Source organism: Streptomyces sp. NPDC001204, assembly GCF_053598035.1.
On sequence record NZ_JBSFJL010000016.1, the window covers coordinates 1 to 56,954 of the forward strand.

At 68.9% G+C, this 56,954-nt stretch carries 48 protein-coding genes and 8 pseudogenes (1 of these 56 running past the window's edge); 27 read left to right on the plus strand and 29 right to left on the minus strand.

Going from position 1 to position 56,954, the window contains the following annotated elements:
- Positions 1–702 precede the first annotated feature (702 nt).
- Positions 703–1,287, minus strand: coding sequence for a DinB family protein (locus ACWC91_RS21925; protein ID WP_281157256.1), 585 nt, complete (start codon positions 1,285–1,287; stop codon positions 703–705).
- A 5-nt stretch (positions 1,288–1,292) separates the two neighbouring features.
- On the opposite strand from ACWC91_RS21925, the gene ACWC91_RS21930 reads away from it, so the two are divergent.
- Positions 1,293–1,421 carry a hypothetical protein gene (locus ACWC91_RS21930; protein WP_257548903.1) on the plus strand — a complete coding sequence of 43 codons (129 nt, stop codon included), beginning with the start codon at positions 1,293–1,295 and terminating at the stop codon, positions 1,419–1,421.
- A gap of 805 nt (positions 1,422–2,226) precedes the next feature.
- Here ACWC91_RS21930 and ACWC91_RS21935 read toward each other — a convergent pair.
- From ACWC91_RS21935 to ACWC91_RS21960, 6 genes are all read right to left on the minus strand, one after another.
- Positions 2,227–2,640 (minus strand): (R)-mandelonitrile lyase, encoded by a 414-nt coding sequence (locus tag ACWC91_RS21935; protein ID WP_450643421.1) that lies wholly within the window; start codon positions 2,638–2,640, stop codon positions 2,227–2,229.
- Positions 2,641–2,688: 48 nt separating this feature from the next.
- Positions 2,689–3,009 (minus strand): carboxymuconolactone decarboxylase family protein, encoded by a 321-nt coding sequence (locus ACWC91_RS21940; protein WP_281157254.1) that lies wholly within the window; start codon positions 3,007–3,009, stop codon positions 2,689–2,691.
- A 63-nt stretch (positions 3,010–3,072) separates the two neighbouring features.
- The gene (locus tag ACWC91_RS21945) at positions 3,073–3,840 is read right to left on the minus strand and encodes a glucose 1-dehydrogenase (protein WP_281157253.1); all 768 of its coding nucleotides are present in this window, start codon (positions 3,838–3,840) and stop codon (positions 3,073–3,075) included.
- A 74-nt stretch (positions 3,841–3,914) separates the two neighbouring features.
- Positions 3,915–4,388, minus strand: a complete 474-nt coding sequence (locus tag ACWC91_RS21950) for a cyclophilin-like fold protein (RefSeq protein WP_450643422.1) — start codon at positions 4,386–4,388, stop codon at positions 3,915–3,917.
- Positions 4,389–4,486: 98 nt separating this feature from the next.
- On the minus strand, positions 4,487–5,152 hold the full coding sequence (locus ACWC91_RS21955) for an SDR family NAD(P)-dependent oxidoreductase (protein ID WP_225077317.1): 666 nt from the start codon (positions 5,150–5,152) through the stop codon (positions 4,487–4,489).
- A gap of 63 nt (positions 5,153–5,215) precedes the next feature.
- Positions 5,216–6,232 (minus strand): zinc-dependent alcohol dehydrogenase family protein, encoded by a 1,017-nt coding sequence (locus ACWC91_RS21960; protein WP_225077318.1) that lies wholly within the window; start codon positions 6,230–6,232, stop codon positions 5,216–5,218.
- Positions 6,233–6,467: 235 nt separating this feature from the next.
- On the opposite strand from ACWC91_RS21960, the gene ACWC91_RS21965 reads away from it, so the two are divergent.
- Positions 6,468–7,355: a helix-turn-helix transcriptional regulator gene (locus ACWC91_RS21965; protein WP_225077319.1), complete on the plus strand. Its 888-nt coding sequence runs from the start codon at positions 6,468–6,470 to the stop codon at positions 7,353–7,355.
- A gap of 123 nt (positions 7,356–7,478) precedes the next feature.
- Here ACWC91_RS21965 and ACWC91_RS21970 read toward each other — a convergent pair.
- Positions 7,479–8,078, minus strand: a pseudogene (locus tag ACWC91_RS21970) (aldo/keto reductase).
- Positions 8,079–8,093: 15 nt separating this feature from the next.
- Here ACWC91_RS21970 and ACWC91_RS21975 point away from each other — a divergent pair.
- Positions 8,094–8,245: pseudogene (locus ACWC91_RS21975) on the plus strand (alcohol dehydrogenase); the annotation flags it as partial.
- A gap of 393 nt (positions 8,246–8,638) precedes the next feature.
- Here the strand turns inward: ACWC91_RS21975 and ACWC91_RS21980 are convergent.
- Entirely contained in the window at positions 8,639–8,764 is a 126-nt protein-coding gene (locus ACWC91_RS21980; protein WP_263638114.1) for a response regulator, read from the minus strand.
- A 296-nt stretch (positions 8,765–9,060) separates the two neighbouring features.
- Here ACWC91_RS21980 and ACWC91_RS21985 point away from each other — a divergent pair, with 296 nt between their 5' ends.
- Together ACWC91_RS21985 and ACWC91_RS21990 are read left to right on the plus strand one after the other, a co-directional pair.
- A complete protein-coding gene (locus ACWC91_RS21985; RefSeq protein ID WP_225077322.1) occupies positions 9,061–10,254 on the plus strand; it encodes a DUF418 domain-containing protein in 1,194 nt (397 codons plus the stop codon).
- The gene (locus ACWC91_RS21990; protein ID WP_450643423.1) at positions 10,209–10,751 is read left to right on the plus strand and encodes a hypothetical protein; all 543 of its coding nucleotides are present in this window, start codon (positions 10,209–10,211) and stop codon (positions 10,749–10,751) included. The genes ACWC91_RS21985 and ACWC91_RS21990 overlap by 46 nt, the downstream gene beginning before the upstream one ends.
- Before the next feature lie 429 nt (positions 10,752–11,180).
- Here ACWC91_RS21990 and ACWC91_RS21995 read toward each other — a convergent pair whose 3' ends face one another.
- From ACWC91_RS21995 to ACWC91_RS22015, 5 genes are all read right to left on the minus strand, one after another.
- On the minus strand, positions 11,181–11,531 hold the full coding sequence (locus ACWC91_RS21995) for a hypothetical protein (protein ID WP_450643424.1): 351 nt from the start codon (positions 11,529–11,531) through the stop codon (positions 11,181–11,183).
- Positions 11,528–12,061 carry a hypothetical protein gene (locus ACWC91_RS22000; RefSeq protein ID WP_450643425.1) on the minus strand — a complete coding sequence of 178 codons (534 nt, stop codon included), beginning with the start codon at positions 12,059–12,061 and terminating at the stop codon, positions 11,528–11,530. Before ACWC91_RS22000 ends, ACWC91_RS21995 begins: the two co-directional genes overlap by 4 nt.
- Positions 12,062–12,113: 52 nt before the next feature.
- Positions 12,114–13,448, minus strand: a complete 1,335-nt coding sequence (locus tag ACWC91_RS22005; RefSeq protein WP_225077324.1) for a Dyp-type peroxidase — start codon at positions 13,446–13,448, stop codon at positions 12,114–12,116.
- A 20-nt stretch (positions 13,449–13,468) separates the two neighbouring features.
- Positions 13,469–14,407, minus strand: coding sequence for a hypothetical protein (locus tag ACWC91_RS22010; RefSeq protein ID WP_450643426.1), 939 nt, complete (start codon positions 14,405–14,407; stop codon positions 13,469–13,471).
- Between the two features lie 116 nt (positions 14,408–14,523).
- Positions 14,524–15,057, minus strand: a complete 534-nt coding sequence (locus tag ACWC91_RS22015) for a hypothetical protein (protein WP_141365505.1) — start codon at positions 15,055–15,057, stop codon at positions 14,524–14,526.
- 211 nt (positions 15,058–15,268) lie between these two features.
- Here ACWC91_RS22015 and ACWC91_RS22020 point away from each other — a divergent pair.
- The 3 genes and pseudogenes from ACWC91_RS22020 to ACWC91_RS22030 all read left to right on the plus strand — a co-directional run.
- Positions 15,269–15,489, plus strand: a pseudogene (locus ACWC91_RS22020) (IS110 family transposase); the annotation flags it as partial.
- Between the two features lie 644 nt (positions 15,490–16,133).
- Entirely contained in the window at positions 16,134–17,198 is a 1,065-nt protein-coding gene (locus tag ACWC91_RS22025; protein WP_450643427.1) for a PP2C family protein-serine/threonine phosphatase, read from the plus strand.
- A 399-nt stretch (positions 17,199–17,597) separates the two neighbouring features.
- Positions 17,598–18,137: pseudogene (locus tag ACWC91_RS22030) on the plus strand (transposase); the annotation flags it as partial.
- Between the two features lie 465 nt (positions 18,138–18,602).
- Here the strand turns inward: ACWC91_RS22030 and ACWC91_RS22035 are convergent.
- Positions 18,603–18,980 (minus strand): annotated as a pseudogene (locus ACWC91_RS22035) (transposase); the annotation flags it as partial.
- A gap of 318 nt (positions 18,981–19,298) precedes the next feature.
- On the opposite strand from ACWC91_RS22035, the gene ACWC91_RS22040 reads away from it, so the two are divergent.
- Entirely contained in the window at positions 19,299–19,787 is a 489-nt protein-coding gene (locus ACWC91_RS22040) for a DUF6882 domain-containing protein (protein ID WP_225077327.1), read from the plus strand.
- A gap of 43 nt (positions 19,788–19,830) precedes the next feature.
- Here ACWC91_RS22040 and ACWC91_RS22045 read toward each other — a convergent pair whose 3' ends face one another.
- Entirely contained in the window at positions 19,831–20,109 is a 279-nt protein-coding gene (locus ACWC91_RS22045) for a hypothetical protein (RefSeq protein ID WP_450643428.1), read from the minus strand.
- A 900-nt stretch (positions 20,110–21,009) separates the two neighbouring features.
- Here ACWC91_RS22045 and ACWC91_RS22050 point away from each other — a divergent pair.
- Entirely contained in the window at positions 21,010–21,927 is a 918-nt protein-coding gene (locus ACWC91_RS22050; RefSeq protein ID WP_225077329.1) for a hypothetical protein, read from the plus strand.
- Between the two features lie 200 nt (positions 21,928–22,127).
- Here ACWC91_RS22050 and ACWC91_RS22055 read toward each other — a convergent pair whose 3' ends face one another.
- From ACWC91_RS22055 to ACWC91_RS22065, 3 genes and pseudogenes are all read right to left on the minus strand, one after another.
- The gene (locus ACWC91_RS22055; protein WP_225077330.1) at positions 22,128–22,643 is read right to left on the minus strand and encodes a cupin domain-containing protein; all 516 of its coding nucleotides are present in this window, start codon (positions 22,641–22,643) and stop codon (positions 22,128–22,130) included.
- Positions 22,644–23,592: 949 nt separating this feature from the next.
- A complete protein-coding gene (locus ACWC91_RS22060; protein ID WP_141365497.1) occupies positions 23,593–23,889 on the minus strand; it encodes a GYD domain-containing protein in 297 nt (98 codons plus the stop codon).
- A gap of 213 nt (positions 23,890–24,102) precedes the next feature.
- Positions 24,103–24,441, minus strand: a pseudogene (locus ACWC91_RS22065) (GNAT family N-acetyltransferase); the annotation flags it as partial.
- A gap of 493 nt (positions 24,442–24,934) precedes the next feature.
- Between ACWC91_RS22065 and ACWC91_RS22070 the strand changes: the two are divergent.
- Both ACWC91_RS22070 and ACWC91_RS22075 read left to right on the plus strand, forming a co-directional pair.
- Positions 24,935–26,293, plus strand: a complete 1,359-nt coding sequence (locus ACWC91_RS22070; protein ID WP_450643429.1) for a lectin — start codon at positions 24,935–24,937, stop codon at positions 26,291–26,293.
- A gap of 101 nt (positions 26,294–26,394) precedes the next feature.
- The gene (locus ACWC91_RS22075; RefSeq protein WP_450726014.1) at positions 26,395–28,566 is read left to right on the plus strand and encodes an RICIN domain-containing protein; all 2,172 of its coding nucleotides are present in this window, start codon (positions 26,395–26,397) and stop codon (positions 28,564–28,566) included.
- Positions 28,567–28,896: 330 nt separating this feature from the next.
- Here ACWC91_RS22075 and ACWC91_RS22080 read toward each other — a convergent pair whose 3' ends face one another.
- The 5 genes and pseudogenes from ACWC91_RS22080 to ACWC91_RS22100 form a co-directional block, all read right to left on the minus strand.
- A complete protein-coding gene (locus ACWC91_RS22080; RefSeq protein ID WP_450644806.1) occupies positions 28,897–29,565 on the minus strand; it encodes an IPT/TIG domain-containing protein in 669 nt (222 codons plus the stop codon).
- Entirely contained in the window at positions 29,553–29,732 is a 180-nt protein-coding gene (locus ACWC91_RS22085) for a hypothetical protein (protein ID WP_450644807.1), read from the minus strand. Before ACWC91_RS22085 ends, ACWC91_RS22080 begins: the two co-directional genes overlap by 13 nt.
- 215 nt (positions 29,733–29,947) lie before the next feature.
- Positions 29,948–31,150: a S8 family peptidase gene (locus ACWC91_RS22090; RefSeq protein WP_281153964.1), complete on the minus strand. Its 1,203-nt coding sequence runs from the start codon at positions 31,148–31,150 to the stop codon at positions 29,948–29,950.
- 198 nt (positions 31,151–31,348) lie between these two features.
- A pseudogene (locus ACWC91_RS22095) lies at positions 31,349–31,633 on the minus strand (hypothetical protein); the annotation flags it as partial.
- Positions 31,634–32,175: 542 nt separating this feature from the next.
- Positions 32,176–33,831, minus strand: coding sequence for an amidohydrolase (locus ACWC91_RS22100; protein WP_281153962.1), 1,656 nt, complete (start codon positions 33,829–33,831; stop codon positions 32,176–32,178).
- Positions 33,832–34,113: 282 nt separating this feature from the next.
- Between ACWC91_RS22100 and ACWC91_RS22105 the strand changes: the two genes are divergently transcribed.
- The 7 genes from ACWC91_RS22105 (at position 34,114) to betT (ending at position 41,814) form a co-directional block, all read left to right on the plus strand.
- Complete coding sequence (locus tag ACWC91_RS22105) at positions 34,114–34,410, plus strand: DUF6223 family protein (RefSeq protein WP_281153961.1); 297 nt, start codon at positions 34,114–34,116, stop codon at positions 34,408–34,410.
- Between the two features lie 115 nt (positions 34,411–34,525).
- Complete coding sequence (locus tag ACWC91_RS22110) at positions 34,526–34,936, plus strand: hypothetical protein (RefSeq protein ID WP_281153960.1); 411 nt, start codon at positions 34,526–34,528, stop codon at positions 34,934–34,936.
- Between the two features lie 624 nt (positions 34,937–35,560).
- A complete protein-coding gene (locus ACWC91_RS22115) occupies positions 35,561–36,733 on the plus strand; it encodes an ABC transporter ATP-binding protein (RefSeq protein ID WP_450726008.1) in 1,173 nt (390 codons plus the stop codon).
- Positions 36,730–37,575: a serine/threonine-protein kinase gene (locus tag ACWC91_RS22120; RefSeq protein WP_281153958.1), complete on the plus strand. Its 846-nt coding sequence runs from the start codon at positions 36,730–36,732 to the stop codon at positions 37,573–37,575. The genes ACWC91_RS22115 and ACWC91_RS22120 overlap by 4 nt, the downstream gene beginning before the upstream one ends.
- A gap of 413 nt (positions 37,576–37,988) precedes the next feature.
- The gene (locus ACWC91_RS22125; RefSeq protein WP_450642218.1) at positions 37,989–39,005 is read left to right on the plus strand and encodes an MASE1 domain-containing protein; all 1,017 of its coding nucleotides are present in this window, start codon (positions 37,989–37,991) and stop codon (positions 39,003–39,005) included.
- Complete coding sequence (locus ACWC91_RS22130) at positions 39,002–39,355, plus strand: hypothetical protein (RefSeq protein WP_450642217.1); 354 nt, start codon at positions 39,002–39,004, stop codon at positions 39,353–39,355. The genes ACWC91_RS22125 and ACWC91_RS22130 overlap by 4 nt, the downstream gene beginning before the upstream one ends.
- Positions 39,356–39,537: 182 nt before the next feature.
- Positions 39,538–41,814, plus strand: a complete 2,277-nt coding sequence (gene betT, locus ACWC91_RS22135; protein ID WP_281153956.1) for a choline BCCT transporter BetT — start codon at positions 39,538–39,540, stop codon at positions 41,812–41,814.
- A gap of 165 nt (positions 41,815–41,979) precedes the next feature.
- On the opposite strand, the gene ACWC91_RS22140 is transcribed toward betT, so the two are convergent.
- Positions 41,980–42,519: a hypothetical protein gene (locus ACWC91_RS22140; RefSeq protein ID WP_281153955.1), complete on the minus strand. Its 540-nt coding sequence runs from the start codon at positions 42,517–42,519 to the stop codon at positions 41,980–41,982.
- Between the two features lie 287 nt (positions 42,520–42,806).
- Between ACWC91_RS22140 and ACWC91_RS22145 the strand changes: the two are divergent.
- Positions 42,807–43,124: pseudogene (locus tag ACWC91_RS22145) on the plus strand (amidohydrolase family protein); the annotation flags it as partial.
- On the opposite strand, the gene ACWC91_RS22150 reads toward ACWC91_RS22145, so the two are convergent.
- The 3 genes from ACWC91_RS22150 to ACWC91_RS22160 form a co-directional block, all read right to left on the minus strand.
- Complete coding sequence (locus ACWC91_RS22150; protein WP_450642223.1) at positions 43,121–43,978, minus strand: S1 family peptidase; 858 nt, start codon at positions 43,976–43,978, stop codon at positions 43,121–43,123. The pseudogene ACWC91_RS22145 and the gene ACWC91_RS22150 sit on opposite strands and share 4 nt — an antisense overlap.
- A gap of 899 nt (positions 43,979–44,877) precedes the next feature.
- A complete protein-coding gene (locus tag ACWC91_RS22155) occupies positions 44,878–45,906 on the minus strand; it encodes a nitronate monooxygenase (protein ID WP_450642214.1) in 1,029 nt (342 codons plus the stop codon).
- 37 nt (positions 45,907–45,943) lie between these two features.
- Positions 45,944–47,131: a YbfB/YjiJ family MFS transporter gene (locus ACWC91_RS22160; RefSeq protein ID WP_450642212.1), complete on the minus strand. Its 1,188-nt coding sequence runs from the start codon at positions 47,129–47,131 to the stop codon at positions 45,944–45,946.
- A gap of 132 nt (positions 47,132–47,263) precedes the next feature.
- On the opposite strand from ACWC91_RS22160, the gene ACWC91_RS22165 reads away from it, so the two are divergent.
- Positions 47,264–48,115, plus strand: coding sequence for a LysR family transcriptional regulator (locus ACWC91_RS22165; RefSeq protein ID WP_225077345.1), 852 nt, complete (start codon positions 47,264–47,266; stop codon positions 48,113–48,115).
- A gap of 494 nt (positions 48,116–48,609) precedes the next feature.
- On the plus strand, positions 48,610–49,014 hold the full coding sequence (locus ACWC91_RS22170; RefSeq protein ID WP_225077346.1) for a tautomerase family protein: 405 nt from the start codon (positions 48,610–48,612) through the stop codon (positions 49,012–49,014).
- A gap of 383 nt (positions 49,015–49,397) precedes the next feature.
- Here the strand turns inward: ACWC91_RS22170 and ACWC91_RS22175 are convergent, their stop codons facing one another.
- Entirely contained in the window at positions 49,398–51,392 is a 1,995-nt protein-coding gene (locus ACWC91_RS22175; RefSeq protein ID WP_263638115.1) for an ATP-binding SpoIIE family protein phosphatase, read from the minus strand.
- Between the two features lie 956 nt (positions 51,393–52,348).
- Here ACWC91_RS22175 and ACWC91_RS22180 point away from each other — a divergent pair.
- The 5 genes from ACWC91_RS22180 to ACWC91_RS22200 all read left to right on the plus strand — a co-directional run.
- On the plus strand, positions 52,349–53,443 hold the full coding sequence (locus tag ACWC91_RS22180) for a PP2C family protein-serine/threonine phosphatase (protein WP_225077348.1): 1,095 nt from the start codon (positions 52,349–52,351) through the stop codon (positions 53,441–53,443).
- 533 nt (positions 53,444–53,976) lie between these two features.
- A complete protein-coding gene (locus ACWC91_RS22185) occupies positions 53,977–54,387 on the plus strand; it encodes a hypothetical protein (RefSeq protein ID WP_225077349.1) in 411 nt (136 codons plus the stop codon).
- The gene (locus ACWC91_RS22190) at positions 54,384–55,913 is read left to right on the plus strand and encodes an FAD-dependent monooxygenase (RefSeq protein ID WP_450642211.1); all 1,530 of its coding nucleotides are present in this window, start codon (positions 54,384–54,386) and stop codon (positions 55,911–55,913) included. The genes ACWC91_RS22185 and ACWC91_RS22190 overlap by 4 nt, the downstream gene beginning before the upstream one ends.
- 69 nt (positions 55,914–55,982) lie before the next feature.
- Positions 55,983–56,414 (plus strand): hypothetical protein, encoded by a 432-nt coding sequence (locus ACWC91_RS22195; RefSeq protein ID WP_376502870.1) that lies wholly within the window; start codon positions 55,983–55,985, stop codon positions 56,412–56,414.
- Between the two features lie 162 nt (positions 56,415–56,576).
- Positions 56,577–56,954, plus strand: the 5' portion of a protein-coding gene (locus ACWC91_RS22200; RefSeq protein WP_450642209.1) for a hypothetical protein. The gene runs 240 nt beyond the window's last position; 378 of the gene's 618 nt are visible here — the first part of the coding sequence; its start codon is at positions 56,577–56,579; the stop codon falls past the right edge of the window.

A 56,954-nucleotide genomic window follows, 5' to 3' on the forward strand; every position in this document is an offset into this window, starting at 1 on the left:
ACCAGACCTTCGACGAAGCCATCGCCTTCAACCCACCGGCTCAACCCCCAGTCGCCGCAGCGGCTTGACCCGATAACCGCATGGGGTGTCTTGTCCGCGCGGAGTTTGACGGGCATCGGCGCCGCCATGGTCCCCGGCGGGACCGGACGGCGGGTATGCCGCGGACGAGCCGCTTGAGGGCGAGGCTGTCGTGCATGTTCGCGCCGGACACAGCGACGGCGAGCGGGATGCCCTGGGCATCGGACAGCACCTGCAGCTTGCTGCCCTTCTTGCCGCGATCGACCGGGTTCGGCCCGGTCAGCGATCCCCCCTGTTGGCGCGAACGGAGGCCGCGTCGACGATCGCCGAGGTCCAGTCCACCTCGTCCCGGGCCCCGAGTGCGTCCAGCACCGCCCGGTGCAGCCGACGCCACACGCAGGCCTCGGTCGATACCGTGAAGCGACGATGCACGGTGGCGGGCGACGTGCCGAACGTCGGCGGCAGATGCCGCCAGGCGCAGCCGCTGGTCAGCGCCTACACCGCTGCCGTGAACACGGCCCGCTCGTCACACGGAGCGGTCCCACCACCTTGCGGACGAGCAGCGAACGAGGGCAGCAACGGGGCGGCCATCTCCCAGAGTTCATCAGGAACCAGACGCTTCGATAGATCAGCACCCACGACCGGCATCATGCCGCACGAACATCAGGTCACGTGAGGCAACCTCTAAGCCTTGATTGGTGCGGCCGACCTGGCGGCCTGCTCGATCTTCGCGCAGTAGGCCGCACGGGCTTCCTCGTCGATCTGCTTCTCGTGTTCGGCGCGCAACCCGGTCCGGCCGTCGAGGCCCTCGCGCAGGATATCGGCGTGCCCGGCATGCCGGATGGACTCGCCGAGGACATGGACCATGATGGCGAACAGGTTCGTGTCGGTATAAGGCTCCGGCCACCACGGCACGTGGCCGGGGGCGTCGAGGGGAAGCTCGTTGATCGTCGCGTCCGAGTGTTCCCACGTGCGCCGGTAGAACCCGATGATCTGATCGCGGGTCTCGTCCTCGGCCGTCCACAGATCGCTGCCGTTGGAGTCCTGCCACCGGGGCAGCGGTTCCGGGGAGGGGCGGTCGAAGACCTCGCCGAAGTACCTGGCCTCGACGGTGGCCACGTGTTTGACCAGGCCGAGGAGGTTGGTCCCGGTCGCTGTCAAAGGTCGGCGGGCGTCGTATTCGGACAAGCCGTCGAGTTTCCAGAGCAGCGCCTTGCGGTCCCGCCGCAGTCTCTCGTGCAGGTGGTCTTTCGCGAATCCATCGATCATGCGTCATGAGCCTGCCATGGGCTGCTCGTGGTCTCAAGATCCCGTACGTGGTCCGCAACGACTGGCAGAGCCGAGGCCTGGCCATGGCCGCCGCCCTGACCTGCTACAAGAAGCTCGCGAAACTTGCCACGTGAGACAACCTCTTAAGGTCGAACAAGCCCGCGCCAGGTCTCGCGCCGCCACGCAAGCAGGCAGACCTACCGCCCGCGGGATACCGGGCATTACGCTCGGTGGGGCGGTATTCGGACCTCCCATCAGCGTCCCAAACGGCACCCCTCGGGCCCGGTGACACCCCTCGGGCCCGGTGACACCCCCCAGGTCATGCATTCGACAGGGGAGAACAGTCATGCCGGGTCCAAAGACCAGCGGCCCTCTTGGAGGACCGCGAAGAAGATAACGGGGGTTCCGCGTCCCGGCCCCAGTGGAGACGCCCGTGGAAGGTCCTCCCCGTCGACACGGGGGTGTTCCGCCGGTGTCGTCGGCGCCGCCGCTGTGCAGAGTGTCCTCCCCGACGACGCGAGGGTGTTCCGTTCACGGCCGGCACCCGCAGGTCAGAGGCGCCTGGTAGACAACTTCACCACGTAGTCCTCCAGGACAGGATCCCGTGCAGGTTCCGTACCGGCTGGCGTGACGCCTGGTCAGTGGCGTCCTGTCTCATCTACGACGGGAGCCGAGCCCGCACCGTTCCCTCAGATCCAAGATCCGGACCAGTCACGGGCCAATGGACTACGGGCTGTCTCGGTCCCGGTCCCCTTACTTTTTTCAGGTCAGCGGGCGCGACACTCATGCACCACCAGCAGACGACGAACATTCTTTGTTTCTTACAGCCCTCAGGGGCTTGGCTTCTTCGAGAGCCTGAAGTCGGTTGCCTGGAGGCATCGTTCGAATGCCGGGCGTGCGCCGTCCCCATCACTCGCGCACCGACCGTCGCATTGGCTCTCAGCGGGTGACGGTGGCGAGCGCATTGGCGTACTGCTCGTCAGTCACCGGTTCCAGCCAGGTGGTGCCGTCGCCGTCGGCATCGCCGACGACCATGGCGATGTGCGCCATGAGGGTGGTGTCGGTGCCGCCGTGCCAGTGCTCCTCACCGGGCGGGCACTTGACGGTCTGGCCGGCGCTGACGCGTACGACGTCGCCGTCGCGGGTGCCGACGAGGCCGACGCCGTCAGTGATGTAGAGAGTCTGGCCGTTGGCGTGGGAGTGCCAGTTGGTGCGGGCACCGGGAGTGAAGCGGACCAAAGCCGTCGCCAACCGGGCCGGATCGGTGGGGGTCTCGATCATGTTGAGGTACACATCGCCGGTGAAGCGCTCGGCGGGGGCCTTGGCGGTCGGGGTGTGCGTGACGATTTCCACGGAAGGTGTTCCTTGCTGTGCGGCTGCGGGGGAATTGGTGTGAGGGTGTCAGGCGCCGCGCTCTTCGGTGAGCGCCTTGAGATGGTTGATCGCGGTCATGGCGTTGGGCCAGCCGGCGTAGAAGGCCAGGTGGGTGATGGCCTCGGAGAGTTCCTCGACGCTCAGGCCGTTCTTCAGCGCCACGCCCAGGTGATAGGGCAGCTGTTCGCTGCGGTAGAGCGCGGCGAGGACACTGACGGTCACCAGGCTGCGGTCGCGCGGTGAGAGCCCGGGACGTTCCCATACGTCACCGAAGAGCACCTCGTTGGTGACCTCGACGAGCTTGGGTGCGATCGCCTCCAGCTCCTTGGGCGCGGACTGCTTGGGCATGCTGTCACTCCTTGTTGCGTATCGGGGCGGCCCCGTCGGGGAGCCGCTCGCCGGCTCGGTGGTTCACTGCGCGACGTAGCCGCCGTCGACGGGCAGCGCGACGCCGACGACGAAGCCGGCGCCGGGGCTGCACAGCCACAGGACGGCTTGCGCGATCTCGTCGGCAGTGCCGAGACGGTGGATCGGCTGGTTCGCTTCGGCCTCGGCGCGGTCGAGTTCTCCCTTGGCGATCATGTCGCTCACCATGGGGGTGTCGATGGTGCCGGGGCAGATCGCGTTGATACGGATGCCGCGCGGGGCGTATTCCAGGGCGGCGCTGCCGGTCAGACCGATGACACCGTGCTTGCTGGCGTGGTACGAGGCGCGGCCGGAGATGCCGACCAGGCCGCCCAGGGAGGAGCAGTTGACGATCGCTCCGCTGCCCTGGGCACGCATGTGACGCAACTCGTGCTTCATGCTCGCCCAGATGCCGCGCAGGTTGACGGCGTGGACGCGGTCGAAGACCTCGGCCGCTTCCTCGGCGGCGTCGGTGGGCGGGATCTGGATGCCGGCGTTGTTGTAGGCCATGTCCAGGCGTCCGAAGGTCTCCACCGTGCGGTCGACGGCGGCGGCGACCTGAGACTCGTCGGTGACGTCGCAGGTGAGGGCAAGCGCCCTGTGGCCCTCGTCGGTGAGCTGCCGTGCCGCCGTGTCGAGGGCGGCTTCGTCGATGTCGGCGAGGCCGACGGCGGCGCCCGCTTCGGCGAAGGCGCGTGCCGTGGCCAGGCCCATGCCGGATGAGGCTCCGGTGACGAAGGCGACCTGGCCGGAGAAGTCGTACGTGGGGTTCAACGGGCTTCGCTCTTTCCGTGCGGTGCGTGGGGGCGGCGGTGTGCCGAGTGGGTGGGTGTGCGGGCCGAGTCGGATCAGGTCAGGGGTTCGATGGTGACGCGGTCGGCGGTGGCCAGCCGGTCGATGTCCCGGCTGTCGTCGAAGCGCCCGAGGATGACGAGGCCCGGGGACCTCTCGCCGTCGCGGTAGAAGAGGGCCAGGTTGCGCCAGGGTGCGTAGTGGGCAAGGTCCCCTGCTTGGGGGGTGGGCGCGTCCGGGGCGCCGGATGTGTCCAGTTTCCGCGGGAGGTCGGCGATCCGCTCGGTCCGGTGGAAGTCGGTCAGGTCGAGGGAGAGCGGGAGCAGCGCGGCGAAGTCCCGGGCGGCAGGGCTGTCGTTCAGGGTGGCTCGGACGGGGTGTCCGTCGAGGGTGAGCTGGATGAGCACGGCGCTGCTCCTGTCGGGCGGTGGGGGTGAGCTGGGTGCTGGTCGCCCGAGGGCGGTCGCCGGGGCGGACTGGTCGGCGGTCTGCCCGCTGCCTGGGCAGGCGGTCAGAGCCAGCAGTCCCACGGCCGCCGTGATCGCCGACAGGACTGGTCGGAGCGGCCCGAATGGCCGAGGTGGTACCGCCCGGATGGGGCGCCGGAGACTTGTCCACGGCCTGTTCGTCACTGGGGCATCGGCTCGGCGTAGTGACGGAAGCCGTCGCGCTCGGTGTGCAGGGCGTACAGGCGCTCGGCCAGCACCTGAGGGCTGCTGTGCTCGGAATCGGGCCGGATCGCGCCGGGGATGATCAGCTGGGTGGCGTGGATGTTCTCGGCGGCGAGCGTGTCGTGGAGCATGCGGGCGTAGGCGCTCTCGGCGGCGAAGGCGACCGAGGTGCCGGCCCGCTCGGGGTGCGGGCGGACCGCACTGCCTCCGTTGACGAAGACAAGGGTGCCGCGCCCCAGGGCCCGCATACCGGGCAGGACCGCGTTCACGCAGGTAACCGGGCCCTTGAGGGAGAAGGCGAGCGGGTCCTCCAGGTCGGCGGCGGTGGTGTCGAGGACCGGCTTCATGAAGTCGGCGCGCGGCACCGGGCTGTACTGCAGGATCTCGATCGGCCCGAGTTCCTCGGCCGCGTCCTGGAGGGCGCCGGTGAGCGCGACCGGGTCCAGGACGTCCGCGGAGAATCCGCGGGCTTCGATGCCGTCGCGGCGGAGATCGTCCGTCAGGTGCTGGAGGTGTTCGGCGCCGCGGGCGATCAGGGCGATGCCGTGGCCGGCGGTGCCGAAGCGGCGGGCGGTGGCCAGCCCCAGGCCGGGACCGGCACCGACGAGGGCGAACGTGGTCATGCTGGAGGTCCTCCCCGAGCAGGGTGAGGGGGCGTTCGGCCCCGGGAGTGGAAGGGTGCGGGGTCAGGGCTTGAGGAGTGCCTTGATGGCTCGGCGCTCGTCCATGGCCTTGTAGCCCTCGGCGACCTGGTCGAGGGGCAGGGTGAGGTCGAAGACCTTGCCCGGGTCGATCCGGCCGGTGACGACGCGTGCGATGAGGTCGGGCAGGTAGCGGCGCACGGGGGCGGGGCCGCCGCGCAGGCCGACATGGGAGAAGAACAGTTCCTGCCCGTCGACGGCGACGCCGTGCGGGACGCCGACGAAGCCGACGTTGCCGCCGGGCCGGGCGGAGTGCAGCGCCTGCTGCATGGCCTGCGCGGTGCCCACGCACTCCAGCACGCTGTCGGCGCCGATGCCGTCGGTGAGGTCCTTGATCCGGGCGATGCCCTCGTCGCCGCGCTCGGTGACGATGTCGGTGGCGCCGAACTCGCCGGCCAGCTTCTGCCGGGACTCATGGCGGCTCATGGCGATGATCCGCTCGGCGCCCATCTCCTTGGCGGCTATCACCGCGCACAGGCCGACCGCCCCGTCGCCCACGACCACGACGGTGGATCCGGGCTTCACCTCGGCGGCGTCGGCGGCCCACCAGCCGGTGCCCATGACGTCGGAGACGGCCAGCAGGCCGGGCCACAGTTCCTCGCCCGGCACCTCGTCCGTGGCGACCAGGGTGCCCTGGGCGTTGGGGATACGGACGTAGTCGGCCTGGCAGGTGCTCATGAACTCGCGGTGCAGGCAGTTCGACGGGAAGCCGTTACGGCAGTTGGCGCAGGTGTTGTCCGAGGTCGCGAACGAGCCGACCACGAACTGGCCCGGCTTCACGGCCGTGACCTCGGAGCCGACCTCCTCGACGAAGCCGACGTACTCGTGCCCCATCGGATGGGCGTCGCCGATCGGCTCCAGGCCGCGCCAGGGCCACAGGTCGGAGCCGCACACACAGGTGACGGCCGTGCGGATGACCGCGTCGGTGGGGTGGAGGATCTTCGGGTCGTCCAGCGTCTCGAAGCGGACGTCACCGGGGGCGTGGATCACTGCGCCGCGCATGAAAGTTCCCTTGCTCATGTGAAGTCGAGCCGATGTAAGCGGTCCTCGTACGGCCGTCCCCGGGTCGCGGGGCGTCCGCGCGCCGAGGTCGGGCGGCCCCGTCCCCGCCGACAAACGGCCGGGGACAGCGCCACGTCCTCCAGGTAAGCGCCCCTCGTGGCGGCCAGCCAGTCACCGTCGATGGGTGTACCGGCAGTACATCCCTCATGCGGCCGGCTGCACGTACGGTCGAGGGGTGGACAACCAACGGGAGGTCCGCGAGTTCCTCACCTCGCGGCGAGCCAAGATCACCCCCGAGCAGGCCGGACTGCCCTCCGGGACCCGGCGCCGTGTCCCCGGCCTGCGCCGAAGCGAGGTCGCAGCCCTCGCCGACATGAGCGTGGAGTACTACGCCAAGCTCGAACGCGGCAACCTCGCCGGTGCCTCCCCCGCCGTCCTCGAGTCCGTCGCCCACGCCCTCCAGCTCGACGACGCCGAACGTGCCCACCTCCTCCACCTGGCCCAGGCAGCCGACGGCTCCGACGCTCTCACCCGCCCCCGACGCCGACGCCCCGCCCGGCAGTGGACCCCGCACCGCAGCCTGCAGTGGACGCTCGACGCGATCACCGCAGGCCCCGCCTTCGTCCGCAACGGCCGCATGGACATCCTCGGCACCAACGCCCTCGCCCGCGCCTTCTACAGCGACGTCTACGCGAACCCCCACAACCAGGCGAACCTCGCCCGCTTCACCTTCCTGGACCCCGCGTCCCGCCGCTTCTACCCCGACTGGGGCCTGGCCGCCGACGTCACCGTCGCGATCCTGCGCACCGAGGCCGGCCGCAACCCCCACGACAAGGAGCTGCACGACCTCGTCGGTGAACTCTCCACTCGCAGCGACGACTTCCGCACCCGCTGGGGGGCCCACAACGTCCGCCACCACGGCACCGGCACCAAGAATTTCCACCACCATGCCGTCGGCGACCTGACCCTCGCATTCGAGGGGTTGGAAATGGCGGCCGAGCCCGGCCTCACCGTCACCATCTACACCGCCGAACCCGGCTCACCCTCCGAAGAGGGCCTGCGTCTGCTCGCCTCCTGGGCCGCGACACAGGAGGCTCCAGCCGGGCGACCGCGAGAGAACTGACCCCCTCCCCACGGCGCCGCAGTGCCGGAAGGTGGCGGCACCTCCTCCGGCGAACCAGGGGTGGCAAGGAGGCAGGGGCCATCCCGGAAGCGATCCGACCCCGGGCTTCCGGGCCGGATCGTGTCAACGTCGCCGCTGGTCAACCCTCAGCTCGAAGTCGCCGTAGCTGTTGTCGACCGGGTTGACCGTGACCCCGGGGGCGACGATCTCGTCGATGGCGTCGAGCACGTCGGAAGACAGTGTGACGTCGGCGGCGGGCAGGAACGCCTCCAGCTGCTCCATGGTGCGCGGGCCGGTGATCGCCGAGGTGACGCCCGGGTGGTTGATGACGAAGGCGACAGCCGGCTCGATGAGAGTGAGGCCGGACTACTCCGCCAGGACGGCGAGCCGTTCGACGGCGTCGAGCTTGCGCTGGTTGGCGGGGGTGGTCATGTCGAAGCGGGCCTGGGGGCGCGCCGCGGAGGCGGGGCCCTCGGAGGCGTTCTTGCGGTAGCGGCCCGAGAGCCAGCCGCCGGAGAGCGGACTGTAGGTGAGCGTGCCCATGCCGTGACGGCGCACGGTGGGGAGCACGTCCTCCTCGATGCCGCGGACCAGGATCGAGTACGGCGGCTGCTCGGTCACGAACCGCTCCAGGTGCCGCTCCCGCGAGGTCCACTGAGCCTCGACGATCCGGGAGCCGGAGTAGGACGAGGAGCCGATGTAGCGGACCTTGCCCTGGCGCACAAGGTCGGTGAGGGCGCCGGACCGGGCACCGAGGTCGCGGTCGTCGGCCTCGGCGGCCTGGGCACCTCGGCGTGAAGATGGCCCAGGCCATGGGCGCCGACACCACCGTTCTCTCGCAGTCCGACCGCAAGCGGGAGGCCGCCGCGGCCGTGGTTGCCGATCACTACGCCGTCCCCGGGCGACGGATCCGCGTTCACGGAGCCGGCCCCTCGTGATGGGGGTGCGTAGTTCGTGGGCGAAGTCGGCGGTGAAGCGCTTGGCCGGCGCCGGATGAGCGAGGTCGCGGGCGGTCTTGCGCGGGTCGGGGTTCGCGTCCTGGAGGTTGCGGCTGATCACGGTCATGTCCACGCCATCCGCGCGTTTGTCGGCGAGCAGGCCGCCGAACAGAAAGCACCACCGCGATCCTCGCGCGTGCGGCCACCGCCACCGGGCACGGGCACGGTGCAGCCGGTTGGTGTTGACGACGGTGCCCGGCACTCCCGGAACAGTCGTCGTTCATCATGGCGACGAACGCCTCCTGACTGCCCGCTTCCCAACGAGCCGGCAGCCTCGCCACGTTGTTACCGGAAGGCGGCAGCAAGGCCGTCGATGTCCGGCATGCGGATGTCCAGCAGGACCACGTCCGGGCGCTCCGCGCAGACGATGTCGACGGCCGGCACCAGTCGCCGCCACGGCCTCGATCTCATCGGCGCCGTTGAGGACGAGCCGGAAGATCGGAGCAGTGCCTGATCGTTCACCACCGCAAGCCGGATCACATGTGTTCCGGCTCACAGTCTGTTCGGGGCCGTCGGCTGTACATTCGAAAGCACACCGGCCGATGGCTGTCCATCCCTGCCACACCGAGCCCAAAGCCCCAGATGACCAGGGCGGCTCCGCAAGCAGCGGCTCCAGACACCCGGCAGGTGGGCCTCCGCCGGATGGCGGGGCGGCCCGGACATCTGCCGGTTACCCGGCGATCAGCCCACGCTCAAACCTGGAAGGCATGACGCAGTACTCAGACGTCGCAGCTCCTGTGGTGGACGCCCCGGCCCCCGCGCGCGACAGCAGGAAGGCGCCGACGGGGCGACTGATCGGGCTGGACCTGGCCCGCGGACTCGCGGTATTCGGCATGTACGCGGCCCATGTGGGGCCCGACCCTGACCAAGGGGGTGTGACCGGCTTCCTGATGGAGCTGGCCCATGGCAGGTCCGCCGCGCTCTTCGCCCTCCTGGCGGGCTTCGCCGTTGTTCTCATCACCGGGCGCAGGACGCCGAAGACGGGGCGGGCCGGGCGCCAGGCAGTGGTCAAGGTGGTGATCCGGGCCGTGATCCTTCTGGCCCTGGGCACCGCCCTGACCATGAGCGGCACCCCGGTCGATGTGATCCTCGCCTTCTACGGCCTGTACTTCCTGCTCGTACTGCCGCTGTACCGGCTCGGCGCCGGCCCCCTGGCGGCGATCGCCGTGGGAACGGCCCTCGTCCTGCCCCAGGTGCTGTACGTGGTGCAGCAGGCGATCGGCGACAGTGGCGTCCGCTCGCCCGGTGAGCCCGACGGCATCGTCTCGCTGCTCTTCACCGGCACCTACCCGGCCCTGACGTGGATCCCGTTCGTTATCGCCGGCATGGCCGTGGCCCGCCTGGACCTGGCTGCCACCGCTGTCCGGACGCGCCTGGCGCTCACGGGTGCCGCCCTCATGATCACCGGCTACGGAGGCTCCTGGCTGGCGCTCCACCTCTTTCCCGGCGTCGTCCACGCCATCGGCGCGTCGACGTCGGCCGGGAATGGGGCGAGCGTGTGGTGGTCCGACACCGCGGGTTATCCGTCCGGGGACACCCCCGCCTGGCTGTGGGCTGCCTCCCCGCACAGTGAGACCACCCTGTCGATCCTGGGCAACACCGGCGTGGCGATTACGGTCGTGACCGCGTGCCTGGCCGCGACGGACGCTTTCCCGCGGCTCCGGTCCCTGGCCCGGCCGGTTATCGCAGTCGGTTCCATGTCGATGACCGCGTACGTCGGCCACCTCGTCGCCATCCGATTCCTGGGCATCGAGGAACTGCCCGGACTGCCCCTGCACGTCCTGCTCTGCTTCATCGCGGCCGCAATGGTGTTCGCGACCGTCTGGTCGCGCTTCCAGCAGCGCGGACCACTCGAATGGCTGATGGCCAAGGCGACGGGCCTGGCCCGGCACATCCGCTGAGCGCAGAACCGGCCGGGCCAACGTCCAACGCCGAACAGGAGCCCGGCCTGGCGGAACCCGACGGCCGCAGCATCGGGCCGCGGCTCAGCTCCGCCGCCGGTATCGCCAGGGTCTTCGTGGCCCTGGTGGCGATGAGGCCCGCCTTCGAGAAGGTGCCCACGGCCATGGCGTTCCTGCTGCCGATGCCGTTCATCCTCTGCCACTCGGCGGGCCCCGGCGCCAACGGCAAGTCCATCGCCGCGCTCTCCTACAGCAGTGACGTCCGCGCCCTGGGCACCGGTGTCACCGGAATGGTCGGCAGCTTCGGCAGTGTCGTCGGCCTGTACGTGTTTCCGCAGATCAAGGACTCGCTCGGACCCACCGACACCTTCCTGGTGCTGTCCGTCGTGCCACTGATCGGCCTGATCACTTACCTGTTGATCAGGTGGGACCCGCCCAAAGGTCACCTCTGGCGACGAGGTTTCCGCGCACCCTCCTGGCCTGGCACCAGCGTCTGATCAAGGACAAGTCGCGCAACCGGCCTCGCCGGGACGCCCGCCTGTGCCCGAGAAGCTGCGCGACCTGATCATCCGGCTCGGCGCCGAGAACCCACGATGGGCTTCCGGCGTGTCCACGGCGAACTCCGTCGCTCTCGCCAGTCGCGCAAGCGCAGCCAGCGACACCCGGAATCCGCCCTTTCGCGGCTGACCCGGGCGTCCTGCGCCGACGCACAGGTGATCACTGCATCCGAGCGGCTGGGGCGCCGATGCCGGTGCGGCGGCGCCCGACGATTGCGGCGACGGCTGCCGCGACCAGGCCCGCGGCGGCCATCGCCGCGCCCACTGGACCATGTGCGCCGAGCAGGCAGCCTGAAGGGTGCTTCCCGCAAGCGTGTCAATGCTCCGGTACTGCCTTGATCGGCGGCCCCGGGGTGGGCATCGGGTTGGTCAGCGGGTCGCGTGAGTATTGAGATTGCCGCGCCCGCGGCTGAGGAACGCGGCGATCGGCAGCGCCGCTACCAAACCACTGAGCAGCACCGCGGCGAGCGCGCCGAGGATCGCCGGCTCGCCTGCGAAGGCGATACCGACGGCTGCCGGCGCGGGACCCACGTTACGCACAGCAGCGACACTTCCCATGGTGGTGCGACGTACCGTCGGCCCCGTGGCCAGCAGCGTGCCGACGGCGAAGCCTGCGCCGGCGAGGGCGAACCCCGCCAGCAGGGCCAGGGAGCCGACGAGTGCGACCACGTCACGCCAGTTCCCGAGCAGCATGCCCACCAGCACGATCAGGAACGTCACGTCGAGACCTTGATCGCGGTGGGGTGCCAGGAACGCGCTGCCCTTGGGACTTTGTGGCGCAGTAGCAGTCCGACGCCGAATGGTACGAGCCGCAGGATCGCCACGGTCCGTACAAGCGCGGCCACGTCGAGGGAAACCCCTCCGCCGACCTTGGCGGCGGTGAGGATGCCGTTGACGGTCGGGCCGAAGGTCAGGCTGCCGATGGCGGCGAGTAGGACCTGCATGGCCGCGCCTGCCACGACATCGCCGTTCTGCACCATGGCCAGCTTCGCGCCGAACGGCCCGCCGGGTGAGGAAGCGACCAGCACCAGCGCGATGAAGGAGGCGGTGGGAAGGCCGAGCAGCTCGGCCAGGCCCCAGCCGAGCAACGGGATGACCACCAGGTTGCCGAGGAGCGCCAGCAGGAGCAGCGGCAAGTCGGCGAAGACGCCCCACAGAGCTGAGCTGGTGGCTCCTAGACCGGCGGTGAACATGGTGGTCGCGATGAAGATCACGGTGACCGCGTTGAACAGCGGGTGCAAGATGTCCATGAGGCGTTCCGGTCCGGTGGTGGGGCGCCCGGGCGGGCCGCAGCGCCACGGTTCAGTCCTGGAGGTCGCCCAGCCACCGCAGGGCGCTCAGTCCGGGCAGGAAGCAGTACTCGCCCCCGCGCGTGACCGTGAACCGCGGCATCTGTGGCAGACGCCGCCGTACGGGTCGGCGCGGGATGGTGTAGTCGGTGACGCCCTCGTAGGCTCCGGCTATCGGGTCCTTGGTGTTGGCTGAGCCGAAGAAGACGCCGTCGTTCAGCCACTCGGACTGGACGAACTCGAACTGCCGCCCGAGATGGGCACCGATGAACGCGAACAACAGTCCCCGGTCCACTCCGTCGTCCTCGACGGCGCCGTCCGCAAGCGGCGGTCCGTAGACGGCGCCGCGCCTGATCATGCGGTGCAGCCTCACTTCTCCCGCCACCGACGCGTCCCGGGGATTGGCCCGGCGGATGTGGCAGCCGCCGGGGGTGATGAACCCCGCTGGGTCGTCGCGCTCGTAGAGGAAGGTGTTGCGGCGATGTGGGTCGGCGCCCAGCACCGGGTCGTCCTCGTGGGGGCTGAGCGCCAGTGGTGCGCCGCTGCGCCAACGCCCCAGGACCTTGGCTGCGAGCAGTTCCTCGTCCTCGCGGCTGGTGGATTGGTCCTTCAGACAGCGCCGGAACGCGGCGACGCGTTGGTGGAGTTTACGGAAGACCGCGTAGCTTCCGTTGCGTCCGAGTATCTCGGGCCACGGGGTCTGGACGCCACCGAGCTCGTCGGGGTAGCCGAGAACGAACTCGCCGGCCCTCAGCGGCCTTTCCAGCTGGTTCGACCCGGCGATGCCGCTGCCCTCGATGGCGGGGTTGCTGACGCCGTCCCGGTAGCCGAAATGCTCGGTCTCCGTAGGGAGTGCGTAGCAGTCCTGCCGCCAGATCGCGGTGACACCGGTCAGGTGCTCATACGTCAGGCGGGCCCGATCGATGGCCGCCTCCAACTGCGCGATGTCGGGCGCGACCGCGGTGAGCACCACATGGACGTCAGCCGTGCCCAAGGGCGTCTCCCAGTTCTCGGGGCTGCTTTCGCCCACGTCGCCGAGCGCCTTGGCCCGGGCGGCCATGCCCTGCCGGAACTCCCAGGCGAAGGTGTCCAGCGACTCGCGCGGCACCCCGAGCGCCTTGAGGCCGTGGTAGGTGACCGCGACGCTCACCCAGGTGTCCCCGAGCGGGCTGGTCGAGTCTGCTGCGGAGGTGGTCGCCGCGCTCGCGCGCCGCATCAGCTCCCGCCCGTGTGCCCGGTCGTCGATGCGGAACAAGAGGTAGGTCACCGCATAGGGCGTCGGCCTGGGGCTGAGAACTCCGCGCTGAATGTCGTCGAGTTCAAGGGCGATCTGCTTCTCCCCACTCATAGTCCCGCCTCCCAGCGGCGCTACTTCGAGACGATGTTCCTCCAGAAGTTCCGCAGGCTTTCGTCGCCACCGAACAGCGAGCTGAAGATCGTGGAGTCCGCCAGCAGAACATCGCCGGCCCGGTCACCGCCCGGGGGCATCCACAAGAACATGTTGAACTCGGTATTGCCGGCTTCGGTGAACGGGTGCGGCCGGGAGGTGTCGATGGGCTGACTGGCCAGTACATGGATGACATCCGGCTCTTCCGTCGTCACGGCGTAGTGCGGCAGGTGCAGGTGGAAGTTGAACGTGGTCACCCCCTCCAGCCAGCCTTTTGTGTCCAGATCCCGGGACAACGTCAGTGGGGCGATCTTGTTCGGTTCCCGCACCGCCGGACGCAGCCCGTAGCGGTTCTCGACGGGGACTCCCAGCCCTTGCATCAGACCCCGGAGGTGCCTGGCGAACCGCTGCTGGCGGGGAACCAGCGGGTCGCCGTGGTGGCGATGCTCCATGTCCCGCACGGTCAGGTCGTCCGACGCTCCGACGTCGTGGTGCGGGCCCAGGACCAGGGAGGTTCCCTCCCGCGAGAGGAACTGCCGCAGGGTCTCGATCTCCTCCGGCTCGGCATCCTGACCCGTAACCATGTGGTCCAGCCCGAAGACGAACAACGTGTCGGTGTCCGCCAGCACCCGGTCGTCCAGCAGGGTCCGGAACCCGGCCTGATCGATGCGTTGATACACCGGCACGGTGTGCCCGGTGGCCTCCTCGACGAACGATTGGAAGGGCACCCAGGCCCAGAAGAACAGCTCCAGAGACCCCGCGATGCCCTGCAGGAACTGCAAGGGGTCGGACCACCTCGGCTCCTCGTACGCGGGCCAGGCAACCCGCCGGACCTCGGTCATCGTGGAGAACCGGTTGTCCAGCTCCGCCGGGTTCCTTCCGGCCTCGGCCGGATAACTCCAGGACACGTATATGCTCACCCGCCGCCGGCCCGGCGTGTAGGGGCGCGGAACATGATTCTGGTTGTAGGTACGGGCCGTCCTGGACTCGCTCATGACGTCTCCGATCCGCAGCGGTGGGCAGGCCGCGGCCCTTTTCACTGCAACTGGTCGAGCGTCTCCGTCAAGGAACTCTTGATCCGCAGCGCTTTTTTGATCTCATCTGCTGTCACGTACGGATACTCCCCATATTCAATGAAACTGGGGCAGTGGTGCTCACGCACGAACCTCACGAATGCCTCGGGATTTGTTCTCCAGTCATCGGGAAATCCCTCCAGGTTCTCAAAGGCCGTGCTCACGCCGGACTTCTTGAACAACGCAATGGCATCTTCGGTGTACTTGTCGAAGTCCGTGTCGAAAATTCCCTGGTACATGAAGCGTTTATCTTCGTCGAAGAGCACCCAGCGCAGGTAGTGCAACTTCAGCGGCGCGAGAAGATAGGGATCTTGTTCCAGCGCCCTGGCCAGGGTGTAACCGTACTCGCGGATCGCCTCCGCGCGACCGGGCTTCACATTCGCGATGATATTGAAGCCATAACACGCGGGAGTTTTCGGGAAAACGGGGCCGTACTTTCCCTGTTCGAGATGGTCGGTCTCCTTGGGGATGACAACCGCCTGGGGCTTGATTTCCATGCCCGTTCCTCCGCCGCCTAGAAAGGAACCGCCATGTCCATCGTGCCACGCAGTGCCGACTCCGACCCGCCGAGGAGCGATGGTCAAGACTTGTGGACCGGCTCTCGGGGCCGCACCTGAAGGGCGTACCTTCCCGAGGGATCGACTGATGGTCATCGCGTAGGCCCGTGTTCGCAGCACGGGTCGGGAAGGCACACGGTTCGACACCGGCGAAGCGGGCGTCTTCCTCGCCTGGACGTCGGCAACACGGCCCATCACGGCCACGGGCTGAACCCGGCCGGCAAGAAGGTCTTCGACAAGCCCCAGCCCAACAGCGAACCGAAACTGCGAGCCGTGCTCGACAAACTGACCGCGAAGTTCGGCACCGACAGACCGGCCGAGGCCCAACCTCGGGCCTTCGGCCTTCCCGTCGTATGCATCCCGGTCACCCTGATCGCGTCGCTGCTCGCCTTCCACGTCGCGGCGATCTTGCTCGGCGCGCACGTACCGGCGATCTCCAAGGAAGGCGTCATCGGCCCTGCCCTGGGCGGGGAGTACCCCTTCCATATGGCCCTGTTCGCCCTGATCGGCATCGCCTTGGCAGTGCCGGCCCGACGCAGCGGGCTCGTGCGCCGGTGCCCGGCCGTCACCGTGGTCACGGCACTGTCGGCCATCGCCGCACTCGTCATCGCAGGCGTGCAGTTCGCCGCCGCGGGGAGGGCTCGGGCGTCTCCTCAGCGACGCCTTCTCCGCTCCGGTCGCCGCCGCGGCCTCCCACAGCCGGTACGTGCCTCGGTGATACAGCCGACAGTCACGAGCCCTCCGGGGTCACTGAGCGTAGAAAACTTCATGATCACCGCGGCTCGCGCCTGCTCGACTCCGGAGTCCGCCCCCATCAACGGGACACACCTACTGCCGGAGCCTGATATTCGTGTCGTCCGAAGGACTCCCCACGTCTGGGGATTGTCCCGGGCCGGAGCGGCGGTGGGTTCGTGGTGCCGGCGTTGTGTCCGGCTGACCCGATACTCACATACGCTGCCTATGTGAACTATTTCGGTCGATTCTGGCGTCGTTCCTGCAGCCTCCAGGAGGACCTGGTGCTCCTTGCGCCCCTGGCGCTGACCGCCATCATCACCGTGCTGGCCTTTGCCACTCCGAGTAACCTCCACTTCAGCCGCTTTCTCTCACTCGCCCCCGCTTTCGCCGCCTCGGTGTGGCCAGTGGTCAGAACGGTGGCCATCGGCGTGCTCGCCGCGGCCCTCAACGTGGTGATCGCCGTGGCCATCGGCAATCCGAGTGAGGAGCACACATACCTGATCACCCTCGCAGTGATCGCCGGCGCCACCGCCGCGGCCGCCTACGCCAGCCATGTGCGCCAACAGCGGGAGCAGACCCTCGCCGACGTCCGCTCCGTCGCCGAGACGACCCAGAAAGTCCTGCTGCGCCCCATGCCGCACCGCATCGGCCGGTTGGACACCGAGGCCCTGTACCTGGCCGCCGCGGCCCAGGCCCGCGTCGGCGGCGACTTCTACGAAGCACTGGCGACAGCCCACGGCGTCCGCCTGATCATCGGAGACGTGCGCGGCAAGGGCCTCCCCGCGGTCGGCGCGGCATCAGCGATCGTCAGCTGCTTCCGGGAAGCCGCGTACGACGAGCCGGACCTGGCACGGCTGGCACGCCGACTGGACAGGCGCATGAGCCGCTACACCGCACTACTGCCCGACGACCAGATAGAGTATTTCGCCACGGCCCTGCTCGCCGAGATCCCCGACGACGGATCGACCGTCGAAATCGTCAACTGCGGACACCCCCCTCCGCTGCTGTTCCGCGCGGGAGCGGTCCGCGAGCTCACCCCCACAGCGCCCTCACCGCCCGTCAACATGGGTGCACTGCTCGGGGAGGACTACCGCATCGACACCGTCCCCTTCGCCACCGAGGACCAACTGCTGCTCTACACCGACGGTGTCACCGAGACCCGCGACCACACCGGCGCACTCTTCCCGCTGGTGCAGCACGCGACCCACTGGGACGCAGACTCCCCGTCCCGGTTGCTCGAGCAGTTGCACAGGGACCTGGTCCACTACAGCCGCGGCCGTCTCGACGACGACATCGCGGCCATCGCCGTCCGTGCGACGGCCACCACGGCCACCGCCGGTGCATGAAACGGGCCGGGCGGTCGTCCACGCCTCCCGGCTGCCACAACACCCCGGCCCCTCACCGGCCCACCCGTCCGGTCCTCCTGCCTGCCCTGGGCCATGGAAGCGCAAGGCCAGGCCACGATCACCTGCAGTCATACCCCGAGCCTCTGAGCCTCGCCGATCTTACGAATGACCAGATCAGACCTACATCAATAGATAGGACACGCCATGACTCAATCCTCGCAAATGTGCCCCGGCTTACGTGGAGTCAAGCTGCCGGACTCCAGGCGATCGAGGGAGTTGTCCTCAGCTCGAACTCGATGGGTGTGAGCATGCCGAGTGCGGAGTGCCGACGTTGCCGGTGACTTCGCAAGACCCTGAACTCTGCGACGAGGTGCAGGAATCGGTGCCAAGACCGTGGTGATGAGTGTGCTGCAACAGGCAGTCCAGGTCGATCCGTTCGCGGAACTGTCACGCTTCCGAGCGGACTTCTACGACTGCCTGAACGGCAGAAGGGACGCGTTGTTCGAGCTCGCCGATGCGCCGCTGTGCACCAAGGGCCCGGTGAGGACGTTGGTGGACTTGGCGCTCTGTATGGCGCGCTCAACAAGGGATGCCTGGACATCGACCGGCTGCGGCGCACGCTCGCCGGTCTGCCACTGCCACGTGCCGCCGACGGCCGCCTGGTCCTCGCCGTGGCTCAGGCCGGACGCCGCGACCTGCCCGGACCGGTCGCTCTGCCACACCTACGGCCGCGGCGACGCCAAGCACCAGATGATCCCCGGCTGGCCGTACTCGGTCGTCGCCGCGCTGGAGAAGGGACGCACGTCCTGGACCGCGATCCTGGACTCCGTCCGGCTGAAGCCCGGTGCCGACCTCGCGGCCGTCACCATCGGCCGGCTCCACGACGTGATCGAGTTCCTCGTCGCCGCCGGCCAGTGGCGCGAGGGCGACCCGGAGATCTGCCGACGTCGTGGCGGGGTGCCGGGTAGCGGTTCTTCGGCCCAGGTGGTCGGCCGGGGCCGGGCCGGGTGGATTTCGGTGCACGCGCTGGCTCCGGCCTTGATGGCGTCGGCCAGCGCGGTCCACTGGTCGGGCGTCACGGTGACGATGATGTCGGGCCGATCGCGCCATGACTGCGATCAGCGCTGCGGCGAAGCGATCAGCGAGGACTCGAACTGTGGAACCGGCGTCGCCGCCACCGGAAAAGCGGGGTGCACAGCGCAGACCACGCAAATGTCATGGTGAGGAACTTGAAGGCGTTGCGCGGAACCATGTCAGTCCAACCGATGATCACCGCGAAAAAGGCAGTGGAAGCCACCCACCAGACGCTGAACAGCAGCCAGTTGATCAGCAGCTCCTGCCACCACGGGCGGGTACTCAGCCATTCCCTCATGGCGGCCATCATGCACGATCAGCCGCAACCGCGCCCAGTGCCTTGACCAGGTCGTCAACCGAGCGGGTGGACACGCCATGGACGTAGGCCTCCATGATGACGGCGAACAGGGCCTGGTCGATGCGGCGGCGCCGCTCCAGCAGGCTCGGGAAGAAGCTGCCCGAGCGCAGCTTGGGTATGGCCAGGTCCAGGTCACCGGCCTGCGTGGTCAGTGTCATGTCGCGGTGCCCGTTGCGCAACGCGGTACGTATCTCGGCGTGCTCGTTCCACTCCGCGCCGACCCTCGCGGTCGCCTCGGCCTCGATCAGCTCCTGCAGCATCCGCTCGGCCACGGAACGAACGAGTTCGAGCCCGTCCGCCGAACGCAGTGACTCCAGCAGCCGAAGTAAGTCATGCTGGGACACGGCCATCATGCACCTCCTGGTTGAACTGGCCGTTCACCAGGGAGAGTTGCATGGTGGCCTACCTGCCGGGCGGGGAGCGAAATCCGTGTACCCGCACGCCCCCGGCGTTCGCCCCAACGTTGATCAGCTACACCACTTCGCGGGACGCCATCCTCGTCACCGGGGGCATACGCCCGACCCGCGCATCACCAGAGGGGCACCAAGCCCCGACGAACAGGATGAGCGACAAGCAGATCTGCCAGGCACAGCCAGCCCGGCCCGATAGTCCTGGACCGGCAGCCCAGGTGGGAGGATCTGGCTGTCGGTTCTGTACGAGGAGGCAAGGTGGACGACCGCTCGAAGCATGACCACTCCGGGTGGGAGGAGGTCGTGCTCGCGGCTCGGGACCGTGCCCGCTCGCGGCAGGCCCTCATGATCGAGCGCTTCGGACTGTCAGGCGACCTGCAATACCACTGGTCGATGGACGACGCGCAGATCACGTGGTCACGCGATGGGAAGGTGTTCCTCACCGGCCGACTCACGATGATCGGCAGCGTGAGCCTCGCTCAGCAGACCTGGTTGTGGTCCTGGGCGAATAAGTCACTGCCGCGAGCAGTCCTGGGCGACATCGAGCGCGTGCGGCAGTTCGGCGAGGAGAGTGACTACCCCGTCCTGCCGTGGCCGGACTTCAACTACCACCCCGATCTCGTAGCTGAGGCACGGATGGTCGCCGCATCAGTGCTCGACGCCGAGGGGCTATGGGCAGAGTCGACGGACGATGTGCAACTCCACTTCCTGGTTCACGACTTGGCGCTCACTACTGGGCTCCGGTGACGCTCGCCCTGGCGCTCAGGCTGCCGCGTTTGGTCCCCGGACGTTAGACGTCAAGCCAAGTGGTCCGCAGGTGCTGCAGGTCCACGACGAGCTCCAGGCTGAGCGGTTCGCCCTCCCGCACGCCGATGCTCAAGACCTCCGGTGCGGGCTGCGCAGCCGCGGACCGCCACGAGGACCGGGGTGAGGCGGCGTCGGCGATGTACAACGCGTCGAGGAGAAAGAGTGGGCAGCCGACAGGGTCGGCGACCCGCATGACCGACTCGTAGACGTCGTTCCAGTCCTCCCAGCGGGCCCGGGTCACCCAGTACAGCGCTGTGAGCACGTCGGGCAGCGCGACACCGCGGCATGCCGCCGTCTCCGCCAGCTCCGCCTCCGTGACGCCGACGGCCTCGGGGAGGCGTTCGCACAGAATGCTCTCCAGTGCCGCCGGATCCGCCGCCGGATGCGCCGCCGGCGAGAGCTTCGCGCCAGCACCGGATCGGGCAGCCGGCGCCAGGACTCGGACACGGCGCCTTCGACCAGCACGAACGCACCCTGGAACGGCCCGCTGACTGCGGCCTCCACGGCGGGCGCGAAATCGAGCAAGTCCAGCACAGCCCCCCGTCTGGCGATATCCGGGCCACGAAGGAAACGCCGTCGGCGCCGGCCTCCGCAAGCGCGCCCAGCACCCGCCGCACGGCGTCGAACTCGGGCCGTCTGTCCGTCGCGTCAGACCCATCCCGTGCATGGTGAACATCGCCCCCTGGCATCAGCACGCTGTACGCATGGGCGCCGACCCTTCCGGCGACGTGACCGCCCAAAGCATCCGACATCGCCCGTCGGCCGTTTCCGCGAACCCACCCTGCAGGAGCAGTTCGATCAAGCAGGGCGGCATCTGCTGCTTGTGCAGGGCATGGACCCGCTCCACCGCCGTACGCGCCCGCGCCAATAAAGCGCCTACTGCTCGGGCAAGTGGTCGCGCGGGGCCGGCGAGACACGGGCGCAAGCTGTGCGGTGCCGACGGCCGTTTCGCCGGATGAGCCTTGCAGTTGTGAGTTCCCGCGCAGGCTTTCTCTCGGGTGTGCCATCCCCTTCCCGGCAGGGTGGGAAGCCCTGGAAAGGCATCCCCTGAACCGTGCAACAGCGGGGCCATCTGTCACACCCGGACCGTCCCGCTCAATGCAGACCTTGACCTGGATCTTGTCTTGGCTGAAGGTACTGGTCTGGACAACCGGGGTGGAACATGGATGCAGCGCAGCAGTATGCGCAACAGTGCTCGGAGTTGTACGCGGCTGCTGGCTTCGCCGCCGTAAGGCGGACGGCACAGGCAGGACTTGACCAGGTGGGGCCGACGGCAGTGCTGTACCGCTGGCTCGGCCTGGCGCACGCCGCGGAGGACGAGGACGATCACGATGCTGCGGCAGAGCGCGCCTACCAGCAAGGCCTGGCATCGGCTCCCGACGATCTGGGTCTGCTCGTCTGCTATCTGGAGCTGTGTCTGCGCGCGGATGCCTTCGACTATCCGGCCAGAGCCGGGCGGGTGACCACGCTGCGGGCGCGTATCGATGAGCTGGCGCCTGCCGGGTCGCCGGAGCGCGAGCGCGTCGATGATGCCTTGAGCTGGGCCGGCCGCGGATACTGGGACGACCTGGTCGCAGCCGCAGGCCGCGGTGAGCTGCGGCAGGCCGAGTCGGCCGAACTGAGCGACCGGGTGGCCAGTGCCCTCCGCACCGGCTCCACCGACACAGATTCTTCCACGGCCACGGGAGAAGACGTGCGGGAGGCAGAGCTGGCGGCAGCACTCGAGCTGCTGCAGGACCGGGCGAACGCACCCCTGCGCTTCCTGCTGACCCACCGCACCGCCGCATACGTGATCACGTGTCTCGCGGCCCTCGGTGTGAACCGCCTGCTGGTCACCACCGGTGTGGTTACCTTCAGCCCGTGGGGCTGGCTGCTGTGGCTCCCGTTGCTCGCGGCCGAGGGCAAACTGCGTGCCGCCCGCCAACTGGCTCGTCAGCGTGTCGTCGCACGCATCGAGGAACGTCACGCTCTGGAGGCGGCGGCCCTTGCGGGCACACAGGACCACGCGCAGATGCCGCCCGGCACAGCGGATGGCGGCGGGCAGACCGCACAATCCGCCTCATCTCCCCCAACGACTTGAGCAACGATCCGCACCGCGATCCGCCGCATCGGCGACATCCCCGGCATGGTGCCCGCCACGGTCCGCTCGCACCACCGGCACATGCACGAGCAGCTCGGGGCGATCGGGGAGGGAGCGGCGGCCTGCTCCATCACCAGGTCGGCGTGACTCGGCTGACCGCCCAGCTGTCACCGGGCGGGCTGCGGGATGCGGTGTCTGCCTCAGCCGCGCGACCACTTCTGATGGGCCCACGGGAGGTTGGCTGGCGCAACCCAGTAGTTGTTGAAGAACCTCACAACCTGCGTGGAGTCCGGCGCATCCAGCCCGGGCGGGGGCAACTCTCGGCGCTCCGCCGGCCGGGAGCACCCCAGAATGGCCTGCTCGAATCCGGCCGGGTTGTAGTAGTTGAGGCAGTGACAGACTTCCGTCCCAGTCACCTTGAACTCGTGCACGACGTTCCGCGGGAGGTGGCCGAGGCTACCCGGCCCAAGGACGACTTTCTGCCCACCGATGATGGCTGTCATCTCGCCGGACAGGACGTAAAACGCCTCGTCCTCGAACGGGTGGATGTGCGGAGGTGGGCCGGACCCGACCGGCATGAACTGTTCGATGACGGAGTACTCACCGTTGGTGTCCTCACCGCTGGCCAAAACCAGCCACAGGATATCAAGCAGCCATCGCGCGGGGGCGTCGTCTCTGCTACGGGCAAAGGGATTGCCAGATACGATCAGATCCATGACGATGACCTCCAGGAGCTGTGAAAGCGCACCTTTGCTCCGGGATAGTGGACTGTTCCGACCAGCCACTTGTTCGCCGGGCCCGCCTGCTTGCCAGATGGCTCAGGCTGGATGCAACAAGCGTCACGCACAGACGGCGCATAACCCGGCCTTGGTGAGCTGCTGGTCCGGCCTACGGATTACCTCTAAATCTCACTGAAAATACGCTACCGCAGCTGCATCAGCGCGTCTAACCTATCGCCGGCAGGGGCGACCGCCGGTAGCCGCCACGTGCCCGACGGGATGTGGTGTGCTGTTCGGTGCGCTACTACCAGGCCTTCGGGAAGTGTCGGAACGGGAATTAGCGGTAGCGGGGCGATCTTGATTCCGGTCACACCGGCGGACTCGTCTCGGTGGTCGACGCCTTGTCGGCGATCGAGCGGGTCGTGCCACGTGAGCGGCTGGCCGAGGCACTCGCCACGATCACGGTGGTTCCGGACAGCGATGGGCATGACGACGCAGAGTGGCGGGCCAAACTGGTCGCCCGCTACGGCACCGTGCGAAGCTCCATCCGCCTGAGGTTATCGACTTCGGCGCGGTCGAGACCGGCGCCCTCGTGGTGAAGGCTCTCAAGCGGCTGCCGGACCTGATCGGCCGGAAGAAGGTCGGCGCGGAGGAAGTCGCCTCCGAGCTGGTGACCGGCTCGTGACGGCGGCTGCTGTTCGCCAATCCCCAGCTGCCGCACAGCCTGGTCGACAAGGCCGCGTACTCGTTCTGCGTCCTGGAGCATCTGCACCGCCCGCTGCGCTGGCGGGACGTGTTCGCCAGGGACGGCGACCCCCGGGCGAAGCTGCTGGCCGGGGAGAAGTGGACGGCAGTGGAGCCGTCAGCACGATGTGGCCGCTGGTCCAGGTAGGGCGCTCTGCTCAGTCGGCTCACCAGACGCCTCGCTTGCAGCGCGTGGAGGTCGTCAGCCAGTCGCCTTGGCGATGATGCGTTCCATCTCCCCTCGGCCGAAGGCCCGCAGAGTCGTGGAACGGATGTTGCCCACCCCGCCGAGATGCAGGAGTGCTGCAGTGGCAGTTTCGTCGTCGGGTGCCTCGACGACGGCCACGAGGTCGTATGGACCGACGGTCCAGTAGATGTCCAGGAGCTTCGCCCCGATCTTCTGTACCGCCGTACCGAAGGCCTCGGCGCGCTTCGCGGTGTCCTTGTAGTCTCGGACACCCTGATCGGTCCAGTTCAGCAGCGTGATGTACGTCGGCATTTTCTCTCACCTTCACGAGGAAACACATCGCGAGGTCAATTCTGGACATCGGGGCTGATACCTGCACGGGATGCGCACCCGAACGAGCGATACTGGCACCCACAGGCGGTTGATCACGTTGGTTGGGTCCAGGAAAGGCACTCGCACAACAGCCACGCCGACCTGCAGTGTGGCTTTGTTCACGGGTAGTGAGGCGTCGTTTTCGACGCGAGATCAGGCGTCGCACGCTTGCGCGATTGGCCAGGTGTAGGCCGTGCGCATCACTGCGGAGGTCCGGTGCAGCACGCACTGGCGAAGCGACCCTTCGGGCACGCTTGGGTCCTCGAAGTCGTCGGCCGGGTCCCGGATCATGCCGATGCGGCGCATTACTGCCTGGGAACGCAGGTTGTAGACGGTTGTAGACGCAACCACTTCCGGTAGTCCGAGGGCCTCGAAGCCGAAAGCGAGGCAGGCCAGGGCAGCCTCGGTGGCGTATCCGTGACCTCACGCCGAACGCGCCAGACGCCAACCGATGTCCACCCCCGCGAACGACATGTCCTCGCCCACCTCGTCCGATCGGTCTCTCCAACACGCATCTGCGCTACCTCACCCGTCAACTGACGCCCTACCGCCGGGAGATCGGCTCGCGCTGGCGGCGCCTGGCACCGGAATGCCAGACCCTCCGAGTTCTGGCCCATCTGGCATCGGGCACTGCACCTCCAGCAGTCGGATCGGACGTCACCGCACATCCAACCGCCACCCCGGCGAACCTATGCGGTCACAGCACCAGCCGGGCGCGTCCGCCGTCCGCGGGGGTGGGACGTGCCGCACGGACGCCTCGCGCGACCGTCTCCCGGACGCCGCACGTCCGTAGAGCGCCCGGTGTTCAACTCATCCCGGATCGAGGCGATTGCGTCTCAGGTGTTGCTTCACCTCTTGACGGTGATGGTCCGGACCTTTAGCTTCACGCCTTAAACAAAGTCCATGGAATGCACTCAACACCCGTACATCACAGCGGTGTTGGGACCGCGTTCCGCCACCCCCGCGTGAAAGGCCAATTCCCCCCATGGCCAGACCCCTGCTCGCGGTCGCATCCCTCGCCGCACTCGCCCTCTCCGCCGGTCTCCTCATGGCCGGCCCCGCCCAGGCCGCCACCGGCACCATCACCGGACTGGCGGGGAAGTGTCTCGACGTCGCCGGTGCCGGCTCGGCCGACGGCACGGCCGTGCAGCTCTACGACTGCAACGGCACCGCCGCGCAGCAGTGGACGGTCGGCTCCGACGGCACCATCCGCGCCCTCGGCAAGTGCCTCGACGTCACCGGCGGTTCGACCGCCGACGGTGCCAAGGTCCAGCTGTGGTCCTGCACCGGCGCCGCCAACCAGAAGTGGACCGTCACCGCCGCGCGCGACATCGTCAACCAGCAGGCCAACAAGTGCCTGGACGTCACCGACAGGTCGTCGGCCAACGGCGCCCGCGCCCAGATCTGGTCGTGCACCGGCGCGAGCAACCAGAAGTGGACCGCGCCCACCGCGGACAGCGGCCCTCCGCCGGCCACGTCAATGGCCGTGGCGCCGTACCTCTACAACGGCTGGGGCAGCCCGCCGAGCCCGACCACGATCACCAACGCCACCGGCGTCAAGTGGTTCACGCTCGCCTTCGTCCTCAGCAACGGCTACTGCAACCCGCAGTGGGACGGCAGCCGTCCGCTCACCGGCGGCGTCGACCAGCAGACCGTCAACACCGTACGCGCGAACGGCGGGGACATCATCCCCTCCTTCGGCGGCTACAGCGGCAACAAGCTCGAGAGTTCCTGCTCCAGCGCGGGCGAACTCGCCGCCGCGTACCAGAAGGTGATCAACGCCTACGGGCTGAAGGCCATCGACATCGACCTCGAGGCCGACGCCTACAGCAACCCGACCGTCCAGCAGCGCACGGTCGACGCGTTGAAGACCGTGAAGGCCAACAACCTCGGCCTGAAGGTGTACATCACCATCGGCACCGGGCAGAGCGGCCCCGACACCAGTCTGATCAACCGGGCCGCCTCCTCCGGCCTGGCTGTCGACGCCTGGGCCATCATGCCGTTCGACTTCGGCGGCGCCGGCCGGAACATGGGCAACCTGACCGTGCAGGCCGCCGAGGGCCTCAAGAACGCGCTGAAGAACGCGTACCGCTACAGCGACGACCAGGCCTACCGCACCATGGGCATCTCGTCGATGAACGGCATAACCGACCAGAACGAGACGGTGACGGTCGCGGACTTCCGTACCATCCTCAGCTACGCCCAGCAGCACCACCTGGCCCGTCTGACCTTCTGGTCAGCCAACCGCGACCGCCCGTGCACCGGCGGCCCGGCCGACAGCTGCTCCGGCGTCGGCCAGTCCGCCTGGGACTACACGCGCGTCTTCGCCGCCTACACCGGCTGATCGCATCTCCCATCCCCATCGGCCGACCCGTTCGGCAAGGAGGACCCGTGTTCCGACTCCCACGCCCCGCCACCAGATACCTGGCCGCAAGCCTGGTCACCATGGCGGCGGCGTCCTTCCTCACGGCCGCTCCCGCGGACGCCGCGATCCCCGCGGACCCCGGCACGTCCGCCCCGCGCGCGGCCGCCGCCGCCCTGCCCACCGACTGGGCCACCGTCGTCAACGCGGCCAGCGGCAAGTGCCTCGACGCCCGCGCCGCCGGCACCGCCAACGGCACGGCGGTTCAGCAGTACGCGTGCAACAACTCCACGGCGCAGCAGTGGAGTTTCACCGCGACCAGCGGCGGCTACGTACGCATCAACAACCGCAACGATGCCGGCCAGGTCGTGGACGTGACGAACGTGTCCACGGCCGACAACGCCCCGGTCCAGCTGTGGGCCTACGGCGGCGGCGCCAACCAGCAGTGGCTGCCCGTCGACGAGGGTGGCGGCGCCTACCACTTCGTCAACCGCAACAGCGGCAAGTGCCTGGACGACCCCGCCGCCTCGACCGCCGACAGCGTGCAGCTCGTGCAGTACACCTGCAACGGCACCGCCGCCCAACGCTTCCAGGTGGCCCCCGTGACCCCGCCCGCAGGATCGGTGGACCTCGGCCCGAACGTGGTCGTCTTCGACCCGTCCATGTCGTCGTCGACGATCCAGAGCAGACTGAACTCGATCTTCAAGCAGCAGGAGACCAACCAGTTCGGCTCCCAGCGCTACGCCGTCATGTTCAAGCCGGGCACCTACAGCGCCGACGTCAACGTCGGCTTCTACACCCAGGTCCTCGGCCTCGGCCTGACCCCCGACGCGGTGACCGTCAACGGCGCGGTGCACGCGGAGGCCGACTGGTTCCAGGGCAACGCCACGCAGAACTTCTGGCGCGGCGCCGAGAACCTTTCAGTCAACCCGACCGGCGGCAACGACCGCTGGGCGGTCTCGCAGGCGGCCTCGTACCGCCGAATGCACCTGCGCGGGAACCTCGCGCTGGACGACGGCGGCTGGTCCAGCGGCGGCTACCTCGCCGACAGCAAGATCGACGGCCGGGTCAACTCGGGCAGCCAGCAGCAGTGGCTGACCCGTAACGCGCAGCTCGGTAGCTGGACCGGGTCCAACTGGAACATGGTCTTCGTCGGCAGCCAGGGCGTGCCCGCCACCAGCTTCCCGAACCCGCCGTACACGACGGTCGCACAGAGCCCGGTGACCCGCGAGAAGCCCTTCCTGTACGTGGACGGGGCCGGCGCCTACCAGGTGTTCGTCCCGGCTGTGCGCACCAACTCCACCGCGACCAGCTGGGCGAGCGGCAGCGCCGCCGGCACCTCCCTGTCCCTGGACACCTTCTACGTCGTGAAGCCGGGCGCGACCGCCGCGCAGATCAACGCCGCCCTGGCCGCGGGCCAGAACCTCCTGGTCACACCCGGTGTCTACCACCTCGACCAGACCTTGCGGGTGACCCGGCCCGACACCGTCGTCCTGGGCCTCGGCCTCGCCACGCTCATACCGGACAACGGGGTCACGGCGATGACGGTCGCGGACGTCGACGGTGTGAAGATCGCGGGCGTCCTCTTCGACGCGGGCACCACCAACTCGCCCACGCTGCTGGAGGTCGGCCCGCGCGGCTCCACGGCCTCCCACGCGGCGAACCCGGCCTCGCTGCACGACGTGTACTTCCGCGTCGGCGGCGCGGGCGTCGGCAAGGCGACCACCAGCCTCGTCGTCAACAGCGCCAACGTCATCGGCGACCACATGTGGATCTGGCGCGCCGACCACGGCAGCGGCGTCGGCTGGACCAGCAACACCGGCGACACCGGACTCGTGGTGAACGGCGACAACGTCACGATGTACGGCCTGTTCGTCGAGCACTACCAGAAGTACCAGACCGTCTGGAACGGCAACGGCGGCCGGACGTACTTCTACCAGAACGAGATGCCCTACGACCCGCCCAACCAGGCGGCCTGGATGAACGGCTCCACCCAGGGCTACGCCGCCTACAAGGTGGCCGACTCCGTCACCAGCCACCAGGCGTACGGCCTCGGCAGCTACTGCTACTTCAACGTCAACCCGGGCGTGACCGCCGCGCGCGCCATCGAGGCACCGAACAACCCGAACGTGCGCTTCACCAGCATGGTCACGGTCTCCCTCGGTGGCACGGGCACCATCAGCCGCGTGATCAACAACACCGGAGGCCCGTCCAATTCCGCCAACAACGTCGCGAACCTCACCAGCTACCCGTAACCGTCCCGGGTCATGACGGGCGAAGGTCCCGCAGCCCGGGCTGCGGGACCTTCGGCACGGTGGAGGCAGGTCAGGCGCGGGTCAGACCGGAGGCGTCTGCCAAGGCGAGTTGGTCAATGATGTCCAGGCAGCGGCTGCGCAGGGCTGGGGGCTTTGTCTGCAGAGCCTGTCGCCCGGCAGCCGCTCGGCCGTGCCGCACAGTTCCGTGGCCTGCTCGCCGCAGGGCCAACGGACCTGCGGCGATCCCTCGCCCGGGCACGGTTCGACCAGTCGGCGGCAAGGGCCCGGGGCTGCTCGAAGGGCCACCCGGGGAACGGGGGCGTGCGGACGCTACCGTCCGGTGTAGGTGAACTCGTCGGCCGGGCTGGTGGGAGAGGTGGCTTTGCCGACCGTCACGGTGATGTCAACCGTTTGGTGGTCGTCGAGCTGACCGGGAGCGGTTGCGGTGATCTGGCCGGTGGAGACGAACTTGACCGAATCGGATGCCCTGTCCTTGAAGTGCACGGTGGCGCCATCGGCGAAGCCCGAGCCGCTGATGGTGACCGGGGTGCCGACCTTTCCGCTGGTCGGGCTGACCGCACTGACCACCACAGGTGCGGGTCCGCCATAGCCGAACTGCCCCATCGCGACGGCCGGGGAGGTGCCGAGGGTGTTGGTGACGCGGACGTGGACGACGCCGGTTCCGTTGGGGACCTGAGCGGTGATCCTGATGCCGGAGGGATCGATGTCGCGCTTGGTGCAGGCGAAGTGGCCGAAGTCGACCATGCTGTCCGGACTGAAACCGGTGCCGTTGATGGTCACCGTGGCGCCTGGTGCGCCGAAGGTGGGGGTCACGTCGGTCACCACCGGCGCGGAAGGGACGGCAGGCGCCTCCACCAGGTCCAGGTAGGTGGAGTTGGCGTGCTGAAAGGCGACCTGGCCGAGGAAGTCCTGGGTGGTCTTGTTGACCAGGTTCTTGGCAAAGCTCGTGTCTCTTATCTGCGGGATCAGTACGTGCAAGATGCCCGGGCGGATCTCCGGGGCGGCGACGCAGCCGCAGTCGTGCAGGCCGGGTCGCGGTCCTCTTCGCCGGGGGTGGCGGTGCGGGCGTAGTCGGCGAACTCGAAGACCAACAGGCCCGCCGCCTGCAGGACGCCGCTGGCGTTCGCGTCTGTGCCAATGTCCAAGCCGGTCCCGTCCGCTCTGGAGGTGAAGGAGGCAACCACGTGTGCGGGGCATCCTGTTCGCGGCTTCCCGCGCAAGGACGTCGTCCACTGGGAGCGTCTTGTGGTACGAGGGCGTGCTCCGTAGGACGCCCCCAGCGCCGGCAGGAGGCGCCTGGCGCGGCCGGGGTAGCCGGTGTGCACCCGCCGTCCCGACCGCGCACGGTGCGTACGGACCGTCAGAGCAGCGAGTACAGCAGCTTGTTCGGCGATCCGGTGCGCGGGTTCTGTACCTTGCCGCTGGTCGCCCCGTTCACCAGGGCGTCCCGCACCTGCTGCGGTGTCGCGGCCGGGTGGGTCGCCAGATACAGGGCCGTGACCCCCACGGTGTGCGGGGTGGCCATCGACGTACCGCTGATGGTGTTGGTCGCGGTGTCGCTCGTGCTCCAGGACGAGGTGATGCTCACGCCCGGGGCGAAGAGGTCCAGGCAGGTGCCGTAGTTGGACCAGGAAGCCCGGGTGTCGGTGCTGTCGGTCGCGCCGACGGTGATGGCCTCGGGGACCCGGGCCGGCGAGGTGGTGCAGGCGTCCTGCGGCATGCCGAGGATGTTGCCGTTGCCCGCGGCGATCGAGTAGGTCACGCCCGAGGCGATGGACCTCTTCACCGCGTTGTCGAGCGTGGTGTCCGCGCCGCCGCCCAGGCTCATGTTCGCCACGGCAGGCTTCACGGCGTGCGCCGTGACCCAGTCGACGCCCGCTACGACACCGGCGGTCGTGCCGGAGCCGTTGCAGTCGAGCACTCGCACGGCGACCAGTGAGATGCCCTTGGCGACCCCGTAGGTCTTGCCGCCTACCGTGCCCGCGACATGGGTGCCGTGGCCGTTGCAGTCCTGCCCGTTCTGGCCGCCGCCGACGGTGTCCGTCCCCACACTGGCGCGCCCGCCGAACTCGCCGTGCGAGGTGCGGATGCCGGTGTCGATGATGTATGCGGTGACGTTCGAGGCGGTCGTGTTGTACGTGTACGTGGTGTTCAACGGCAGGTCGCGCTGGTCGATCCGGTCGAGACCCCAGGTCGCGTTCTGCTGGGTGTCGGTGATCCGGAGAGTCTGATTCTGCTGGACGTACGCGACCTTCGGATCCCGGGCGAGCGAGGCGGCCTCGGCTCGCGACAGCTTCGCGGAGAAGCCCTTCAGGGCGCTGCGGTAGACGTGCCCGAGAGTCCCGTGGTGCTCCTGTGTGAGGGAACGGGCCGTGTCGGCGGGCTGGTTCGTGGCGCCGTCCTTCAGGACGACGATCCAGCTGTCGGAGATCGCGGTGGACTGCGGGGCGAGTCGCAGATCGGCGTGGGGGGAGCTGTGAGCCGGGGTGCCGACCATCTGGAACCCGGCCACGAGCAATGCGGCGGGTAGGAGGGCGCCTAGACGGCGGAGGGTGGCGCGCATATGCGGTGCACCTGACCTTTCACTGTCCGGATCGCGGGCAATTGCGGGTTGTGCGGTGCGCGTGGGCACTCATGCGGCGCCCGTCCTATTCATGGCATGTTCAAGTCAACGTCAAACATGTGTGAAGGAAGGTGTTTCTCAAAGGACTTGGAGCCGGTCGGCTCGCGCAGGCCGGGGCAGGGCGCGCCCATTTTCGGGTCATGTCCCCTGGGGTGGTGTAGCCGTGCCGAGCTGATCACGCCGCTGGGCGGGGAGTTCGGTGGGCGTGTGTTCCTCGGGGCAGATCTCGTTCCTGCGGCCCTCGGGCAGGCAGTGGCGCGGGGAGGCGTTCCACGGGAAGGCGATCCACTCTTCGTGCATCTCGAAGAGCACGGCGGTCGTCAAGCCGTTCCAAGGCACCGGAGTTGGGGAAGACCCGCACGACTGCGCTCGGCGCTGGACTTCTCGGTGTATCCGCTCGAACGGGCTACTCGACTGGATCTTCTTCCAATGTCGGCCGGTAAGTTACCCGCTACAGCGTACAGGTCGCCTGTGAATGGCTGGAGTTGCTTGGACGGCGCCGCCGCAGACGGTGCCGGATCGGACCGCTGTGCGGAGAGGCTGTCATCCTCGACACCTGGTGTTCTACCGGGGCGGCAGCCGAGACGGCGACGGCGGGACGATGCTGCGGGCGTCGTCGCGGTCGACCGGGCCACCATGGGCCCCTAGCGCCTGGCCGGGAAACTCAACTCCTGTGCCCACCTCCACCACTATGTGTCCGCCTCCGCGTCGGCCAGACGGCACCGGCCGGCCAGGAACCTTGGCAGGAGGGATGGAGGCGGCACTACCCGCTCTTCCCGCGGCTGCTGTTCGTCCTGGACTGCACCGGCCCCCGAGGATCCGGCAGCCAGCGCGGACGGTGAGACGGCCGGCGGCGCAGGCCGGGAGCAGGATGCCGGTATGCGGCGGGAGGCCGATGCAGTGGTGCGGGGTGCCGGCTCCTTGCCGGCGCCCCGCACCACAGCTCAGCTCTCGGGCACAGCCTCCTATGTCTGGGGCGCGAGGTCCGGGCCCAGGGAGGAGAACTTCTCCTGGGAGACGACTCGCTTGGGCGGCCAGGTGATGTTCTTCGGGGGCCACTTCTGGCCGGTCTTCTTCAGGAACCACTCGGGGGGCTCGTACATCGGCGGCTCGTAGCCGTCGGGTAGCGCCGTCCTCCACGGCACCCCGCGCGTACGCTCCTTGAACTCGTCCTTGATCGCCTTGAGCCGGTCGGGCTGGGTGACGAGGTCGACGGCAGTGGCCGCCAGATAGCGCGCGGCCGCGAGCACGGCGGCCTGGCCGGGGGCGGCGGCCGCGCAGGCCGCGGTGGACCAGGTGTGCATCTTGGTGCCGATGGGGGCGAGCGCCGCGCCCATCGAGACGGTCGGCACGTTCCAGCTGATGTCGGCGACGTCCGTGGAACCGCCCCCCAGGAAGGCGGGGTTGGGCGGGGCAAGGTCGCCTATCGTGTCGTGCATGCCCTTCTGCGGCAGCCCCAGGGACGCCTGGAGGTCCTTCGCGAGCTTGTGCGCTTCGTCGGTGAACTGAGGCGGCCCGATCTGCCGCATGTTCTCGTGCAGCAGTTCCGCGAACGACTTGGAGGGCAGCTGGTTCCAGCAGGCCGAGGTGATGCGGTGACGCACGCTGGTCTGGCTGGCCTTGGCCGCGGCCTCGGAGACCGCGATGACCTTGTCCAGGAGAACCTGTACGCGTGCGGGGCTGCCCTCGCGGACGTAGTAGGAGATCTCGGCTATCTCGGGGGTGACGTTGGGGATGTCGCCGCCGTTGTTGATCACCCAGTGGAGCCGTCCCGAGGGGGCCAGGTTCTCCTCGCGCAGGAACTCCGACATGGTCGCCATCATCACGGCCGCGTCCAGCGCGCTCTTGTTGCCCAGTGGGGTGCCGCCATGGCCCGCGACGCCGAGGAAGGTGAAGGTGACGGCGGTCATCGCGGTGGTGGAGCCCCACCCGGTGGCGTTGGCGGTCGACGGGTGCCAGTCGAGGAAGGCGTCCAGGCTGTCGTACACGCCCTTGCTGACGGCGTAGGTCTTGCCGATCAGCGTCTCCTCGGCCGTCGAGCCGAAGAACTTCACGGTCACCGGGAGCTTGTGCTTCTTCGCCGCCTGCGCGACGGCGGCCGCCGCGGCGGCCGCGGCCGTGCCGAGCGCACTGTGTCCGCAGCCGTGACCGGGGCCGTAGCTGGGCGCGAAAGGGTCGTGGACGTACTCGCGCGGGTCGTGGTGGCCGACGCCCTTGTTCTGTGAGAGGCCGGGCAGCGCGTCGTACTCGCCGCTGAAGCCGAGCACCGGTCCGCCGCTGCCGGAGGTGAAGGTCGCGGTGAACGCGGTCGGGAAGCCCGCGGTGCCGAACTCGACGCGGAATCCGGCCTTCTCCAGGAACGCCGCTTCGGCGAGCGAGGAGTTCCACTCGCGCAGCGAGAGTTCGGAGTTGTCCCAGATCTCGGAGTTGAGCCCGGTGACTCGGTCGGCGTTGGCGGTGATCCAGGCAAGAGCGGAGCTCTTGGCAGGACTGTTCTGGGCAAGGCCCGTGGGGGCGCGGTAGCCGGCGGCCGGACTGTCGTCTGCGGCGGCTGCCATCGCTGGGTCGGCCTCGGCGGTCATCGCGGCGGCAGTCACGCCGGCGGCGCCGAGGAGTTGCATGATGCGTCGTCTGCTGAGTGTCGGGCCGCTCGTGTTCAGAGGTTCGTGCTCGTGCTCATGCTGATCGTGCAGGTCACACACTTGGACCTCCGGGGGTGAGGTTAGGTGTAATCGGCAAGCGCTCAGCAACATTGGCCCCAGAACTTTGCTTCGTCAACATCCTGGGGCGACAAAGTTGTTACTCAGAGGGCATGAACGACCGCGGAGGGCTTTGGGATGAGGGCGCACGGCAGCGGGGGACAGTGAGCGGCGAGCGGGCTGGCCACGCCTGAGGAGCACCTCATGTCGGTCCGATTTGTGCTTGCTGGGCCGGCGTCCGCGCATGACTCGGTCCAGTCGGCAGCCGTTTACAACCTGACCACCGGACGACTGGTGGGCAGCACGGCCACCCTCGCGCCGCTGGCCGACGTGGTCATCGGGCTGACTCTGGCCCGCTCCGCCGGTCGCATCGGCACCGGCAACGGAGGAATCGGTGGCGCCCTGGCCCTGGTACTGGGGCTGATCGCCGCGGTCCTCGGCTGGCCCTGGCCCGCTCCCGCCGCACCGCCACACCGGCTGCGGCTGACCGGCTGCGGCTGACCGGCTGACCGGCTGACCGGCTGACCGGCTGACCGGCTGACCGCAGCGAATGCAAGCACGCGTTCAGGTCTGCCCGTCAGGCAACGTTCGCCCTGATGACGGCTACGCTTCCGGTGTGAACGATGAGAAGGACGGTGGGAACGGCGCGAGTTGGCGCGGGCTGCCGGACCTGGTGCGGTCTACCGTTGTGCTGCAATTGGTTGGCCTCGCTTTCTGCGGAGGTGTCGCCTTGGTTGCCTGGACATTCGGGTGGCTACCCGACCCGCAGTACATTGCCCTCATAACTGCCATGTTTGCGGCGAAGCCCGCGGGTGAGTTGTACTGCGCGGGTCCGCCGCGTCGGCTCGCTGCTGCTGCCGCCCTGTTCGCGTTGATTGCGGTGGCACTGCTCGTTGCTGCGACAGCAGACTGGGCCTTTCCGGTGGTGGCTGATCACGACCTTGGATTCCTCACGGGTTTCCTTGTCGGGACACCCGTCGGCGCGGCCGTATTGGCTTGGTTCTACAACAGGGCGAATGTTGCCTGATGCGGCCCTAGCAGGCGCCGCCGGCCTTCGAGGTGAGCCCGCCGATCTGCTTGAAGCACAAGGCCACCTGGCGATCGACACAGCGGTCCCGGATGTCGCAGGCCCAGGCCAAGTCCGAAAGGTCGGTGATTCGGGCCGCTCTCGCCACCAACGATCAGCCAGTCGATCCCCCCCAGCCTCAGGGACTGGACCAAGACTCCGAGCACTTCGCCGCCGTCCTGGCAGAGGGCGGCGGGGCGACGCTCGGCGTCGCACCCACCGGGGGCCGGCAGTCCGTTGGCTGAGAACGGCATTTTTCGTTCGCGCGCCATCCGAATCCGGCCCTGAGACGTAACCAGTGTGGAGAGAGTTCCTCAGCGAGATTCAGGAGGAGCAATGGCCATCTTCAGCAAACTCATACCTGCAAGGAATGACGACCACCGCTCGTCAAGGCACCACGGCGGACACGGTTCACATCACCGCAAGGGACACGGTTCGCACCACCGCCGCGGACGCCGTTCGGGTCACCGCAGCGGACACCGCCATAGCCGCCACTGACCGAATGAGTGCTGGGCGGGCCGGAGACTGGATGCCCCGGTCCGCTTCGCAGACCCCCGAGACGCCGTCGTGGCGGCCGCGCCCGCGATGGCACCGCGTGAGGTGTTCCGGCGGTTCTGGCCCTGCACCCGCGGCGGTCGGCGATGGCTCGTCCCCGTTCTCCTCTTCAGCCTGGTCGGCCCGGCCGTGAACGCCTCGGAGATCTGGCTGTTCAAATCCGTCGTGGACGCTGTGCTCGTCCCCCGCGATCTGCGGCCGCTGCTCTGGATCGCATCGGTCTACCTGGGGCTCATCGTCTGCTCCGGGGTGCTGCGGTTCGCCGACGACGTGGCGTCCACCTGGGTCGACGAGCGCTTCCTGCTCTCCCGTCGGGCCGATGTGTTCCGGCACGACCAGGGGCTGCCGCTCGGCTTCTTCGAACGCCGACGGCTCGGGGACGTGCTGTCCCGCATCACGGGCGACGTCGACGCGGGCGAGAGGTTCTTGCTCCCCGGGGTCGCCGACGCCCTCTACTGCGTGGTCTGCCTGTGTGTCTACTTCGGCATGCTGATCTACCTGCGGTGGGACCTGACTCTGCTCGCCCTCGCCATCGTGCCGCTGTTCTGGGCCGCCGCCCGGCACTTCTCGCGGCTGATCAAGGCCGCGTCACGGGAACGCCGGCGCCGCAGCGGCCCGCTCAGCGCGGTCGCCGAGGAGGCGGCGGTTCTCCTCGACGGCACCGACCTGCGGGGCCTGAGCCTGTCCGCGGTAAGGGAGAACGTCGCGGTGGTGTTCCAGGAGAACCTTGTCTTCCACGGCACCGTGCGGGAGAACATCGCCTACGGCCTGCCGGACGCAACGGACGCCGACGTCGTCTCGGCGGCGCGCGCGGCGGACGTGCACGGGTTCATCGAGCGGCTCTCGGAGGGCTGTGACACGCTGGTCGGTCAGCGCGGCCGGACGCTGTCCGGCGGACAGTGTCAGCGCCTGGCGATCGCCCAGGCAACGATCAGCGACGCCCCCGTACGGCTGCTGGACGAGCCGACCACCGGACTCGACGTCCGGTCGGGCCGACGGATCATGGACCCGCTGCGCCGGCCCATGGCCGGGCGGACCACCGTCGTCATCTCCCACAGCCTGCTGACCGTCCGGGTGGCCACCCGCAACGTGGTGCTCGACCACGGCCGGATCGTCGAGCACGGCGCCCACGACGACCTGCTGGACCGCAACGGAATGTACGCCCGGCTGCACCGGCTCAGCGCGGGCGCGGTGCTGTCATGAGCGCCCCCGTCCCCTGGCCCTCGGGGACGAAACCGGCGCCGGGCTACGTGATCCTGGAGCATCTGGTGCGCACCGGCTGGCTCGACGTCTACGACGCCTGGAGCGAGGAACGCGACTGCCGGTGCGTGATCAAGGTGGTGCGGCCGGACCACCGCGGCGAGCGGCGGCTGGGCGAGCGGCTGCTGCGTGAGGGGCGGTGGCTGCGGGACTTCTCCCATCCGCACCTGGTCCGTGGCTACGAAACGCTCAAGTCGCCCGAGCCGCTCGTGGTCCTGGAGACGCTGACCGGTGAGACCCTGTCCCACCTCGTGCACCGGATGCGGCGGCGGCCGGCCGCCACCGATGTGGCGCTGCTCGGGGTGCAGATGTGTTCGGCGGTCCACTACCTCCACGGTCGGGGCCTGCTCCATCTGGATCTCAAGCCCGCCAACGTCGTGGTCGACCGCGGCCACGCCAAGGTACTGGACCTGAGTCTCGCCCGGCCTCCGGGGCCCGCGCCCGCGGGGCTGGGCACCTGCTGCTATCTCGCTCCGGAGCAGGCCCGGGGCGGGCCGCTCACGGCCGCCACCGACGTGTGGGGCATCGGCATCACGCTGTTCGAAACAGCCTGCGGAGAGGAACCTGTCGCCTGCGGGCCCAGCCAAGCTGCGACAGACAGCCACGACCATGACACCGGTGACCGGTATTGGCAGCTCGAAGAGGCCGCCCCACCGATCGGGACCCGGCGACGTCTGCCGCTCGCCCTCGCCGCCGCCATCGACACCTGCCTGCGGGCCGATCCATCATCCCGGCCCACGGTCGCCGCACTGGCCTGCGCCCTCAAGGCAGCGCTGCCCCCGTGACACCACCCAGCCGCAGCCCCAACCTCCCGAGCCCGCACAGGACGGTCTACGGGCGAGCCATGGCAAGAGCGACACCGCCGTCAGACGCCCGCAGGCGTCTGAAAGCAAGTTCGAGCCGACGCCCCTGCACGACTTCGTGCAGGCCCTGGCCGACCACCACCCCAGCGACGCGCACGATGACAGAGCCATCCTGGCCGTGCGCACCCCGCGCTGAAGCCGCACAGACCCACAGCGATGCGGCTGAGGCGGCACCGCCGGGTCACGACATCGCCCCCTGAGCGGTCACCCGAAGCGATCTCGGCAGAGCTCATTACGCAAGGTCGCGAGATCACGCAGAGGAGCGGCTGTGTGGTGGATACGGCAGGGGCAGCGGACGATGGACGAGGGAGCAGAGCCGAGGAGAAGGCTTCCCGATGACTGTTGCGAGCCGCGACAGGCTCCGGCGCGTTGGCCTGACGGCCCTGCGGATCGTCGCCGTTGCCGCGCTGTACTACGCCTTCGGCAGGCTGGGACTGCTCCAACAACTCGTGCGCGGCCAGGTCACGCCGCTGTGGCCTCCGACCGGGATCGCCCTGGCCGGCCTGCTCCTGTTCGGACTGCGGGTCTGGCCCGGGATCGCGCTCGGCGCCTTCCTGATCAACATCCCACTGGGACCGACGACCCCCGCCGTGCTCGCCATCGCGGCAGGCAACACACTCGCGCCCCTCTGCTCCTACGGACTCCTTCGCCGCAGCGGGTTCCGCACCCAGATGAACCGTTTCCAGGACGCGCTCGCGCTGGTCTTCCTCGGTGCGCTCACCGGCATGCTCATCAGCGCGACCGTGGGCAGCTGCAGCCTGAGCCTCGCCCACGCGCTGCCCCCCGGCGGATTCTGGCTCACGTGGTGGGTCTGGTGGACCGGCGATGCCATGGGCGTCCTGCTGGTTACGCCGCTGCTGCTCGTCCTCCGCTCGGCGCACTGGCCGAAGGACATCCCTCGATCCGGATGGGCGGAGGGATCGCTGCTTGTCGTGGCCACCATCGCCGTCGGCCTCCTGCAGACCTCCCCCGCGCCGCTGCTCTTCCTCGGCTTCCCGCTGCTGACCTGGGCAGCCTTCCGCTTCCAACGCGCCGGAGCCACACCCTGCGCGCTGGCCGTGTCCACGTTCGCCATCCTCGCCGCCACCCGCAGGACAGGCCCGTTCGCCGGGCACACGCTGCTCACCGACATGATCTCACTGCAGGCATACAACGGCGCCGCCACGCTGACCGCGCTGCTGCTCGCCGCGGCCATCACCGAGCGGAACCAGACCCAGGCGAAGATCGAAGAGGCCTGCAGGCGGCTCGCCGAGATGGTGGCCAGAGCCGCACCGGACACCGGCGGCCTGTCAGCGCTTCCCGACGCCCAGGACGACGGGGAGGAGAACGGCGGGCAGACGCGGCCGTCGTGATCAATCAACAACTGCGACGCGGTGCGCGCGGCAGCGGCACCGCCGCGATCCTCGCAACCCGAAACACCACCCTGTGCCGCGCCCACGCTGCCCGCCCAGCCCGGGCAGCTCTGGCCGGCGTGCCCGGCTTCGCCTCCGTCGACGGGCTGGCATCCGTCGTCGCCGCCGCAGCACTCCATCGCATGGCGATCTACGGCCGGCGGGCACACACCTCGCCGCGCCCACTTGGCCTGCGCATAGGGCCCGCACAGACGACCACACCCGGCTCCACGGTGAGAAAGGGCACATCCCGCCCGCCCGAATACGCAGCCCTGAGCACCACGAAAGCCCAGGCCACAACCAACATCTGAGGTCTCTACCAAACCCGAAGCGGTTCACGGAGATGATTTGTTAGGCGTTCTAACATTGCTAGGTAGGCCCCACGACTGGGTGCCCACTGCGCACGGCCTCCCCCATCCCTTCGGATCGAGGCCGCGGACGTCCGCCCACACTGACGCCCGCCCAAACTCGTCCCCGACAGGAGGAGGACTGCATGCTCGAAGCCGCAAACACGCCCCGCCCCGGGGGCGAGCCGCCGAAGGCCCCGATCGAACGCCGCCACCTCGGCGGCACCGAACGGCGGCGCCACGGCCAGGAGGCCGAGAACCGGCCTCCCGTCTCCCGGCAGGAACTCAGCAAGGCCCCCGCGGAACTCATCGAGGAGCCCGGCCCCAGGGTCAACCGGCGCGTCTTCGTCATCGCCTCGGCCGTCATCGTCGCCTTCTCCCTCTGGGCCATGCTCGTGCCCGCGCACGCCGCCGGCACCATGCAGACCATGGTGGCCTGGATCGCGGAGAACCTCGGCTGGTTCTACGTCCTGACCGTGACCGTGGTGATCGCGTTCGTCCTCTGGGTCGCGCTGTCCAAGGAGGGCTCCGTCCGGCTCGGCCCCGACCACTCCCGGCCGCAGTACAAGCTCTTCACCTGGGTTGCCATGCTGTTCGCCGCCGGCGTGGGCATCGACATGCTCTTCTACTCCGTCACCGGGCCCATCACCCAGTACATGGCTCCGCCGTCGGGCGAGGGCCAGACGGGCGCGGCCGCCCAGGACGCCGTGGTCTGGACCATGTTCCACTACGGCGTGGCCGGCTGGTCCATGTACTCGCTGCTCGGCATGGCCATGGGCTACTTCGCCTACCGCTGGGGCATGCCGCTGTCCATCCGGGCCGCCCTGTACCCCCTGCTCGGCAAGCGTGTCCGCGGCGGGATCGGCGACACCATCGACATCGTCACCCTGGTCGGCACCGTCTTCGGTGTCGCCACCTCCATGGGCATCGGCGTCGTGCTGCTGGACGTCGGCTTCGCCTGGCTGTTCGGCCTCCAGGAGGGCCTGTCCCTGCAGATCGCGCTGGTGGTCGTGGCCGTGATCATGACCATCGCCGCCTGCACCTCGGGCGTGAACAAGGGGATCCGGCTGATCTCCGAGCTGAACATCTGGAGTGCGGCGGCCATGCTGCTCTACATCCTGGTGACCGGAAAGTCGGCGTTCCTGCTCAACGCGCTGGTGGAAAACATCGGCCGATTCGTCTTCTCGCTGCCGGACCGAACCCTGCAGACCTTCGCCTACCAGGAGGGGGGCTCCAAGTGGATGGCCGGCTGGACCCTGTTCTTCTGGGCGTTCTGGCTGGCCTGGGGCCCGTTCGTGGGCCTTTTCCTCGCCCGCATCTCCCGCGGCCGGACGCTGCGCGAGTTCGTCATCGCCGCCATCACCGCCCCAGTGCTCTGCGACTTCCTGATCGTGAGCATCTTCGGCAACAGCGCCATGTACCAGGTCCTGCACGGGAACACGAAGTTCGCCCAGCTGGCCATGCACAGTCCGGAGGAGGGCTGGTACGCGCTGCTGAAGATGTTCCCCGGCGCCGGCTTCCTGATCGGCCTCGGCACACTGTCCGGACTGCTGTTCTACCTCACCAGCGCCAACTCCGGCGCCATGGTGATGTCCAACTTCTCCTCCTCGATCCCCGACCCGTCGCAGGACGGGGCGAAGTGGCTGCGCATCTTCTGGGCGGTGCTCACCGCGGTGCTGACCATCGCGATGCTGGTGGCCGGCGGGGTCACCACCATGGAGTACGCGACGCTCATTTTCGCCCTGCCGGTGACGGTCATCGCCTGGCTGGTGATGGCCTCCTTCTCCAAGGTCCTGCGCATGGAACGGGCCGAGCGCGAGGGCCAGGTCCTGCGCCGGCAGTCGACGGCGGCGCGCGGCGGCCACGTGCCCGAGCGCACCTGGCGCCAGCGGCTGGAGCGGATGCGCTCCTACCCCTCGAAGAAGCAGGTGGCCCAGTTCATGGAACGCGCCGTGCAGCCGGCGCTGGCCGACGTGGTCCGCGAATTCGCGAAGCAGGGCTACCAGGCCACGCTGGACCTGGTCCCGAACGAGGACACCGGCGTCTCCAGCCACGCGCTGGTGGTCACGATCCCCGAGCACCGCAACTTCCACTACCAGGTGCAGGCCGTCGAGGCTCCGGTGCCGATGTTCGGCGGACGCATGTCCCGCCAGACGGACGTCTACTACCGGGTCGAGGTGTTCACCCAGACCGGCTCCGAGGGCTACGACCTCATGGGCCTGTCCCATCAGCAGGTGATCGACGACGTCCTGGACCGCTACGAGGCGCACCTGGGCTTCCTCAGCTACTCCGCCGAGCACGACTACGCCTCGGTACTCACGCCGCCGACCGTGACCGCCACGGGCGCCGTCTCAGTGGTGGAACCCGCGGAGCCGCAGGACGACGCCGGTGCGGACACGGCGGGCAGCGAGCCGAAGGCGTAGGCGCCGTTCCACCGGACGCCGGTGCCCGCGCCACCCGCTTCGCAGCCCCACCGCTTCACCACGCCACCGATTCAGGCAACCTGATCAGCCGTATCAAGCTGGACCTCGGCGTCCGTTGGCAGCACGGCGCCCGTCGCCAGTGGCGGAGCCAGGGTTCAGTTGAGGTCATGGCAGGTGCTGTCGGATCGCGGTCCAGGCGACGAGTCGCCCACGGACCGGGCCAGGTTCCAGGTAACCGACCAGGCTGTCCAGATGGGCCGTCAGGTTCTTGTGCCGCCGCAGCTCGCGGATCTGCTCGATCGGAAGGTCGCGCCAGCCCTCGGCGAGACCAGCGGCCTGTGTGTGCGTGAAGGTCAGTGCATCGAGCGTGTCGGACGCCAGCGCCTCTGGACTCCAGTCGGGGTCCGTGTCGTCAGGGCCTAGCCGGTCGATCACCCACATCCGGAGCGTGAAGTCCTGGTGAGCCACCCGCGCAGAGGGCCCCTCGGCGTTGTCGAGCATGCGTCGGTTCGCGAGCAGCGACAGCTTCGCCCACTGGCGACGGGTTTCCTGGGAGTGGCCGGAGTTGTAGGCGTGTCCCTGCGCGGCGACGCGTGCGGTCTCAAGTTGCTGACCGTGGGCGTCATGGATGAACGTCTGCAGCTGGTCGAATGTCCACGTGCTCAAATCGTGGCCTTGTTCTTCTCGATATGCGTCGCTACTCAAGGTCCCCCTCCTGGTCGTAGGCATGCCGAGGCTGATGACGGCCTTCTGGGACCGCGTGTCACTCTGGGCGAGCTTGTCCTCGGCGCCGGCAAGGCTGACTTTCAGTCCTTCGACCTCGCCGAGTCTGCCTCCTATGTGCGGCGCCTGACAGAAGGGCGCCGCAGCGTGCGGAGGGAGCGGGACGGGCGATGACGGACGTGGACGTGGGTAGTCGCGACAGGCTGGCCTTGGCGGTGCTGACGCAGTACCGGATGACGACCATCGAGCAGATGCGCCTCATCCTCAACACGGTCCCGCCCTACCTCGGCCACTACGCCCGCGAGCTCGGCTTGCTGTCCCTGGGGAGGACGGTGGCGCATCCGACGTCCCGTCCGGCGGTCCGGCTGCGGCTGCCGGACCGCGGGCTCGTCCGCGAGGGCTACCGCGCCGACCTGGTGCTCTTCGACCCGGACACGGTGGCGGCGGGCTCGACGTTCGAGGCGCCGCGCACCCTGCCGGTGGGCATCCCACACGTGCTGATCGACGGGCGCTTCGTCATCGAGGACGGCCGCCGCACGGACATGCTCGCGGGCCGGTCCGTACGGCGTACGCCCTGTGCGGACTAGGCCTGGTGCTCGGGGAGTTCACATCCCTTGCGGCCCAGGTCGAGCTTGCTGCCGTCGACAACGCACGGCACGATCCCGTAGGTCTCCTGCGCGTAGTGAGTGCCCTGGCGGACGGTGATGCGCCCCTTGCGGTCGACCTCGCAGGGGTTGTTGAGCGTGCACTGCCCGCCGTCCTCGTTACCGGTGTTGTTGACGGCGATCACGCGTCCGGTGTGGTCGTCGATCACCGGGGAGCCCGACGTGCCGCCGATGGTCTGGCACGCGGGCGTGTAGCGCACCGAGTCCTTCCAGGTCCACCAGTACTCCTTGAGCTGGTCCACGAACCCGTCGACGGAGCACTTGTACTGCTTCTTCCAGTACCCCGACGTCACGGTGATCTCGGTGTTCTTGCGCGGGTGGCGCGGGTCGAGCAGCAGCGGCCGTACGTGGTACTTGCTCTCGATCTCGGCGTAGGTGGTGGTCGTACGGTACAGCGAGATGTCGGTGTCGGTCATCGTCGCGTACGAGATCTGGTCGGCCTGGAGCGTGCCGAGCACCCCGGCGTCCTCGTCGAGGAGCTTGAACGTGCGGGTGGACGGCTGGTCCACGATGACCTGGCCGGCCTTCGGGAAGCCGCTCTCGATGCAGTGCCCGTTGGACAGTACAAGGGCGGGGTCGTCGGGCTGTGACTGCGGGGTGCGCACGACGGAGCCGGAACAGTTGCTGAGCGCGACGGTGCCGGCGAACGTGACGGGCGCGTCGTTCGGTCTCGCGCGGGTGCCGGCGTCCCCGCCCGCGGTCGCGGCGACGGCGGGTGCCGCGCCCGCGCCGAGCAGGGCGAGCGCGAACGCGGCGCCGGTGAGCGCCTTGCCGATCCTCGGTGAGCGACGTGCCGTGCGGGTCATCGGTGCTGCAGGTGACATTGGGTGGAGCCCCCTTGCCGACGCCGGGTGTGACGTCTGTAGCCGATGGTTGCCGTGTGCATTCTTCGGTGCCGACGGGCGGCGGGACAAGGGGGTGGGATCAAGTCCGTGTCCCGCCGCGTTCCGCGGGCGCGGCGGAGGCGGGCACAGGCCAGCCCCGATCGCATGAGGGACAGAACTCGCGCTCGGGGTGCGCGAATTGGTGTTCTTCCAGGTCACGTCGGCTCCGGCGGGGTCGCCGGAGCCCCCGCGATTGCGGTCCGGACGTGCTGGCCTGGCGGCTCGGCTGATGGTTGATCAGTAGGCCGTCTATCGGGCTGGTTCGGGGCTCGGGTTGCGGCGGAATTGCCGACGGGCCGAGCGATCCGAGATTTGTGCAGCGATCGCGCGCCCAGCGACAAGAGCCTCGGGGCCAAGCTCCTCGACACCACGACCAGCACATGGTCACACCGACGGGAGGGGGGACGGCTCTTGTCAGGCGTTTTCGTCGTAGATTCGCGCCCCCAGGTCCTCCGCCCACTCCAGCGCCCACGTCGCGGGCTCCTCGAACTGCCGGGAGGTGAGCCCGTACACGGCATGGTCCTCATCCTCGGCGTCTGTGTGAATCCGGCGCGGTGCCGCCGGGCCGGTTCCCGGGTGCCGGCGCTCTCCCCCGCAGCCGTCACGGCCTGGGCAAGTCCGGCAAGAGTGCGGCCTGTCCCGGCGGTGATCCTCTCGTGCCCGGGGCCGAACGGCGGCTGGTTACAGCACTGTCCGTGTTGTTCGCGTTGTCCAGTCCAGGGCCGTGGACATCTTCCGGCGCCGGGAAGTCCTCAGGTTCGTGGCCCATGGGCTCGATGGTCTCAGCCGGCTCATAGCCGGCCCGCGAGACGGGCGTAGGTGTCGACGGTGCGTTCGGCCTTCGCGTGGCGATGCCCTGTGCCTGCCCACAGGTGGATCAGTCGTGTGTCACCGGCAGCGGTGGCCGCTTTGCGCAGTGGGCCGGTGAGGTGGTGGAGGGCGGGGTAGCCCTCGGGGGCGATGGGGTCGTACTGATCGATGAAGTGGTTGCGCAGGGCGCGTGCGGGCCGTCCTGTGAAGGCGCGGGTGATGGCTGTGGTGGCGAAGGCGGGGTCGACCAGAGCCGCCTTGTGCGGTGCGGACGCTCCGCTCTCGTGGGTGCGCAGCAGGGCGGTGCCGATCATGGCGGCTTCGGCGCCTGCGGCCAGCGTGGCGGCCACGTCGGCGGCGGTGGTGATTCCGCCGGCGGCGATGACGGGCAGCGCGACGGCGTGGCGCACAGCGGTGATCAGGTCGGTGAGCCGGATGGGCTGGGGCGGCCGTGCGGGGGTGAGCGTGGCCGAGTGCCCGCCGGCGGCCGGGGCCTGGACGATCAGCGCGTCGACGCCGGATTCAGCGGCCAGGCGCGCTTCTTCGGCCGAGGTGACGCTCTGCAGAACGGTGCTCCCGGCGGTGCGGAGAGCGCGGACGACGGCGCGGTCCGGGATGCCGAAAGTGAAGGACACCCACGGGACGGGAGTGGAGGTGAGCAGGTCGATCTTGTCCGTCCAGTGGTCGCCGTCCTCGATCGGCTCCTCGGGCAGCGTGAGGCCGTAGCGGTCGGCCTCCACCTGCACCGCCCGTGCGTAGCGCTGGTATGCCTCGTGGGAGATGGGGACCGGGTTGGGGGCGAACAGGTTGACGCCGAAGGCGACGCCTTGGGCGCGCGTGGTGTGCATCTGCCCGGCGAGTGCCTGCGCGGACTTGTATCCGCCGGCGAGGAACCCCAGCCCGCCTGCGCGGGCTGCGGCGGTGACCAGTGCGGGGGTGCTCGGTCCGCCGGCCATCGGCGCTGCGATGAGAGGGAGGTCTGCTCCGAGGTCGGACAGCAGGGTGCTCACGACAACTCCTCCTGGAGGTAAGGCAGCGGCGGGGGTGTCAGGCCGCCGTGGTCACGGGGCCGAGGTGGTGTGGGAAGCGGACGCAGACGGCGGCGGACGCGAACGCGGCGACGACGACCATCGCGCTGCCGAGCAGGAGCGCCTGGTGGTAGCCGTGGCTGAGCAGCGGGGTGGCGAGCAGCGGGCCGAGTATCTGGCCGGCGCTGTATCCGGTGGTCAACAGAGCTACGGCCCGGGGCACTTGAAGATGGCTTCCGATGGACAGGGCGATTGTGCTGACGCCCATGAAGGTGGCGCCGAACAGTACGGCGGACACGAGCGCGGGCGTGGTGCCGCCGAGCAGCGCCGGCAGGGCGATGCCGATGGCCTGGATGGTCAGCGAGGCCAGCAGGAGGGCCGGCCTGGACCAGCGGCGGGCCAGCTGGGTCCACACGGCGCAGGAGGGAAGCGCGGCGAGGCCGACCACGATCCAGGCTCCGCCGCCGAGCCACCCGTTGACGCCCTGTTGGATCGCGGCGACCAGGAAGGTACCGGCGATGATGTAGCCGATGCCCTCGAAGGTGTAGCTGGCGAGCAGCGCGAGGAACCAGCGGTGGGTGCGCGGCCGTTCGGCCTGCGCGGCTGTTGCGGAACTGACGGCTTCCGGCTGCGGGGCCAGGGGCCAGGCGAGCGCGGTGAGCAGGGCCGCGAGCGCGGCACAGGTCCACCAGGCGGCTTGCCAGGTGGACGCGGCCTGCACGGCGACGACCAACAGGCCGGACAGGGCGATTCCGGCACCGACCCCGCCGAAGGCCCAGCCGACCAGGTGGTGGGCGTGTGCGCGAAGGCGGGAGAGCATCGCGCTGACGGCGATCACGAAGACCAGCGCGCTGGCGGCACCGGCCATGAGACGCAGGCCGAACCAGGCGGTGCCGTCGTGCGTGACCGGCATGAGCGCCAGCGTCAGCACCAGCACGACGAGCGAACCCCGCAGTGCCGCGGCCGACCGTACGACGGCGGGGGCGGCGATGCCCGCCAGGGCGCCTGCGAGGTAGCCGATGAAGTTCGCCGTGGCCAGGTTCGCCCCGAGTGCCGAGGAGAGTCCGGCCTGCTCGTGCATGAGGGGAAGGATGGGGGTGTAGACGAACCTGCCGACTCCCATTCCCGCGGCGAGGGCGGCCGCCGCCTGGACGACGATCGTCCAGGACGACTGCGTTCGCGGACGGGGCAGGGCTGATGTCTTCATGGCTTGGGCTCCTTCCTGGGTGGCGTTCACGGGCCTACTTCGACGCTATGCAGCGCACGCGCGGCTGTGAAATGCCGGTTACGCTGCTGCTATGCGCCGCAGGCATGGATGCGCGAGAGGGGTGCCAGGGGCATGGATGTCGAACTGCGTCACCTGCGGGCCTTCACGTCCGTGGCCCGCCACCGCTCGTTCTCCCGTGCCGCCGAAGAACTGCTGATCACGCAGCCGGCGCTGAGCCGTACGATCGCGCAACTGGAGGGGAATCTGAGCGTCCGCCTGCTCGACCGCTCCTCACGGCACGTCGAACTGACGGACACCGGTGCGGAGTTCCTGGCCCATGCCGAGCGGGTGCTCGCCACACTGGACGAGGCCCTCGCCGTGGTGAGCCGCCGTGTCACGCTGCGGCTCGGTTTCAGTTGGCTGCTGCCCGACCCCTGGGCCCAGCAGGTCGTCAGCCACTTCGAGGAGAGTACGGGGGCGTCGGTCGACCTGACACGGACCGACGATCCTCTCCAGGCGCTGCGCCGGCACACCGTCGACATCGCGCTGATCCGGGGTGACGTCGACGTACCTGGAGGGGCGCGCACCGTGCGCCTGTACGACGAGCCGCGCATCGCGGTGTGCTCCGAGCGCTGCGATCTGGTCCGCCTTGGTCATCTGGACTGGTCGGATGTGCAGCACTGGCCGTTGGTCGTGAACACGGTCAGCGGCACCACCGGTCCCTGGTCGTGGCCGGTGGACCAGCGCCCGGCCCAGATCATCGAGACGTCCAACTATGACGAGTGGCTGGAGACGGTGGCTGCCAACCGCGGGATCGGCATCGTCCCCGAGGTCGCGCAGCGCCGCACCCAGCACTCCTCCCTCCGCTTCGTGCCCCTCACCGACGCCCCGCCGAGTCCGGTCAGCCTCGTCTACCTGCCCGACGTCCAGCGCACGCTGATCCGCCGATTCCTGGACACAGCCCTCCGGACGAAAACGGAGTGACGCACGTGGCGGCCTGCCATTGAGCTGCGTCCATGCTTGACATGCATGCATACGTCGCCCCAGGCATTTCAGACAAAGCCGGGCGGTCATTAGCGTTGACGGTGACCGGACCATGCAGCGAGGACGACGATGAGCACGACGAGACTGTCCTGGCAGGAATGCGCAATCACCCTCCTGGGCGCCCCGACAGCCGTCATCGGCATCGGTGGCCCGCGCACCGTCGGCGACCCGAACCTCGACGGGCCCGGGCCTTACGGGCATCTGATGCGGCCGTCCTGCGTGCGGGAGCAGCATGCGTCCCGGCGAAGTCCGACGGCCGGCCAGTGTCGCTGGACAGCCGCAGCGCCACTGCCACGGCCGCCGTCCTCGGCGCCGGCGTCGTGGTCCCGGCCCACTGCGACGGCTGGGCTCACTTCTCTGAAGGGGTGCCGGAGATCGGGCACGTCTTCCACGAGGCCGGCCCGTCGTCCGCAACAGACCGACAAGGAGCGGACATGCCTTTGGTACGGATCGATCTCATCCGCGGCCGTCGTCCCGACGAGTTGAGGGCGATCGCCGACGCGACGCACCGCGCGCTGGTGGATGTGCTGCACATCCCCGAGCGGGACAGATTCCAGCTCATCACCGAGCACGACGCCGACCACGTCATTGCCCTCGATGCCGGCCTCGGATTCGCACGCACCGACCGGCTCGTGTTGATCCAGATCTTCACTCAGTCAGGACGCACGACCGAGGTCAAGCAACGCGTCTTCCGAGCCGTCGCCGAGCAGTTGGAGCACCTCGGCATCGGCGGCGAGGACGTCTTCGTCTCCATCGTGGAGAACGGCCCTCAGGACTGGTCGTTCGGATTCGGGCGCGCCCAGTACACCGAAGGAGCTCTACCCGTCCCCGGCCGCTGACATCATCGGGTCCGGTTGCAGTCCGCAGGCATGCTCCTGCACCCGGTTCATGTGGAGGTCGACATGGAGCTCGGCGCCCCACTGCACCGCCCACACACCGGGGCGTCGCCGGTCCGGGCGACGCTCAGCAGGCGACGGCGGCCGGCCCTGCGCAAGGCGGCTGGGACCCGTATCGCGGCAGCAGAGCCAGGACCGCCGGGTGGTCGAGCCGCGGCAGCGGCACGCCGTCGGGCAGTCGGCCGGTTCTTGAGGGCATCCCGAAGTTTTCGCTGTCCGGGGCGATGTCGCGGAAGCACCTGGGTTCGACGGCGCATGTCCATGGGGTCGGTGGGGCCGTAAGCACGGCGGGGCCGAACTACCGGGCCGCTAGGCCGGGGCGGTGGTCACGGCATCTGCTGTTCGGTCCAGATGCATTTTCCGGCGGAGGTGTAGCGGGCTCCCCAGCGATCGGAGAGGGCGGCCACCAATTGCAGTCCGCGCCCGCCCTCGTCGGTTTCCGAGGCGTGACGGATCCGGGGCGTGGTCAAACTGCTGTCGGAGACCTCGCATATCAGCCTCTCGCCCCGCAGCAGACGCAGCCCGATGGGACCTTTCGCATGCCGGACGGCGTTTCCGACCAGCTCGCTGACCAGCAGCTCGGCAGCCATGATCAGCGTGTCGACATCCCAACGGGCCAGCTGGTCCCGGACGTGTTCCCGCGCCTCGCCCGCAGCGATCGGCCCATCGGACAGCGGCCAGGCCGCGACGTCCTCGGGATTCACCGCATGCATGCGGGCAATGAGCAGCGCGGCGTCGTCATCCGTGAGCTGCCTGTCCGGCAGCACACCGGCGAGCACGTCATCGCACAGACGTGCCAGCGATTCGTTCCCGCATCCGGTTCGGCCCCCGTCACGCCATGCTGTCCCCGCGCTGGGCTGGAGGCCGGAACTGAGGACCGCGCTCGACAGTACCCTCGCCAAGTCGTTCATCCCGTCGTCGATGTCTCCGGTGGCGGCATCCACCAGACCGTCGGTGTAGAGCACCAGCAGACTCCCCTCCGGGAGATCGATCTCGCACGTCTCGAACGGTGGCCGCGCGGCACCCAGCGGTGGGTCGGGCGAGCAGTCAGAGAACTGCACGGGCTGTCCCGGGCGGACGATGGCCGGCGGAGGGTGCCCGGCACATGCGAAGGTGCAGGTGGCGGAGACAGGGTCGTACACGGCGTACAGGCAGGTGGCGTAGAAGTTCTCGCCGAGGTCGTTGACCAGGTCGTTGAGGCGGTTGAGCAGTTCTGCCGGCGGGAACTCCAGGTCGGCCAACGTGTGCACAGCGGTGCGAAGCCGCCCCATGGTGGCCGCCTCGGGCAGGCCGTGTCCCATCACATCGCCGACGACCAGGGCCACCCGGGCGCCGGACAGGGGAATGACGTCGTACCAGTCACCGCCGACATCGATGCCCTCGCTGGCGGGAAGATAACGCGCGGCCGTGTCCACGAACCGCAGCGACGGGAGGGCACGCGGCAACAGTCCCCGCTGGAGCTCCTTGGCACGGGTGTGCTCGGTGTCGTACAGCCGGGCACGCTCGATGGCCTGCGCCATCAGTCCGCTGAGCGCGGTGAGCAGGGTCTGTTCCTCTCCGTTGAGGCGGCGCGATTCGGCGAAGGAGATGACGCAGCACCCGATGCAGCGGCCGGAGACGATCAGCGGCAGAAAGGCCCAGGCCGCCTTGCCGGCTGCGCTGGGAAGTCCGGACATCAGCGGATAGCGAGCGACGTACTCCTCGGCCGAGCCGATGAAGGCGGGCTTCCCGGTGTGGTACACCTCCGAGACGGGAGAGATGGTGGTGACAGCACTTCCGTCGATCTTGTCGAGAAAGGCCTGTGAGTATCCGACGGACCCGGCGACGCGTATCACCCTGCCCTCGATGATCTGGATGACAAGACCAGAGGCGTTGAACGGAGGCAGCACCCACGCCGCGATGGCCGCCACCACATCGCGCATCGTCAGGGCCTGCGCGAGGGCGGTGGTCAACTCGGTCACCCGGGCGGTGCGCTCGGCTGCGGCCCGTTCGGCGGCTGCGCGTTCCGCCGCCCGGGCCTGGCTTTCGGTGACGTCGGCGGCATACACCGTCAGTCCGTCCGGCACCGGCACCAGCCGCATGCGGTACCAGCGCTGGTTGGTGGGCCAGCGCATCTCGAAGGTGGTCGGAGCGCCGCTTTCGACGGCCTGCCTGCAGCGTGTTTCGAGGCCCGGCGCGGCGAGGTCGACGCGCAGGCTTGCGAAGATGTCCCACAGAGTTCGGCCGAGCAGCGCGTGCGAGACGCCGAGCAGCCGCTCCGCCTCCGCATTGACGAAGGTGACGCGCCATGCGCCGTCCACCACGAAGAACGCGTCGCTCATCTGCCACAGCGCTCGGGTCATCGAGTCCGGTGCGGTGAGGGCCGTGCCGCTGCTTCCTTCCGGACCGGCCGACCGTACGGGTTCACCGTCTCGGCCGATTGCGGGCCCGCTGCGGGGTCGGCGTGCCCCTTCCTCCCGTGGCCGTGGCCCCTCCCTGCTGCGAGGGCTTTGTACCTGCTGTCCGTCGGCCGGGAGCTGCCCGAGACGCAGCGCGGCCCACGCGGTGAGCGCTTCGACGGCCGCGCGCTGCTGCGGCGTGGGCTCCTCGGCGGGGGCCATCAGCACGGACAGCGCGCCCAGTGTCCCCTCGGGGGCGATCAGGGGAACGGCCAGCAGCCCGCCACCGGCCGGCAGCGTCGCGCCAGTGTGGTCCTCGATGGTCTCAACAGGCTTCCATACGGGTGTCCCGCGGGCCGCTGCGCGGGCTGGGGCCGTGCCGCTCGCCTCCCCGATCTCCGCCCAGTTCCGAACGGCCGTACGGAGCAGCCCGTGCGCTGCCGTCAGCAGCAGCCCACAGCTGCCGGGACCGCGTAGATGCACCATGCCGCCCAGACCACCGGACTCCGTCACCGCATGGTCGAGGGCGAAGCTCAGCAGGTCGGCACCTGACAGGCTCTCCCCCGCAGTGGTGATCACTCGCAGTCTGGTGGCGGCCGCGTCCACGGGGGCCTGCTCGGACATTCGGTCACCTCCGCGGCGAGCAGGCGGGGGATTTACTACCCGCAATAATTATTAGTTGAGTCGCCCTGCCCAGTCGAGACGTAACGGAAGCAGGGTTCTTCCGGGGACCGTCCGTGGCAGAGAACCATGCGGATACCAGCAGCATCGCGCGGAGCCGTCGCCTCCCGGGCATGTGCGGGGCTGCCCGGGCGGGGTAACCGGAAACCATGCGCCTCCTTGGGCAGGTGTTTACTCACCGGCAGGGCTCGGGGCACCCCAGCATTGCCCTGCTAGCGGTGCCGCTCGGGCTGATCCTGGCCATCACGCTGGCCGATGCATTCAGTCCCCGTGGCGTACCGCTGGGGCCGCTGCTGATCGTGGCGCCCGCGATCACGGCATCGTTCGCCGGCCCCGTCCTCACCGCGGCGATGGGCGTGGTCGCTGTGGGGGCTCTGTTCAGCATCGGTCTGACACCCCCGATCCTTCTGGGGACCTTGTACTTCGATTCGCAGGTCATCTCCCTGCTGGCGGTGTCGGCCTTCGTGACCGTGTTCCGTTACTTGCAGGGGAGGCACTCCCGTGAGCTGACGCAGGTGCGGACCGTGTCGGAGACGACGCAGCGCGTGCTGCTCAGGCCCCTGCCGCAACGTATCGGCCCGCTATGGGTGGCGTCGGTATACCTGGCCGCTCAGGAGCAGTCCCTGATCGGCGGAGACCTCTACGCGGCTGTGCGTACGCCTTACGGCACCAGATTGATCATCGGGGATGTGATGGGCAAGGGGCTGCCCGCAATCGGCGACGCCGCTCTGTTGCTCAGCGCGTTCAGAGAGGCCGCACACCGCGAGGCCACCCTGCCCGACCTCATGGCCTACCTGGACCACAGCGTGTGCTGGCACCTGGCCGACCCCACCGAACGGGATCAGCTCGGAGAGTGCTTCATCACCGCCGCTGTCGTCGACATCCCCGACGAGCACCCCATGGTGCAGATGGTCATCTGCGGGCACCCGCCACCCCTACTGCTGCGAGACTGGCAGGTCACCACACTGCGCGCCACCCGCCCCGCGCCGCCGCTGGGCCTGGGCGAAGTGACCCGCCCCGACTACCACGTCGACACCTTCACCTTCGAGCCCAGGGATGTGCTGATACTGCACACCGACGGCGTGACCGAAGCCCGCGACGCCCAGGGCGCCTTCTACCCGCTGGCCGAACGGGCCGCATCCTGGGCACACCACAAACCCTCAGCACTGATCAGTCACCTGCGCACCGACCTGCTCGCCCACGTCGGCGGGCACCTGGCCGACGACGCCGCCGTGATCGCCGTCCAACGCACCTTCCCGCCGGCACCCACCGGCACCATCGAGGGCGCGCCCCCATCCCGCCCCACCGACTAAGGCGACCAGGACCGTCTGTGAGGACAGCGGTGGACCGAGCTGACGGCCGTCAGTTACGCGGGGGACAACTGGCCCGTCTGGCACACGCTCCGCCGACGCACGCTCCCACGGACCTGTACTCCCGCACCGGCCTCGGCCTGAAGTCCCGCGAGCCGGCCACCATCGCCGCCTGCACGGCGTTCGGCACGGCCGGCCCGCAGGTGCGGGTCCACATCCACGGCTTCCGTCCGACGGACCGCCGGTCTCCCACACGGTCACGTCGAACCATCGGCTGTCCTGCGGGCAGTACCACTGCCGCCCTGTCTTCGATGTTCTTCGGCGGCAGTTCGTGGAACGTTCTCGTATCCAGTAGCTCGTACTGTGGTGAGTAGTCGGCGTGCAGAGAATCCCGGTGGGATTGATCTTGGCTGACGGGGCGACACTCCGGGCGGAAGCCGCCTTCAAATCGCGGCTGGACGTGTCGGTCTGCCTCCATCCCGCGCCGGAAGAGCGGACTTTCGGGTGTGAGTAGTTCGAGGGAGGTCGGGAAGCGGATGAGTTCGGCACGACAGAAGGCCGGGGCCGTGGTCACCCTGGCAGGGGTCACCGCCCTGGCGCCCTCGGTATGGCAGACGGCCACCCACATCACCGACGAGACGTACCGCGCCCCGGAGGCGCGCCACGGGGAGGGGCACGTCCAGTACCACATGGCACGCGAAGTACTGATCACTGCAGGCTCGGTAGGCGTCCTCGTGATGGGCGTCCTGGCCGGGCAGGACAGGAGCCGTGCCGTGTGGCGCGGCATGGCCGCCGCGGCCGCCGGGATCAGCACCGCGATGTGGTCCGGTGGGCCAGCCACCGGCGTGTGGGCTCCCAACCGGAAGGCGTTCCTGATCCACCTCGCCTCCACCGCGGGACTCGGCGTAGGTGTGGCACTCCTGCGCCCGCAGGCGGGGCACCGATGACCGCCCAGGTCATCGTCGCAGGTGCCGGGCCCGTCGGGCTGATGACCGCTGCCCTGCTGGACGCCGCCGACGTACGCGTCGAGGTCTTCGAGCGCAACGAAGGCCCGAGCAAGCACTCCAAGGCCACCACCATGCATCCACGCACGCTGGAGGTCCTGGCCACGGTCGAGACTGTCGGAGGGCGCCGGCTGGCCGAGGTCCTCGTCGACCACGGCACACCGGTGTCCAGCACCCACTTCGCCGTCCTTCCCGACAGGCTCGACTACTCCGGCCTGGACACGCCCTTTCCCTTTGTTCTGCTGATCGCCCAGGCTGACACCGAGCGGTTCCTGGCCGACCACCTGCGTTGGCGGGGTGTCCCGGTGCACTACGGGCAGGCGGTGTGGGGATGGGAGAAGACCGACAGCGGATTGCGTGTCCGCGTCGGCGACCGCGCTCGCACCGCCGCCTACCTGGTGGGTGCCGACGGCGCGCACAGCCGCGTCCGCGAGCAGGCCTCGATCCCGTTCCCGGGCGTGCCGCCGACCATGGTGGGATTCGTCGCTGACGTCGAACTCGCGGATCCGCCGTTGGTGGCACGGCAGGTGTGGCACCGGGACACGGGCTACGTCAGCGCCGTGCCGATGCAAGGCGGGGTGTGGCGTCTGTTCGGCGCCGAGCCCGCCGATACGGGACTCACCTCCGAGCAGGTACGGCGACGGCAGGCCATGCCGCTCGGCCTGGAGGAACTGCGTGCCACCTTGCGACGTGTCGCCGCCACCGACTTCGGGCTGCGTGCCGCGTCCTGGATCTCCCGAGCCAGCGACAGCACCCGCCGCGCCGCGCGGTACCGCTCCGGACGCGTCCTGCTCGCGGGAGACGCCGCCCACGTCCACCTGCCCGCCGGGGGGCAGGGGCTCAACGCAGGGCTCCAGGACGCGGCGAACCTCGCGTGGAAGCTGGCCGCCGAGATCCACGGCTGGGCTCCCGCCCAATTGATCGACGGCGCGTTCTGCTACGAACACGAACGCCGACACGTGGCAGAGCAGCTCATGGCCAACACCCTGGCCCAGGGGGTGCTGATGCACACCTTCACAGCCGGCGGAAAGGCACTGCGCGACCTGGTCAGCGATCTGATCAGCCGTGGCGGCGACACCGCCGAGGAACTGGCCGGATGGCTCTCCGGCCTCAGCCTGAGCTACCCGCAGCCCGAAGGCACCCACCCGCTGGTGGGCACGCGAGCGCCGGATCTCCCCCTCACTGACGGCGGAATGCTCCACCAGGCGCTGCGTCATGACCGCTATCTGCTCTTGGACCTCACCCCGGACAGCGGCCTCGCCGAACTCGGCTCCGCCCACATCGACGTGCGCGCGGCGCCATCCCCCAGCGGCACTTGGTCCGCCCTGCGCGCCGTCCTCGTCCGACCGGACGGCTACATCGCCCACGCCACCGGGTCCACCGACCCTCTCAACCTGGCCACGACACTCGCGCAATGGACCACGGCCACCGGCGCCATACCGACCGCGGCCCAAGAACTCCAGTTGTAGATCGTGATGTTCGTCGTGGCTTCGGTGACCTCGGCCTGATCAGGCAGCCTGTCAGCTACGGTGCAGGCCATGAACAGCCGTGTGTACGTGCCCTGGTTCTCAGTCGGGGAGACTGACGAGGATGCGTTCCAGAGTCTGGAAGGCACATGGCGCACATTCGTATCCGTACTACGCGAGCGGGCTGTCACCTGGCCCTGCGAACCGCACGACACCCTCATCCTCCGCCCCCAGGAGACCGCGTTCGCGCATCTGCTGGCCCTGCTCCATCCGGTGACGCCTGGAACCAATTCCATCTCCTGCGTATTCGGTGCGTTCTTCGACGGGCAGGGAGTGCTCGGCACCGAAGTGCACAACCAGATGTACATCCCCCAAGTCCAGGAGTCCGTGGTGGAGATACTCCATGCCGCCGGTTCACCTGCCCGCTGCGCGGAACTGACCGCGGACTGGTTCGAACGCATCCTGCAAGGCGAAGCCGGCAACTGGCCGCCCCCGACGTCATGATCTTCATGTCCGAATCGCGGCTTGCCTGCGGTCATGGCTGGCTTGGGCCCTGGGCTCTGGGCTCAGGCCTGGTGGCGGCATCGCCAGGCGGACCGGTGCTCGGTCGCGCGAGGTAACTCAGCTCGCCCCGCCACGAGTACGCGGGCTGGATATTCTTCCGATGTGAAGATCTTGGTGGGGGGCCTCGCGGCCGGGTTGGTGTTCGGAGCGGCTACCTCGCTCGTCAACGCGCTCTCGTCGCCGTACGTGGAACTCGGGATGCCGCTCGTCGGCACCGTCTGGGCCAAGGCTGCCAAGGTGCTCAGCCTGCTGATGGACGCCGGCTGGTCCTGGGCAGCATTAGCGGTCGGGATGGGTTGGCTGGCCGGGACCTGGGCCCGAGGCGCACTGGTTGGGGCTTTGGCACTGATCGCGGCCTCGGTGGCGTATTACGTGACGGACGCCTTCGTTTTGAGGGAACCGCTGTCCATGTTCGCGACGGAATCGGTCATGTGGTCAGTGACGGGTTTGCTGTTCGGGTTGGTCCTGGGTGTGGTGGGT

Excerpts from the sequence above, each read along its gene's own strand:
- ACWC91_RS22120 (WP_281153958.1), top strand. The coding sequence starts at position 36,730 with ATGAGCGCCCCCGTCCCCTGGCCCTCGGGGACGAAACCGGCGCCGGGC.
- ACWC91_RS22125 (WP_450642218.1), top strand. The coding sequence starts at position 37,989 with ATGACTGTTGCGAGCCGCGACAGGCTCCGGCGCGTTGGCCTGACGGCC.
- ACWC91_RS22075 (WP_450726014.1), top strand. The coding sequence starts at position 26,395 with ATGGCGGCGGCGTCCTTCCTCACGGCCGCTCCCGCGGACGCCGCGATC.
- ACWC91_RS22050 (WP_225077329.1), top strand. The coding sequence starts at position 21,010 with ATGGATGCAGCGCAGCAGTATGCGCAACAGTGCTCGGAGTTGTACGCG.
- ACWC91_RS22105 (WP_281153961.1), top strand. The coding sequence starts at position 34,114 with ATGTCGGTCCGATTTGTGCTTGCTGGGCCGGCGTCCGCGCATGACTCG.
- ACWC91_RS21930 (WP_257548903.1), top strand. The coding sequence starts at position 1,293 with ATGAGCCTGCCATGGGCTGCTCGTGGTCTCAAGATCCCGTACGTGGTC.
- ACWC91_RS21940 (WP_281157254.1), bottom strand. The coding sequence starts at position 3,009 with ATGCCCAAGCAGTCCGCGCCCAAGGAGCTGGAGGCGATCGCACCCAAG.
- ACWC91_RS21960 (WP_225077318.1), bottom strand. The coding sequence starts at position 6,232 with ATGCGCGGCGCAGTGATCCACGCCCCCGGTGACGTCCGCTTCGAGACG.
- ACWC91_RS21990 (WP_450643423.1), top strand. The coding sequence starts at position 10,209 with ATGGCTGATGGCCAAGGCGACGGGCCTGGCCCGGCACATCCGCTGAGC.
- ACWC91_RS22000 (WP_450643425.1), bottom strand. The coding sequence starts at position 12,061 with ATGGACATCTTGCACCCGCTGTTCAACGCGGTCACCGTGATCTTCATC.
- ACWC91_RS22055 (WP_225077330.1), bottom strand. The coding sequence starts at position 22,643 with ATGGATCTGATCGTATCTGGCAATCCCTTTGCCCGTAGCAGAGACGAC.
- ACWC91_RS21985 (WP_225077322.1), top strand. The coding sequence starts at position 9,061 with ATGACGCAGTACTCAGACGTCGCAGCTCCTGTGGTGGACGCCCCGGCC.
- betT (WP_281153956.1), top strand. The coding sequence starts at position 39,538 with ATGCTCGAAGCCGCAAACACGCCCCGCCCCGGGGGCGAGCCGCCGAAG.
- ACWC91_RS22015 (WP_141365505.1), bottom strand. The coding sequence starts at position 15,057 with ATGGAAATCAAGCCCCAGGCGGTTGTCATCCCCAAGGAGACCGACCAT.
- ACWC91_RS22185 (WP_225077349.1), top strand. The coding sequence starts at position 53,977 with ATGAGTTCGGCACGACAGAAGGCCGGGGCCGTGGTCACCCTGGCAGGG.
- ACWC91_RS22070 (WP_450643429.1), top strand. The coding sequence starts at position 24,935 with ATGGCCAGACCCCTGCTCGCGGTCGCATCCCTCGCCGCACTCGCCCTC.
- ACWC91_RS22195 (WP_376502870.1), top strand. The coding sequence starts at position 55,983 with ATGAACAGCCGTGTGTACGTGCCCTGGTTCTCAGTCGGGGAGACTGAC.
- ACWC91_RS22060 (WP_141365497.1), bottom strand. The coding sequence starts at position 23,889 with ATGCCGACGTACATCACGCTGCTGAACTGGACCGATCAGGGTGTCCGA.
- ACWC91_RS22160 (WP_450642212.1), bottom strand. The coding sequence starts at position 47,131 with ATGAAGACATCAGCCCTGCCCCGTCCGCGAACGCAGTCGTCCTGGACG.
- ACWC91_RS22165 (WP_225077345.1), top strand. The coding sequence starts at position 47,264 with ATGGATGTCGAACTGCGTCACCTGCGGGCCTTCACGTCCGTGGCCCGC.
- ACWC91_RS22175 (WP_263638115.1), bottom strand. The coding sequence starts at position 51,392 with ATGAGCGACGCGTTCTTCGTGGTGGACGGCGCATGGCGCGTCACCTTC.
- ACWC91_RS22190 (WP_450642211.1), top strand. The coding sequence starts at position 54,384 with ATGACCGCCCAGGTCATCGTCGCAGGTGCCGGGCCCGTCGGGCTGATG.
- ACWC91_RS21925 (WP_281157256.1), bottom strand. The coding sequence starts at position 1,287 with ATGATCGATGGATTCGCGAAAGACCACCTGCACGAGAGACTGCGGCGG.
- ACWC91_RS21980 (WP_263638114.1), bottom strand. The coding sequence starts at position 8,764 with ATGAGATCGAGGCCGTGGCGGCGACTGGTGCCGGCCGTCGACATCGTC.
- ACWC91_RS22090 (WP_281153964.1), bottom strand. The coding sequence starts at position 31,150 with ATGCGCGCCACCCTCCGCCGTCTAGGCGCCCTCCTACCCGCCGCATTG.
- ACWC91_RS22115 (WP_450726008.1), top strand. The coding sequence starts at position 35,561 with ATGGCACCGCGTGAGGTGTTCCGGCGGTTCTGGCCCTGCACCCGCGGC.
- ACWC91_RS22170 (WP_225077346.1), top strand. The coding sequence starts at position 48,610 with ATGCCTTTGGTACGGATCGATCTCATCCGCGGCCGTCGTCCCGACGAG.
- ACWC91_RS21955 (WP_225077317.1), bottom strand. The coding sequence starts at position 5,152 with ATGACCACGTTCGCCCTCGTCGGTGCCGGTCCCGGCCTGGGGCTGGCC.
- ACWC91_RS22100 (WP_281153962.1), bottom strand. The coding sequence starts at position 33,831 with ATGCAACTCCTCGGCGCCGCCGGCGTGACTGCCGCCGCGATGACCGCC.
- ACWC91_RS22005 (WP_225077324.1), bottom strand. The coding sequence starts at position 13,448 with ATGAGTGGGGAGAAGCAGATCGCCCTTGAACTCGACGACATTCAGCGC.